Origin of the sequence: Mycoplasmopsis felifaucium ATCC 43428 (genome assembly GCF_000687775.1) — a bacterium.
In the GTDB taxonomy this organism is placed as follows: domain Bacteria; phylum Bacillota_I; class Bacilli_A; order Mycoplasmatales; family Metamycoplasmataceae; genus Mycoplasmopsis; species Mycoplasmopsis felifaucium.
The window spans coordinates 1-43591 of the sequence record NZ_JHXS01000007.1; the positions used below are offsets into that span (position 1 = coordinate 1).

Here is a 43591-nt window from a genome sequence, read left to right on the forward strand (position 1 = left end):
AATCTTTTCTATTGCTTTCTAAACAATAGTCTATTATTAAAATAGATTTTTATTATTTATCGTTTTAGGCGGAACCTCACTTTTGCATTTTATATTAAAGAAAATATGCAAAATTATCAAACTAAGGTAATATCAAGAATGTATAATATAAACAAAGAATTAGGTTATGACATTCATAATCGCTATAACAAATACCCATTTGAAGATTATGAACCTTATGTTGGTTTAAATAATTTCAATATCACAACTAATAATGTTGAAAATGTCCCTAATTTCCATATTAACTCAGGTTTAATGTTTTTTAAAGGATGGGATGATAATAGATTAGAGCCTTGAAGATATGATGGCAAAATGATTAATGTATTAGGTTTAAATTATGATCAAAATGAATGATTTAATGTTTATGATTTTAACACTAATACACCTTATTTAACTGCTTCAAATCTTTGAACTGATACTAAATATTGAATTAAAAATTTAAAAGATGGAAAAATCGTTAAAATCTTTAAAGGTTATATTAATAAAGGAAACTCAGGACAAGGCTTAATGAATACTAAATACGAACTTAATGATCAGATAACAAATACTTTATCTATTAGTAAAGATTTAAACCTTAATAAAGATAATTATGATTTAGCTTCTTTAAGTAAGAAAACAAACACACTTGCTTATGATGAATTAAAATATATTATTACTAGTGGAATAACTGATAACCAAAACTATCAATGCCAAGTAGATCAATACAATATCCCTGTTGGTTTCAATATTGCTGAAAGTATTTCTCCTATTATTATTAGTGATTATATGAAGATTTTAGAACAAAATAAAACATCCTAATTAGGATGTTTTTTCATATTTATTTTGAGCTATTAACTTATTTGCTAAAAGTAAATCTCAATCAAGTTGATTAAATCTCTTGTAATTTAAAGTTATAAATCAACTATGTTTTTTAGAAAGCTTTTCAAAATAACGTTTTGCTTGTAAGTAATCTTTTTGAAATGATAAATAAGTTTGTTTATTTCAATCAGGATAAATATATTTATGATAATTAGCAAAAAGATTTAAGGCATTAAAGCCATTAAAATAGGATAAGTGTTTTTCTATGTAATATTGTTCTTTATCCAAAAGAGTTTTAATTGACATTTTATTAGGAGTAATTGTTTCCAAGATTTCTACTTTCATATTTTCTAAAACTTCTTTTAAATCATAATCTAAAACATAATCAGCATAAAAATAGATTTTAGCATATAAAGAGTGATTAAGTCAATATGGGTTTATATCTAAGAATTCATCATATAATAAGTATTTGCTCGCTTTGCTATTTTGAATATATTAAAATAATTTTAATATTTAGGATTAATGATAATTAAATAATATTTAAAGTAATTTAAAATTTTTACTAAAAGCACAATAAAACAGCCTTTTTAAGGCTGTTAATTAATTATATTATTTTAATGAAAATGTCATTGTGTAAGCATCTTCAGTAACTGTTTTGCCTCTGAAGTTACCTAATCTAAATTTAAGTGTAATTGTATTACCTGGTTTAAATTCTAAAACATCAATATAACCACTAAAGTTTGTTTTACCTGATGATTTTGATGTATATAATGGTGTACCTTCTGTTACTAGTTGTCAATTTTCGTCAGAAAGATTTAAGTCGCCAAAGTGAATGCCTTCTCAAGGTAATTTAGATGATTTACCATATAATTTTTTATCCATTCCTGAGTAGAATAGTTGTTTACCTTGTTTTGTGTTAAAGTCTGCATCTTTAAATGCTTTATTTAATGATGTTAATGATAATTTAAGATTTGATGCATCATATGGACCATAATTGAATCCTGAACCTTGTTTTACTTCACCTTGTTGCTTAGAACCTTCAACAACTGTAATTGAGTATTGTTTCTTAGCTCATGTTTGACCACAACTAACAGCAAGTGCAATAGGTGCTAATGTTAGAGCCCCCCCTACTGAGCCTAAAAATAATTTTTTAAATTTCATGATATCCTTTCAATTTTTGATACGTTTAAATTATATATATTAAATTAACAATAATTAAATATTAATAATATATGTTGTATTTTTCAGTTTTTTCCACATTAAAAGGTTTTAATTAAACATTTTAGTTGTTCACTTACTTCATTTATGATTTCATCTTGTGTTAGTTTACTTCTCGGCTCAACTTTAGTTCCATCTATTAATAAAGTTTCAATTTTTTGAGCTCCTAAAAAGTTAAATGTACCTTTTAATTGTTCGATGTGATTCCCAAAAGGATATCAACCTAATGGAGCGCCTTGTGTTCCAATTATAATTACGTTCAAATTATCTAACAAGCCAACAGAAGCCCCTTTTTTAGAATATTTGTACGAGAAAGTTTTATTAGCTACACAAATTGAATCAATGAAGTTTTTAATTAAAATTGAATAATTAAAATTAATCATTGGACTTGAGATTACTAAAATATCAATTTCTTTAAGCTTATTTATCCATAAATCAGATTCAATTTCATTGAAATAATTTGGCATATTATTCGCATTCATAAGTGTTTTAGTAAAAATTGAATCATTTAAGTCTAATAAAGAAATTTGTGAATTCGGATATTTTTTACTTAATTCATTTACAACAAAAACATTTGCTTTCGTACTTAATGAATCTTTATTTGGTGAGCCAAAAATGGCCATAATTTTTTTACCTGTCATATTCCTCCATATATAAATAATACAAATAAATTAATATTTATCGCTTTATTTTATAATTCTATTACTATGAATAGTAATAAACCTACATATTTCATCGATTTAGATGGAACACTTTTTGACAGACAATATAATTCTAGAATGTCTAAAAGAAATATCAGTGCTATTATGATGCTTAAGAATTTTGCGAATGTAATTTTTTCAACAGGAAGAAGTTATCATGATGCTAGATTGAAAAAAACATTACATATTTTTAACCTTAATGATGTAATTTGTACTTCAGGCGCAGAAATTTATATCAAAAATAAGCTCGCAAATTGTTTTGAAATGAAAGCAGAACTTGTTAAAGAAATTGTATCATACTGTATCACAAATAAAATTAATTTTGTAGTATTTGACCATAAAAGTGAATCGGTATATGTTCAAAGTAGATTCGGGAAATGATTTAATAAATTATTATTTAGAAAAAAATGAAGAATCATTGATTATGCAAAAAATTTTGACATAAATAACCATAAAACAGTCTTAAAAATTGCATTTGTACTTAAAAATAATATGAAATCTTCTAAAGTTTTAAATAAGTTTAAATTACTTTTTGAAAAAAGAGTTAATGCATATTTAGCAAGTAAAAATTACATTATTGAAATTACCGATAAGTCTATAAACAAGGGAATTGCAGAATCTTTATATATGAAAGAGTTAAATTTAGATCCTGGTAATTCTACTCATATTGGTGATTCAGATGCTGATACAGGTGCAAAAGGTTATGTTAATAAATTAGTGGCAATGAAAAATGCTTCAAAGTCATTGAAAAATGTTGCCGATGAAATTGCTCCAAAATGTAGGTCTGCAGGTCTATTCAAATTTTTTACTACTAAAAAGAAGGTTATAAATGATTAAATTAGGTAGCCACGTTCCTTTTAAATCTCCTGATTATTTATACGGTTCAGCTTCTGAATCTTTAAATAATGGTGCTAATTGTATGATGATATATTTAGGTGCTCCTCAAAACGTTAAAAGAGTTGAAACTGATAAATATCAATTAGATAAATATTTAGCTAATTTTAAAGATAAAATAAAACCTGAAGATATTGTAGTTCACGCCCCTTACATTGTTAACCCTACAAGCATTTCAAAAAATAAGTTCTCAATTGATTTTTTAATTCAAGAAATAAATAGAATGAACTATATAGGAGCTAAATTTTTAGTATTACATCCTGGTTCTTATACTACTTTTGATTTACAAGAAAGTTTAGATACGTTTGTTAGCTCAGTTAAAGAAATTTTAAGCAAAACTAAAGATGTAGTAATTTGTGTTGAAACAATGGCAGGAAAGGGTACTGAAGTAGGTGTTAATTTTGACCAAATAAGGTATTTTATAGATAAAATAGACAACGAAAGATTTCAAGTATGTTTAGATACTTGTCATATCTGAGATGCTGGTTATGATATTAAAAATTATGAAGCTTTTAAAAAACAACTAAAAGATTACGACCTTTTAAAACATATTAAAGTTATTCACTTAAATGATTCAAAAAACAATCTTTCAAGCCATAAGGATAGACACGAAAACATTGATATAGGTTTTATCGGTTTAGAATGCTTGCAAAAATTTGTTTTTGATAAAGATTTTGATAATATTCCAATTATTTTAGAAACCCCATATGTTGATGATAAACCTATATATAAAGAAGAAATAGCGATGCTACTCAAAAAATAACTTGAGTGGCATTTTCATTTATATATATTAAATTTAAAATATAATTTTTATATGAAGTTATCCGGCCATAAAATCGATAAAAATCTAAATATTAAAAATGTTGAATTAAAGAAAGATAATGAAGTTGTTGCGGACGTAAAAATGTCTGTGCCAGCTGAAATTATCAAGTTCATTGTTTTAATTTTTACAAGCGTATTTTTTATTATGCTTCAATATGGCAATCTTGCTAAAAGTGATTTATTGAGAGAAATTTATTTATATAGTTTTGGCCTGGTTTTTGGCGACTTAATGATTTTAGTTTTAATTGGTTCTTATTTAACATTGTTTATTAGGTGAGCTAGCCCCTGATTTAAAAAACATTATTTAAAATGATTTTTCACTTATTTAAGAGTTGATTATTGGACCTTTAGAAAAGCTCTAATATCGTTTATATGACTAAACTTATTAGCTATTGCAATTATTTATCATTCTGTTTTGATGTTTATGAGAATTGATATGCATACTACCTTTATAAGTACAAATCAGATTAAATATATTTATGTAGATGGTTGATATAAGTCATTTACTGTTGATGGAAGAATAGCTAACGAAAACATCTTGCCACACGCATATTTAAACGTTGGTATTTATCTTGATTCTATTTTAAATCTTCTTTATGTAATAAGTTTTTCGCCTTATTTAGCTTGAGTGATTTCATTAATGATAATAGCTTTTTCGTGGATGTTTTTGGTAACTTTAAATCCAAAAGAATACTTTAAAAACTTACTGCCTAAAAAATATACTATGGCTCATATTGAAAGATATTTACAAAAAAGAAACTTTATTTTTTACTATACAGAGCAGGTTAAATTACTATTTACTTTTTATAAAAAATGTGCATATATTTTAGATATAGACACTTATAAAGTTAAATTTTCATATTTGCTTAAGCAAATAGATAAAAATGCAGAGTTACTAATTAAAAACGTATCATTAGCTAAATTCTTTAATACAAAAAAATCTCAAAACACCCTTAAAACAGATGAAGACATCAATTTCATACTTGAAAATAACACAATAAAATACGATTCTGATCCAGACTTAATAATTGCGGCTGCAAATCCCGATTCATTATTAACGAAAACAAAAAATTCAAATAAGGAATATATAACTTTTGAACCCTCTAGAGAAATTACGCTCAAAGATTTTGAAACTCAAGAAGTGAAAATGTTTGAAGAAAATAATCAAGAGAACTTTGATATTGTTTTAGCGAGCAAAGCTGTTTTACAGCAAAATAATAAAATTTCTGTTTTAAATTCAGCTCAAGTAATTAAAGATAATTTTCCTATTTCAATAGATGATAATAAATTTGATTTTGATGAGGAAGAAGGCATTAATTCTATCAATACAACTGAAGAATTTGCTTTTTCTATAGATACAAATGAAATTGTTGTGTCAGATGATTCTTCTATTTTATCTGCTCCACAAACCTTAAATACGGGTATCCAAAACGGAATAATTACCAATGAAGTTGCGTTTGATGTGGATACCGTTGATGTTGAACTAAAGGACAATAATAGCAATGAGCCATCTTTTATAGTTGATACAACAGAAATTTCTTTAGATATTGCAGACGACAAAAATAATGATGAACTCATGAGCAATGAGTTATCTACATTAACAACAATCGAAAAATCACAAGAACAAACCAAACCAAAACAACAAAATTTTGATTTTACATTTGATACTAGTACAATAATAATTTCCGAAAATGACGCTAAAACTGATGAATCTGAAAATAACGATTGAATAAGTCCAATTTTGAGCGGCAGAAAGTAAACTATGAAATTACTCCCTTGAAAAGATGTTGAAAGATTTATAAAACATTCTGAAAATAGTAAGGATGTGTTTTTCGTTTTTTTTACTGTTGAGAATAATCAAATATGTAAAATAATGAAAAGAATTATGTATTCTGTAGAAAATAAATACAAAGATAGACAGGATATTCTATTTTATGAAGTTAACGCAATTGAATCAGGTTTATATATGCAGCCAGGAACTGAATACCAACTTTTAGAAGTTCCGACTTTTTGTGTTATCCAAAATAATAAAATTAAGTATTTAGGTCACAATTTTTATCCTGAAGAAATTTTAGTTGATTGAATTGTTGAGGTATGCGAATAAATGGATAGAAATCAACTTATTGAAGCATTAAAAGATATTCCTAAAAACCCAGGTGTGTATCTTTGAAAAGATACTAAAGATACTGTTTTATACGTTGGTAAAGCAAAAAATCTAAGAAATAGAATGAACCAATATTTTGAAGGTTCTATAAATTCATATAAAACTAATAAGCTTGTTAATTTAATTAATGATTTTGAAATATTTCTTACAACTACAGATAAAGAAGCTTTACTTTTAGAACGAAGATTAATTGAAAAATATAATCCTGAGTATAATATTTTGCTTTTAGATGATAGAAGATATCCATATTTAAAAGTACAATTATTAAAAAGCTCTTTAAGTATTACACTAGGTAGAAGAGTTTCAAATAATTCCAATGATAAAACTTATTACTATGGACCATTCCCTTCCGGTTATGGCGGATCAATTTTACTTAAATGATTGCAAAGAGAAGTTTTGTTTGAAAATGGTTTAAAAATAGAAAATAAAGATCCTTTATTTTGAAAAGAACAATTTAATAAAGTTAAGGATTTATTAAGCTTTAAAAATAATAAATATTTAGATAATTTAAAGCATAATATGCTTTCAGCTGCGGAAAATAATCAATTTGAAGTGGCATTAGATTTAAGAGACACTATTCAATATTTAAACAAATTTAAAGAAAGTCAAATTATAGAACTTAAAAACGATGAAAATATTGATGTATTAAGCTATAAAACAGCTGAAGAAGTGATTTTTGTGACTATCTTATTTTATCGTTATGGAATTCTATTGAATAAGGAAAATATAGTTTTTCCAATTAATGTTGATGAAAAAGAAAGTATGAGATATTTTCTTGATCATTACTATGAGAATCATATTATGCCAAGTAGTTTAATTGTTTCTGATGTTGATTGATTTAATTCATTAAATATAGGCAGTCAATTTAATTTTTTAACCCCTAAAATAGGTCCAAACAAAAAAATTCTGGAGTTAGCAGAAATTAACTTAAATGATTTTTACAATCGTGAACACTTGAATCAAAATAATAAGAATATGAAAGCATTAAATATGCTTACTTTATTACAAAAATATATCCCATTAGCGTCATTAAAAAACATTGTGATTTTTGATAATTCAAACTTAAATAATTCTGTTCCTGTTGGTGTTGCTATAACATATACAAACGGTTTAAAAAACAAAAGTAAATATAGAAAATTTAACCTTGATAATTCAACTTCAAGACACACTGATGTTGAATATATGAAACAATCTGTAACAAGATTTTTTGAAAGTGATAAAAATAGCAAAAATTATGACTTAATAATTGTTGACGGAGGCTTGCAACAAGTTAAAGAAGTCAAAAAAACTTTAAACTATTTAGGTTTAAATACACCTGTTGTTGGACTAGTTAAAAATGATTTTCATAAAACAAAAGCTCTCATTGATTTAAATGAAGAAGAAGTTTATTTCGATGAACAAGAATTGCATAATTTTATGGCTGAAATACAAATTGAAGTAGATAGATTTGCAAAGTCACATTTAAGAAATAAACATAAAATTGCTTCTCTAGAAGGAGAACTACTTAAAATTAAAGGCTTAGGCAAAGTAATGGAAAAAAAATTATTAGATCATTTTAAAACATATTCAAATATTTATAATGCTTCACTTAGGGAGTTAGAAAAAGTTGTTCCTAGAAACATTGCTATAAAAATCGTAAATAAAGAATATGACGATTAGTAAGGCAAATTTAAAATGAAGTTCTATTATGAACTTCATTTATTTTATTTGATTAATTGCGGAATATTGTTAATTTTTTAGTGCTTTAATTAGCTTATCTAGGAAGCTAATATGATTAATTTCATCTTCATTTTCGTTTAATAACTTTTGAATAGCTTGATTTGAACTAGAACCTTGAAAGATTATACTATTTGGTTTATTACTATCTACTTTAGCCAAAATTAAAGTTAGATTTTCATTGTTAATATCATTAAACAAGCTATTGCTATAATTTTTAAAGTATTTTTCATATCCTTTTATAATGTCTTTAACTTTAACGCTTTTATCATTAATGTCTTTTATTTCAATATAAAAAATATGTTCGGATTTTAAATTATTATTAAATGATATTTTAATTAGAAAATCTGGGTAGGACTTTGCAATATCATTATCATCATTTATATATTCTAAAAATAAACCGTGAAAAACAGGATTTTTAGACCAAATTTTGATTTTGTAGTCATCATTATTGGTTAATATGTATTCCTTTAAAAGTTCTAAAAATTTTGATTCAGCTTTTGAGTCAAAATAATTAATATTTATTTCATCTTTTTTAGTTTGAATATTCATATAAGCATATTTTTTATTAGAAATATTTATATCTATAGTACTATCTCCAATTAAAAAATCATTATTGATAGGTAAGACTTTTTCAGATATTTTAAAGATTTTGTTTGATGAATTTGTGTCGTTAATAACTTCATAAAATAGGTTTTTTATCTGTTGAATTTTAACTATTGAGATAATAAATCAGAATAAATTTATTGAAAATTTATCATTGAATTCGCCTATTTGTCTATTTTGATAAAATCAATCTTCCATAGTGTTTATGATCTCTTTTGTAAAATACTTTTTATTTTCAATAAAAAACTTTTCTTTATATTTTTCTAAATCTATATTATTAGTAATTTTATTAACAATAAGTTTTTTATCGCCAAATTTTTCTTCTTTGGCTATTATAAACTCAAATTCAGTAAATTGATTATGATATTTTTTGAACTCAGAATTAAATTCATTAACATCTAAAATTGCTAATAAATTATTTAAGTAGTTAGGGCTATTTATTTTCTTTTTAATTTCAAGTTTATCAATTGAACCTACTTTAAATTTTTCGTTTCTAAATTCTTCTTTTAAAACTAATGTTACTCTTTTACGTTTAGATTCTTCTATATTTGAATAGTAATAATAGTTTAATTCAATAGAACTCATTGAATAGTCAGCATCTGGGTTAGGATTTCTTTTAATTCTGCCTAATGTTTGTGTATTTAAACTGTCTGAAGAAACATTTCTAAGTTGAACTAGCATACAGGCTCTAGGAATATTTCAACCAGTAGCAGGACCAATTTTAAAAATAATTACGTCAATATCTGAATTATTGTGAGATATAGCTCTTAATGATTTGTTTTGTAGTCTAACAGACGACTCTACATCATCTGAACCAAAATATTGAACTCAAGTTAAACTGTACTTATCAAGTATTTTTTTAATATTTTCTATTTCTTTTTCAAATTCTTCTTTACTATTCTCGTATTTATCTCTTACTTGAATAAGCATTGCAGGATTGATATTTTGTAAATATGGTTCCTTTTCATAATTAGCATATTTTGCCTTAATTTCTTTGAATTTTTTACATGCCGTTTCTAAAATCATTTCATTAGAAATATCTTCAAATTTAATATCATCAAGATATTCATTATATTTTGAATATTTCTTTAAGAGTTGAATGTTGTCATCTTCAAGATCTTTTTCATCTAATAAAACTAGTTCGTTTTTGCCTTTAGGTGTCGCAGTCATTTTAATAATAAAATGAGCTGCTTCTTGCATTTGTAATTCAAACTTTTGATTTTCTTTTTTTGATACATTTAGTTGTTCATTAATATTTTTATCAGGATCAAAATCAATAAATCCATCATTTTCTTTTTTGGCTTCACCTCCATAGTGTGCTTCATCTCTAATGTAAATTAATTTATAATTTTCTGACTTAATTTGATTAATAAAGGCATTTAAAGTGCCTTCTTCAGTGAATATTCTATCTTTACCAAATGATTGAGTACCTAAAATTAAAATATTATTTTCTTTAGCTAAGATTTGATAATGTGCATCTTTAATTTTAGAACCTTTTGATGATGGAGATTCTTTTCTCTCTATTGTTATAAAACGATTATCTAAATAGTTTTTATATTCGTTTAAGTTATCTACATTTGCTGTGGTAAATTGGCTGATGATAATGTAGCAATAACAAAAGTTAATTTTTCATCAGGATATTTTGATATTAATTTATCAATCACGTTAACGATCATAAAAGTTTTACCAGAACCTGTAGGAGCTTGAAAATCAATAATACTTTTATGTGTTGGATTAAATTTAGATACTAATTCATTAACTGCTTTTGCTTGTGAATTACTTAGTTTCATTAAATTTATCCTCAGTTTTTTCTATAGGTTTTAAGGCGGTTAAATCATTTAAGATATCAATTGTTTTTAGATTAGAAGTATTAATGCCAAAATCGTTTAATTCTTTAATATAGGTGCTTTTGATTTTTTCGATATCAATTTCATTATTAAATAATGCAGTGTTGAAGTATTTTAGTTCAAAAACATTTAGGTTTGCTTCGTAAGGTTCGTTTTTCTTTATTCAATCAAAGTCTTGTTCCTCTTTGGTTCCTTTTCCGTTATTAATTCTATAAAGTCTTTCATAACATACATTAGTACCAATATTATTTTCATTGTTTGTAACTAAGGTAAAAGTTCTACTTCCGCCGTCTTCTTTATTAAGTTCTAAAACAGCATGTCCAGTTGTTCCCGATCCTGCGTAGAAATCAAGAACACGGGCATTAGGGTTAGGGTGAAGGTTGATTAGATGCAAAAGTAAAATTGATGGTTTGGGGTGATCGAATGATTTTCGGTTGAATATATTTCTTATTTCTTTAGTACCTAGTGTATTGTGTATATCTAATATTAAATTTGAAAATTTAGAAGTTCTATCTATTTTATTACCTTCATTGTCTACAAATTGGTATTGTTTAGAATAAACCTTACCATTTTTGAAAACTATATAACCATTATCTAAGCCTCATTTTACCTTCTCAGAACTTCATCTCCAACACCAATCCTTAAATGCGTGTAAACCATTATGACGTTTTACTCATTCATCTTTTGAACCACCCGCAAAATATTGATTACCGTTATGTTCAATAATATAATCCATTCCATGGGACCATGTTATTGATGCTCCATCGAGCTGTTTTAAAAGATATTTTCCTCTTTCGTTTATATATTCATCAGAATACTTATATGTTTCTTTATTAACATTAATAAAATAATGATTTGGCTTGAATTCATCTAAATTTTTAGCATAAACTAAAATATATTCCGTAATATTCTTAATATATGATGAATCACTAGCAGAACCTTCGTTTTTCTTTTGTCACGTTATACAACTTATAAAATTCTCTTCCCCGAAAATTTCGTCCATTAATACTTTTAAATAGGCTTGTTCGTTATCATCAATTGATACGAAAATTACACCATCTTCTTTTAAAAGTTGGCGAGCCATAATTAATCTTTCGTTAAGCATATTCAATCAACCTGTACGGCTGAATTTATCACGGTAGATGAATTTATCGTTAGATACGTCATCTTTTTCGCTTAAGTTGTTACCGTCAGCTCTAGAAGCTTCGGTATTATATGGAGGGTCAATATAAATTATGTCGTAGTTAGATTCTCGATCTTCTCTCTCTCTCTCAATACTAATTAAATTCTTTAAAGCATCGTAATTTTCACCAATAATTAGGTTATTTTGGTTATCGTTAAAATTATTTTTAAACGATAATTGTTCATTTTTTACTAAGAGTGCAACTTGTGATGAATCAACTGAAGGTGCAATATCAAAAGTAAAACCTAATTTAACTCTTTTTATTAAAAATTGGTAAACATTTTGTAAGTTTTTGTCATTATCATCAAATTTATTGATGATAGTTTTAATTAAATCTTTTTGATCTTGATTTATTTCATTTGTTAAGCTAAGACCATCAGCTTTTTTAAGGTATTCTTCTTTTAAAGTAGCCATATTTCCTCCATATTTTTAGACTATATTTATTATACTTTTAAAATTAAGTATGCCATTATATTATTAATAATATTAGCTAAGATTACAAGCTTATTAACATCAATTTAATAACCGAATATTTAATAAATTAAATAGTTTGAAAATAATTATATATTTGTTAAAATATAAAAGCATTTAACAGCAGTTATTCATATATATGAACATAACATTTCAAGTGGATTTGATAGTAGACAAGCTGAATGTTGAAATCATTAAAACGTTATTAAATATATAGAGAATAATCTCTTTATGTTTTATGCAGAAAGAGGAAATTATGAGATACTTAGGTCCTGTTTTCAAAAAATCACGTCGTTATGGAATTTCAATTCTTGAAAACGGCAAAGAATTTGCAAAAGGGAAAAAACGTACTTATGCACCAGGTCAACACGGTAACAAACGTGTTAAATTATCTGACTATGGTCAACACTTATATGAAAAACAAAAAATTAGATACATTTACGGCTTAAACGAAAAACAAATGCACAAGTTCTTCGTTCGTGCTTCAAAAATGAAGGGTGTTGCAGGTACAAACTTACTTCAATTATTAGAAAGTCGTTTAGATAACTTAGTTTACCGTGCTGGTTTTGCTTCAACAAGAAGACAAGCACGTCAATTAGTTAGCCACGGCCACTTTACATTAAATGGTCACAAAGCTAACATTCCATCAATGATTATTTCAGTTGGCGATGTTATTGAATTAAAAGAAAAATCAAGAAACAACGTTCAAATCAAACAATCATTAGAAACAAGAACAGCAGCTGCTTGATTAACAGTTAAAGAATCTAAAGTTACATTTGATAGATTACCAGACAGAAGTGAATTAAACCAAGAAGTGAAAGAAAACTTCGTAATTGAGTTCTACTCAAAATAATCAGGAAAGTAAAGGATAAAATATGAAAAAAGATATTCACCCACAATACTTCCAAATTGAAGCTACATGCTCAACATGTGGAAAACACTTCCAATTCGGTTCTACTAAAAAATCTATTTCTGTTGACGTTTGTTCAGGTTGCCACGTAGTTTATACTGGTGACAAAGCAAAAACAAAAGCTACTGGTATGGTTGATAAATTTAACCAAAGACTTGCAAAAATGAATTCAAACAAAAAATAATAATTGAATTACTAACTCGCTTTAAAAAGCGGGTTTTTTATTTTAGCACTCTAAGATTTAAAATAATATACTATGGTTAATTTATTTTTATAATTAACCTTTAAAACAGTTATTTTAGTAAATTATAAAATTTAGCACTCTAAGCATAAGATTGACAAAATTAGGATATAATTAATATATGGATAATTTAGATTTTAACGAAATTCACGATAGTGATGAAAAACTTATATTAAAGTGTACTGTAGAATCTTATATTGAAACAGGATACCCTGTAAGTTCTCAATTATTAATTGAAAAATATAACATTAAATTTTCAAGTGCAAAAATCAGAAGTTTAATGAATAAACTTGAATTAAAGGGGTTTTTGGAAAAAAGACACACTTCAAGCGGTAGAGTTCCTTCAACAAAAGGATATAACTACTATGCTCACTATTTAACAAAAGATGATATTAGTTCATTGAAAAATAAAATGAAAGATCTTTTTGCAAAAAGAAGAGTTTCAATTGATCAAACTGTTAAAGAAGTTGCAAATTTATTGGCTGAAACTATTGGTGTTACATTAGTAACAACTGAAAGCAATGAAAATGCAACCTTAGTTATGCTTCAACTTGTACCTATTAACGATTATCAAGGTACTGTAGTTATAGTTAACTCGTATGGAGAAGCTATTACTAAATTAATTACAATTGACCCTGATATTGTATCTATGAACGATTTAAGAATTGCAATGAGAATTTTTAAAGAAAGACTTATCAATGTTCCTTTAGTAAAATTATGCGAAGCAGCCCAAGCTTTAAGGCCTATTTTAGCTGAATCTATTAAAAACTATGAATCTGTATTAGAAAATATTGCAAACCAAATTTTTGAATTTCACTTTGAAAATAAAAATAATGTTTACGGTAAAGATAACATTATTTTAGCTGATGAAATAGCTAGAACAGATTTATTAAAAATTCTTGATACCATTGAAAATAAGTCAATTTGGGAATCTATTGAGGCTGATTTAAGTGAAGATGAAAATATTAAAATTGCAATTTGCAATGATCATAGCACTTTTATAACACGTAAAATTGAAAATGCTAAATTTAAAGAAATTTCATTAGTTGGTACTAATAGAATGAATTATGCTAAAGGTATTAGTGCACTTGAATTATTTGAAGAATTAGTTAAAAATGACAAAAATATTAAGGAGTAAGTATGGAATTAATAAAAAATAATATCTTAAATCCTGGTGATCAAATTACTGTAGACATTGAAGTCTATAATACAAAAAATGTAGTTATTAAGAAGTTATCAAAAAATGATATAACTTTAGTAATTGGACAAGACGATTCGTATATGAATGTTGCTCAATTAATGCAAGGTTTAGAAATAAAAGATTTGTATGATTTTAGCATTCAATTACCTAAAGAATTTAAAAAAGCATTTTTAAAACTTAAGAATATTAGCCTTAAAGTTGTGCTTAAAAAATATACTGAGAAAAAAATAGTTGATTTAGAGAATGAGATAAATAGATTACAAAACGAAATTGACTGTTTTAAAGCTAAAGAAGAAAAAAATAAAGCTGATGAAGAAGCTAAAAATAAAATTAGTGAACTGCAACAATTTATATCTGATTTAACATCTAAATTAAGTGATAAAGATTTTATGATTAAAGAGCTTAATGTGATGATAGATAAACTTAAAGAAGAAATTAAATTAAGAGAACAAGCTCCTAAAGCTGTTGTAGTACCTAAAGAAATGAAGCAAGAAATTGAAAAGTTCGCCTTGCAAAAGTTTTTCGAAGACTTTATTTCATATTATAAATTTTTTAAGCTAAGTGCGAATAAAGCTCAAGAAGATGCGGATAATTCAAATGATGATAAACTAAAAGCGTTTGCTAAAGGTAATAAGATGATTGCTTGACAATTCGATGAATTACTTAAAAAGTATGGATTAAATGAAGTTATGCCAGTAGTTGGCGAACAATTTGATCCTTCATATCAAAAGATTAATGAATTAATTGAAGATGATACAAAGCCAAATAACACTATTTTAAAGGTACATTCATCTGCTTATAAATTACACGATAGAGTAATTTCGGTAGCTGTAGTTGATGCATCTAAAAAATAATCTTATAAATGAATACTTGCTTAATTAAGCAAGTTTTTTTATATAAAAAAACACCAGCTTTAACTGGTGTAAAACTTTATAATAAAGTTTTATTAAGCTGTTGCACAAGCAACATCACAGTGTGCTTTTAGTTTTGATTCTACGTATGCTTCATATTTTTCAACTGAACCATATTTTTTAGCATGGTATACGTCTTCAATTGAAGCAGGCAAGAATGATAATAAGATAAATACAACTAATACTACAACAAGCATTGATCTACCAACTACTAAGTCGATAAATTGTGATTGAGCAGCCGCATCTGCTGAAGCTTTAAGTTCAGTAAGTTTAGCTGCTTCTAATGATGTACCAGAAGCTAATTCTTTTGAAGCATCAGCTACTTTTGTGTTGTAAATATTTTGAGCTACAAATTCTTTATCAAAACCAAATACTAAGATTAAGTCAAAGATTGGAAGTATAGCAGTTACGAATAGAGCTGCAAATACAATAATTACAGAAATTCAAGCCATTGGTAAGAAGTATTTCTTCTTGTCAGTTACTAGAACTTTGTTTGTTGTTCTATTCTTAATACCACCATAGATAGCTATAGCAATAAATCCGAATGTGAACAATGCGGTTCAGTTAGCCATTAAGTCTGCAAATGAGTACAATCTTTGCATTGAGTTTTTAACGTCGATCTCTGCATTTACATAGTATGCATAATCTGGGTTGGTTGGTAAGTATGCTAATGCACCAATGATTGTGAATACTACAACTACTGGAATCGTTAATACAAGTGAGTATATAATACCAACTTTAGGTTTGTTAGCATTTAATTTACCTTGGAATTTTTCTCATAATGGTAAGTCACCAGTTGCAAGTAAGTCTTCTACGAAACGAGGAGCTCACATTGAGAAACCGTTAATGATACCAAGAACACCAATAGCAATACAGATGTTAACGATACCAAATAATATTGAAGCAGCTTTTGCTCCCATCATATTAGCCATGTAGTCCTTCATACTGAAGAATGAACCACCGTTAATTGACATTGAGATAGCAATGATTACATAGATTAATGTTGTGATTGCTAATCCTAAGAAAATAGCTGCAGGAGTTTTCTTAGGTTCTTTCATTTCTGATTGGATACCAGCAGCAACATAGAATCCATCGTATGCAAAGAAGATTGCTGATACAGCTAAGAATACACCTAGACCAGCACCAATGCCACCGAATTTTTGCATTCCTTCACCTTGTTTAATCAAGATGTGAGCAGGATCAGTGTTTTGTACTAAGGCGTGTACTTCACTTGTACCACCTTTTCCAGCGATAGCTAGAACAAATCCCATTACAGCAATAAATACTAATGGAATGAATTTAACAGCTAAAACAACAATGTTTTGGATGTCACCCACTTTTGATCAGTAAGCTGGAATTGTTAAGAAGTAAATTGACATAACAAGTGATATAACTAATCAGATTGTTCAGTCAGCTTTTGTGTTAAACACAGCATCTTTGCCTAAAAGTGCTGTAAATCCGTCTTGTAGAGAAAGAATTACATATAAAGGCATAAAGAAGTATGTTAAAGGTAAGTAAATGTATGTCATAAAGTCTTTAGAAGCACGATAAATACGTTTGCTATTAAAGACTTTTGTTCAGCTCATTAATGAAAGGTTGTCATTTTTAACAGATGAAATTTCAACCAATGCAAGAGCCATAGCAATAACTGCACAAGAAGCAATTAATCAACAGAAGATAGCAAGTACTAAACTACTGTGTGAGTTTGATAAAACGCTTCCTGATTTAAAGAAGATACCTGCACCAATAGATCCACCAATAACGATCAACATAGCAGAAATGAAGGAAATCTTCTTTTCTTTTGTTTGAGTTACGTTTTCTCCCATTTTTATAATTTCCTTAAATGATAAATCTTGCGATTTTAAGTGTTATTTATTATCCTAAGATAATTTTTGTTCCGCTTGTTCCTTCAATAGCTTGAGCTACTTTTTCTAAGCTAGCTATAATAGCTACACCTTTAGGGTTTTCTTGTACGAAGCTAATGGCAGCTTTTACTTTAGGAAGCATACTTCCTGGAGCAAATTGTTCTTCGGCGATGTATTGTTCTAATTCTTTAACAGTAACTTCTGTTAATGATTTTTGATTTGGTTTGTTGTAATTTACACAAACATTATCAACTGCTGTAAGAATAATAAACATATCTGCATTAACTTTTGTAGCAAGTTTACTTAGTGCGAAATCTTTGTCGATAACACCGTCGACACCTTGATATTGACCATTTACATCGATAGTAGGTATACCACCACCTCCACCAACGATAACAATATTGTCATTATCAAATGTCTTTTTAATGGTATTCATACCAATAAAGTCTAATGGTAAAGGTGAAGGAACAACTTTTCTATATCCTCTACCTGCATCTTCAACGATTGTTGAGTTTGGATTAGCTTTTTCAGCATCTTCTCTAGTTGAGTAGAATGGACCAACAGGTTTTGTTGGGTTTTTAAAAGCTTTATCGTTTGGATCAACAATTGTTTGGGTTAAGAAGTAAACGGCATCTTTTTCAAGTTGCAAACTTCTTAATTCATTTGTAATCGCAGTTAACATGTGGTATCCAATGTATCCTTGCGACATTCCACCAGCTTCAGCAAATGGAACTAATGGAGTTTTTTCGTTTACTTTTTTAGCATCAGCAAACGCATTAAAGATCATACCAACTTGAGGACCATTTCCGTGCCCTACTAAAACTTGGTGACCTCCTTTAACTAATTCTGCAACTTTAGCTGCAGGTAGTTTTACTAATTGTTTTTGTTCTTCAGGGTTATTTCCTAAAGCGTTTCCGCCTAATGCGATAACAATTTTTGACATTAATTTAACTCCTATCTATTACTAATTTTGCGAAAATAACTGTTTTATAAGCTAATTAGTATCCGATTGTAGCTAAAATAATAGCTTTAATTGTGTGCATACGGTTTCCAGCTTGTTGAATTGATTTGTTGTGTTTTGATTTAAACACTTCGTCGGTAACTTCCATAGCACCTGTTTTAACAACTGGGTATTTGTCACCGAATTTTTCTTTGATTTCAGCTGAGAAGATTGTGTGATCATCGTGGAAGGCTGGTAAACAGTGTAAAAAGATCACATCTTTTTTAGCAGCTTTAATCATATCCATATCAACTTGGAAAGCACCTAATTCTTGAATTCTAGGTTCGAATAATGAGAAGTCTTCACCTAATGATACTCAAACGTCTGTGTAAATTGCATCTGCATCTTTAGCAGCTTCAATTTTGTTGTCTGAGAATGAAACTGATCCACCATTACGTTCAAATAATTCAAGACATTTTTCGTAAACTGGTTTGTGTTCTGGACCATTTTGAACAATATCTCATTGAGCTTTTGGTCCACAAAGAACGATATTTACACCAAAGAAGGCTGCACCAATCATTAATGAACGAGCAACATTGTTTTTAATGTCACCTGCGAATACTAATTTTTTACCTTTTAAGTCTCCACAGAATTCTTTCATTGTTAAGTAGTCAGCAAACATTTGGGTTGGGTGTTCAGCGTCTGTTAAACCATTTCAAACTGGAACACCTGAGTATTTTACTAAGGCATCAACATCTTCTTGTTTAAAACCACGGAATTCAATACCGTCATAAAGTTGACCAAGAACCATAGCTGTATCTTCTACTGATTCTTTTTTACCAAAGTTTGAACCGGTTGGTCCTATGTAGGTACATGAAGCACCTAAATCAGCAGCAGCGATTTCAAACGAACAACGTGTTCTTGTTGAGTCTTTTTGGAACATAATTACAATGTTTTTTCCAACAAGAGGTCTGTTGTTTGTGTGTAATCCTTGAGCTTTTGATCTTTTAAGATCTGCTGAAAGATCTAAAAGATAATTAACTTCGTCTGTGGTGAGGTTTAAAGCTGAGTCTAAACTTCTACCTTTCAAGTTCATTGGCATATTTTCCTTTCCAAAACAATAGTTAAATTGTTTTGCTAATTATTATTTACAAGTAATTGAATATTATTTAAGATTTTCTCTAATTAATGGCATTGACATACATCTTGCAGAACCCATACCTAGTGAAAGTTGGTTTCCTTCAAATGATAATACTTTGATTCCTGCTTTTTTAAGGGCTCTTTCGGTTAAAACGTTTCTGTTGTAACCTACTACAACACCTGGGGCGATTGCTAAGTAGTTAGTACCGTCAAAGTGTGTTTCGATGTCAATATCGATTTGTTGAGCACCGTGTCCAGCGATAGGAATAAGAATTGGTTTTCTACCGATAATCTTGTGTAAGATTTCTTCAAGAGAACCTGATAATTCATGTCATGTTAATTCTGGATCTTTAAGATCAATTTCTCAAACTTGTAATACTGCTAACATGTTAGGTGAGTATAAGAATTTATTCTTATCTAACATTGTTAATCAAGTATCTAAGTGCATCAAGTTTGGCATTGGAGGTACATTGATTGCGTAAATTTTTTCAAATGTAGCTTCTTTGTTTGCTTGAATTTTTTTAGCCATTACTTTAATAGCTTCTTTGTTAGTTCTTTCGCTAACTCCGATTACTAAAGTCTTAGAACCGTAAATGAAAACATCTCCACCTTCGATTCTACCGTCATCTGAACGGTCAAATCAACGAGGTGTATCTATATAATCTGGGTGGTTACCAAAAACAAATTCGGCAAAGATTGTTTCTCTTTGTCTTGTTACATACTTCATGTGGTGCAATGAAATACCATTACCAACTGAAGCAAATGGGTCACGTGTAAAGTATAAGTTAGGCATTGGGTCTACAACCAATTCTCTAGCTACTTCTTTACTTGTAACAGGCAATTCCCTTCGTTCGATACCAGCCATCATGGTTTTAACCATTCTTTTAACTGATCTTTTTTCTATAGCGTAGATGTGTTTTCTTACTATTTCTCTTAAATTACTATCTAATTTTGGTTCACATTCATCCAATCATCTTTCAATGAATTCTGTTTTAGCTTTTTCTGATGCAATTCTTCATGTATCAGAAACTAAGTCTACTAATTGGATGGCTTTAATACCATTTTCTTTAAGTATTTCACAGAATGCAGTGTGTTCTTTTGCTGCAAAATTTGGTTCCAAAAGTGCAGAAAATAACAATTCATCAAGGCGTGATGGTGAGATCCGCCTTATTTCATTTCCTGGAGTGTGAACTAGGACTTCTTTGAGCTTACCTATTTCACTGTAAACATTAATTTTATTCATTTTATTATCTCCTTAAACAACTTAATGAATTTGACACAATTTGAATGTGTCTCTTTAATTATAATTCTTATTTTATTAATATATTTTTATGTCGTTTTTATTGAGAAAAATATGCAAATTTTCACATTTCTAAATTTGTAAAAGAAAAACTGCTTACTAGTTAAAGGTTTAACTATTTAAGCAGTCATTTTTTATTTATTATTTTTTGATAATTGTAAGCCTAATTCTTCAAGTTGTTGATCTGTAACTTCGCTTGGAGCATCCATTAACATATCTTGGTTTTTAGCATTTTTTGGAAAGGCTATAACATCTCTAAGTGATTTTTGATTAGTTAAGATCATAATTAATCTATCAATGCCAAAAGCCATACCACAGTGAGGAGGAACTCCGTAGTCAAATGCTTTTAAGAATCAACCGAATTTTGATTCTTGTTCTTCTTTTGTTAATCCAATAAGATTAAACATTTTTTCTTGCATTTCTTTAGTGTAAATTCTTGCACTACCACCACCAATTTCGAATCCATTTAGAACTAAGTCATAAGCAACTGCACGAATTTCATTCATTGGTAATTTGTCTAATTCTTCTATTGAACAGGCGAATCTGGTAAAAGGGTGGTGTGCAGCATCCCATTTATTTTCTTCTTCATTGTATTCAAACATTGGTCAGTCAACTATTCATGCGAAGTGGAATTTTTCGGTAGCATAATTAAACATATCATTTAATTCCACTCTAATAGCTCCTAATGCTTGAGATGCTTTTTCATATTCATTGGCAACTATAAAATATGTACCATTTTTATTATTGTTTTGAGAAATTAATTCTTTTACTGCATCTGGAACTTTTTTAGCGAAGTTTGTACTTGTAATTTCACCATTGTGATGAACAAAGTAAAATAAAATATTAGCTTTATTTTTTAGGGCAATTTCTTCTAAAGTTTTAAAGTTAGCCTTGCTAATTTCTGTATCTACAAATAACAATCTCTTACTTTTTGCATTTTTAATAATGTCAAAGTCTGTATCATTGCAGAATTCATTGATGTCTTGAATTTTGTAACCGAATCTTAAGTCAGGTTTATCAGAACCATAATCTCTAATTGCATCATCAAATTTAATTCTTTCAAATGGCAACTTAACTTCATAATTAACAAGTTTCATCACTTGTTTTACTAATTGTTCCATTAATGTTTGAAATTCTTCTACATTTAAGAATGATGTTTCAATATCTAATTGAGTAAATTCAGGCATTCTATCTTTTCTGCTGTCTTCATCTCTAAAACATCTTACTATTTGATAATATCTTTCAAATCCTGAAATCATTAATAATTGTTTAAATAATTGAGGGCTTTGCGGTAGGGCTCAAAACATACCTTTATTTCTAGTTGGAACTAAGAAGTCTCTGGCACCTTCAGGAGTGCTTTTTCCCAATAGCGGTGTTTCAATGTCTAAAAAGTCATTTTGGTACATGAATTCTCTAATATTATGAATAATCTCATGTCTCATTTGCAAGTTGTGTTGCATAATTGGTCTTCTTAGATCTAAATAACGGTGTTTAAGTCTTATTTCTTCTTTTGTTTCAATATCATCTCTGATTGCAAATGGAATTTCAACATTTGATTGAGATAAAACAGTATATGTTTTTACTTTTATTTCAATGTCTCCAGTAGGAATATTTTTATTAGGTGTTTGTCTAGCTACTACAGTTCCAGATACTTCAAGAACACTTTCTTTTGGTAAATTGACGTCTTCTTCAAAGACACATTGAGTAATACCATATCTATCTCTTAAATCTATAAAGGTAAAAGGGCCGAATCTACGTTTATTTGCGATTCATCCGTGAATTGTAACTTCTTTATTTAGGTCATTTAGTGATAGTTCATTATTTCTTATATATTTACTGTTCATATTATTCCTTATTATTCTTCATCATCTTCTTCTAGAGATAGATTCACAATTGCTTCTAAATTATTTTGTGCTAAAAATTCTAATAAATTAACAAAGCCGTCTTCTGAAATATTAAAAGTTATTTTGTCATTATTTTTTAGATTTTTGACGATTAAGCTATTTTTACCGCTGAATTCGTCAGTAAAGATTGCAAAACTTGCATTTAATTTTTTTGCTCTGTCAAATAACTTTTTGCTTTTTACTGTGTCAAAAATAAAATCAACTTTTACTCCATAGCTTCTTAATTCGTTACATATATTAAATAGGTCATTTTTATTATATTCTGTAGTGCATCCACATACAATATCAACTGTTTCACAGTCAGTTTCATCATTTTCTTCGCTTAATTCATCATTTATTATTTCAATCAGTCTATCTGCCCCGAGGCCTCAACCAGATGCTTTTAAAGCAGGACCATCTAACTCTTTGATTAAATTTGAATATCTACCACCACCAATAACAGTTGATTGTGAACCAGCGTTTGGGCTTTGTGAAACAAATTCATAAACTACTTCATCGTAGTAATCTAGCCCTCTAACAAGTGAATAGTTAATTTGATATTTAACGCCTGCATCATCTAAAATACTTAATAGTTCTGTGAAATATTTTTGACTTTTGTCTGATAAATATTTGTTAATCTTAGGAGCTTTTTTAACAAAGTCTTTTTGAGATTCTTCTTTATCATCAAGAATTCTTAAAACGTTATTATTTAATCTTTCTTTGCTTATATCATTAAGTTGATCTTTAAAGCCTGTAAAATAGTGTTTTAACACATTTTGGTAGTTTTCTCTGCTTTCTTGATCTCCAATTGAATTAATTAATAATCTTGTTTTGATTCCTAACATTTTAAGTAATGAATCTGCCATAATAATTAATTCAGCATCTTGATATGGATTAGCTTCAGCAGAAATTAATTCTACACCTGCTTGATAAAATTGTCTTTGTCTCCCTTTTTGTGGTTGTTCATATCTAAACATTGGACCAAAATATGCAAATTTAGTTGTCTTAAGGGTTGCATATCATTTATTTTCAATTAACGCTCTTACGAAGCCAGCTGTTCCTTCGGGTCTTAAAGCAATTTCACGTTGCCCTTTATCACTAAATTCGTACATTTCTTTTTTAACAATATCGCTACCAGCTACACTTCTTTTATATAACTGAGCCATTTCAATAATAGGTGTTTCAATTAAGTTGTAATTATAATTTTGCAGTGTATAAATAAATGATTTTCTAATCATTTCTAAGATTGATTTTTCTTTTGGTGAGTAGTCTCTTGTACCTTTGATTTTATTTATCACGTTAGCCTCCTAATTTATTAATATTAATTATACTTTTTAAAATGAATATTTAACATAATAAACTTAAGTAAGTTATAAATTTCTGCAAAAATTTTAAAGTGACCTAATCCGCACGGAAAATATTGGATATTTTCCAGATTTAACCTCAATTTTTTATAAATAACTTTCCATATTAATATTCATATTAAAATTTAATTATGAATATTTGAAAAAAATGAAAAAAATTAGGGATTATTACCTCATCAGTATTATTTTCTTCAGCTTTAGCTTTTTCTTCAGCTAGTTGTGAAAAAACTAAAGAAAATAAAACTAATAATGATGCAAACACAAATAATAATACAAGCGTTGATATAACTATAAACTCCAATCATAATATTAGTGAAAATAATACAGTCAATTCAAGCGAAGGAACCTTAAATGATCAATTAATTGCAAGAGAATCCTTAAAATATAAAGTTCCATTAGCTTATGAATTATCTGAAAAAAATAACTTATTTATAGTGGATTTAAACAAAAAAGAAGAATTATTTTCAAGTTTAGATTATGTTGTGAATAATTCATCAGGAACATTTAGAATTCAAAACAACAAAATTACTTCAAACGGTAAAAATAAGCTAGATATCATTGGTTTATCTATTAATGAAGAAGTTCTACCATTATTAACAACACACGTTACAAAGGGTGAAACCGGAAACATAACAATTCGTTCTGATAGAGCAACAGGAAAATCTAAAGGTATTTTTGTTGAAAAGAATGAAATAGATGGCAAAGTAAGTTATTCAATTTATTGAAGGATAGTTTTAGCAAATAAACAAAAATTAGGCAATAGGGAGTTTATATTAACTATTTCAGAAGATTCAGTTGACTATAAAACTAATGGTCCTAAAATTAAAACTGATACAGAAAACAATTCTGGTGGTAAAACTAATTCAAAACCACAAGAATTAACATCAAATAATTTAATTAGAGTTGGCTTCTGAAATGTTAAAAATTTAGGTGATAATTCTCCAGTCTTAAAATATGAAGCCTTAGCAAGTGTAATTTACAAAAATAACTATAATTTAATTGGTTTAGTGGAAATAGATGGCGAAAATTCTGTTAAAAAAATAGTTGATTTATTAAATAGTTTAACTAATGATAATACTTATAGTTTCATTCAAACTAATGATAAAGTTAAAGCCAAATCAAACAAAGTTGGCAATAATGTAGCTGAATATGCTTCATTTATTTATAATTCAAAATTATTAAAATCGCTTCCTTTTGATTCAGGTGAAAATGTTCTTGTTTATGATAATTCTAATTTTGATGATTATGGTTATGGTAAATTATTAAAATCTAGTGAATATATGAGACCTCCTGTAGGTGCTAAATTTGAAACCGTTGGCCCAATCAAAAATAATTTTACTTATGTAATTAGTCACTTTGATTCTCCGGGAGTCACATCTAATGAAACAAAACACCCTATAACTAAAAAATCACAAGGAGCACAAGAAGTTGTTGAAGGTCTTAATCTTAAAAATGTAATGAATTGATTTGATGATAAAGACGGGAATAATGATGATTTAATTTTTGCGGGCGATACTAATATTAAAAGTGGGAATGCTAATATATCATTTAATCCTGTTTTACAGTCATATACGTCGTTAATTGATGATAACAAAGATAATGCAACAAGTTTATCAAGCACAAAAATGAACTATTCAGAACCGTATGATAAAATGTTTGTTAAGACAGATTTAAAATATTCTCCAGCATCTATTTATGATATGTTTAGCTTTGCAAAAGGTGATTTTGCTTTTGGGCAAATAAATAGCTTTGATGCTTGAAAAAACTTAGTTGAAAATGCAGGAAAAAGTTTTGCTTCGGAAGTTGGATATATTAACTTTATTTCTGATCATACAACTCTTTGATTTGATATTGAATTAAATGAAAATGATAAATTTTAGAGCTCAGGCTCTATTTTTTATTGTTATAAAACAGCATTATTCATCTAAAGTTAAAACTATGACACTTAATAAATTAATATATAATATTAATTATTATTATTTAAGGAGTATATATGGCATCATGAGAAAGAGATCCTGAAGTTTGTGCTGAAAAAATTGCTAAAAGACAGCAATTATTAATCAAGCTTCATGAAGAAAATAAATTTGAACTTGAGCATCCTGCATTAATTAGAGAAGAAGATAAACCTATTGAAGCAGAATGTAAAGATCCAATGTGCGTTATAGCTAAAAAAACTATGACAAAAGAAGAACAAAAGAAGGCTTTAGTAATTAAAATTCTTGGTATCACTATTAGCATTTTAGTTATTATTGCTCTTGTAATTGCTGCGGTTATGATTGGAAAGATGTAACTTATGGATTTCAAAATTTTAATAAGCATTTTGACTATTGTGTCTGTTTCATTGCTTGTTTCGTTAATTCCTTTTTTAATTACTTTGTTCAAATCAAAGATTAAAAAAGGTCGTTACAACAAGTTAGGTAAAAGCAGTCAAATTAGATTAATTAACCAATTACGTGAATCTGTAGAATTTTTATCAAAAAACAAAGTCGGTGCATTAATTACAATTGAAAACAATGATAATATTGACAATTTAAGAACTGATGGTGTTATTTTAAATGCTAATATTTCATCAAGTTTAATTATTTCAATTTTTAATAAATATTCTCCGCTTCACGACGGTGCAGTAGTTATTAGAGATAACAAAATTTATTACGCTTCTACTTTTTATAAAATTACAAAAAAATCAATTGATAACCAATATGGAGCTCGTCATAGAGCTGCTATGGGGATCAGCGAATTGTGTGATGCTACTACTATTGTTGTTTCTGAAGAAACAGGAAACATCAAATTTGTTAAAAATGGTTCATTTTACAATGTAAAAATCGAACAATTTCAGGAACAACTTATTAAATACTTAAAGGACTAAAATGAACGAAGATCAAAATAATATAAATGAATTAAATAATGACTTACCACCCGAAGAAGAACAACAGATAAGAGTTAGAGCTATAAAAGATATTATTGTTTCTTTAAACATTACGAAAGCTCGAGAATTTGTTGATGAAGTTCCTAACGCTGATATAGCAGCATTATTCCCTGAATTAACTCTTGAAGAACAATTAACATTCTTAAGATTAATCAAAACAGATGAGGCTGCTGAAATATTTAGCTATCTTGATGAAGATATTCAAGTGGAGCTTGCTAAAAGTTTTACAGAAGACTGAGGAATGAAATTATTGCAAGAATTGCAAAGCGATGAGCTTGTAGATGTTCTTGATGAATTGCCAGCAAATGTTACAAGTAAAATTTTAGCGTATACATCTAGTTCAAAACGTTCTGCGTTAAATAAACTGCTTAGCTATAATGATGATGAAGTTGGAAGCATAATGAGCATAGATATCTCAAGCATTCCTAACTTTTATACCTGTGAACAAGCTTTAAACAAAATTCGTAGGGATTATGGAAAAAATAAAAAGGAACTAGTTCATTATTACTATGTAATTGATAACAGAAATAAATTACTTGGAGCTTTAACTCTAGAAGAAATTATTTTTGCTAAACCAAGTGAAAAAATTGACAATCTTTATTCTCCGGTTGCTTATATTGAAACAAGTGAAAAGAAAGAAGAAGCTGCAAAAGTTTTTAGTGAACATGATATGTCAGTCCTTCCGGTTGTCAACCACGAAAAAAGATTGATTGGTATGATAACTAGTGATGATGTAATTGATGTTATTCAAGAAGAAGCTACTGAAGATATCTATAAAATGGCCGGAATCGACAAAAAAGCGGCTGATATTGAATATTCAAAAACACCTTGATATAGATTATTTAGATCTAGAATTTTATGAGTATCATTATTATTATTACTTGCTACAATTACACAAATTATTATTAACTACACGTTATATAAAACCACTAAATTATTTGAACAAGCTAATACTGCAAATATTTTAATTACAATATCATTTGCAGCAATTATACCAGTTGTAATAGGTGCTTCTAATAATGCCTCTATTCAGGCGAATGTTAGTGTTTCAAGAGCTTTAGCTTTGGATGAAATTGACAGAAAAGACTATAAAACAGTAGTTTGAAAAGAATTATTAGTTGGCTTCTTTATTGGTTTAGTATTAATGATACTTAACACTGGGAGACTTGGTATTTACTTTTCAGCCACAAAAGATTTATTTGGCACAGATAAATATAAATATTTAGCCTTAATTTTAGGAACTTCTATCGCTTTGTTCTTATCAGTAATTTTATCTTCTTTATTTGGTGCTTTAATTCCTATTGCATTTGCAAGAGCTAAAAAAGATCCTTCATCTATGTCATCAATTTTACTTAACACATTGCTCGATTTTATTACAACCTTAATTATGTTTGGTATTGTGTTTGGAATAATGTATGGATTTATTGGTTTTGACAAATTATCTGTTTAATTAATAAAAAATAACATCACTACGATGTTATTTTTGTTTCTAATAATTACCAACAAAGCATATTTTAAGGTTTTTTGGTTCAAAACCCACAAGATTTTCATATTTGCTTATAATATCACTTCTTAGGTTATCAAGTGTTTCTTTTAATGAAGCATTTCTTTTGACTTTTACGTCTATAATAATTGAAACATTTGATCTATCTTCTAAAAAAATAATTCTAGGCTCATTAATAATCTTAATATTTTTATTTTCAGCAATTGCTATATTTAATAATTCTTGAATAGCATTTTCTGTCACTGAAAAAGATTCACTAATTCCACAATAAACAGTTAGTAAATTCATTATTTACTTGCTCTTCCAACGTATTTACCAGATTCAGTTGATACGATAATTTGATCGCCTTCGTTGATAAACATTGGAGTTTCTAATTCAAAACCAGTTTCAAGTTTAACCTTCTTTTGAGGGTTATTTGCTGTATTTCCTTTAACAGCGTCGGGGGCTTCTGTAACTTGAAGTGTTACATTGTCATCTAATTCAATATCAAGAATTTCTTCTTTATATTTTCTAATTTTAACGATCATACCTTCTTTTAAAAAGTTCATTTCTCATTCAACATGTGAAAGAGGAATTTCAACTTGTTCATAAGTTTCATTGTCCATTAAAACAATGTTTTCACCATCTGAATATAAGAAAGCCATAGGTCTTTTATCAATATGTGCTTTATTAACCATTACACCACCAGTGTATGATTTGATCGTTGTACTACCTGTTCTTAGGTTTTTTACTTTAGCTTTAACGTTTGCTTGTCCTCTACCTTGTTTTGAATGTTGAGCTTCAATAACTACGTAGATTTCTCCTTCATCTTCAAAGGTAATACCAGGTTTAAATGTGTTTACATTAATCATTCTATTACTCCTATATTAATGTTTAAAATATATAAATATATTTTTTATTATACCAAAAAACGTTATTTGATGCAGTATAAACAAATTAAAAGAGTAGCTTTTGCTACTCGTATACATTCATTATGTTGTTAATTGGTTGCTTTTTCTTTATTAAAACTAATTTTGCATTTGTTGTTTTACCATTTATGATTTCTGAAATTTTTTCTACTAAAATAAATTGATCTTGCATAGATATATAAGGCAGGTGTTGTATTTCATCTAAATTTAGTTCAAAATTATGAACTAATTCATCTTTATTCATTTTATATATGACATCTAAAATAATTGACCTGCATAAATTTATCTCGCACAATTCATTTTTATCATTATGCCCGTTAACGATTGATAATTCTAGTTTATTTGCCTTATCTACTTCGTGATTACTTAAACAGTTTACAAAAAATACATAATTATCTTCCTGTGCAATTAACATAACAATATTAGTGCTTAATTTATTATCACCATTTATTTTGCTTATAAAACTCATTTTAAGAGGTAATGGTTTTAATAATGGTAATTCATTTTCAAATTCTTTATTATTTAATTTTGTTTCTTCCATAACTTTATTTTAAAATTTGTAAAAGTCAATAAATAACAATAATTTACCCGTTATGATTTTGTTAATAATTATTAAAAACTTTATATTAAGCTATAAAAACACTTAAAATTTTGCTTTTTAACAGCTTTATTGTGTTTATTAATATGCAAATAAAAAATGCTTAGTTTTTTTAACTAAGCGAAATTTTAATTTTTTATGATTTTTTACTCTTTAATTTCGATTCTTGGTGATTAATTAATCTTTTAATATTTGAATGATGACACACAACAACTAAAGTTGCAATTATTGTGTATATAATAGGGGAAACAAATCAGTAATTTGACATTTTAATAAATGAATATTGTAAAGTAACATTATTTATTCAAAAACCTAATGGACCATCAATTAATCAAGGAATTCAAACAAATAAAACGAGTATACTTGCTGTTAATATTGAAGCTAGTGAGACATATTTAGATAAAAGAGCAATAGTCATAAAGAGAATAAAAGCTAATAAGAATAAAATAATGTTTATGCTTATAATCACTCCTATAGAGCAAGCCACACCTTTTCCACCTTTAAAACGATAATATATTGGAAAAACATGGCCAAAAACAACACCTAAACCGATTGATTGAAAACTAATGTAGTATGTTCTGCTGAATGTATGTCAAGATGGTATTAAATTAAATAATAAAGCAAGAATTAAAATAGGTATTAACGCTTTCAAAACATCTATAAAAAAGACGATTAAGGCAAATTTTTTGCCGTATGTTCTTAAACTATTTGTAGCCCCAGCATTCTTACTGTTATGTTGCCTGATATCATCTTTTTTAAGTTTTTTGCTTAATATAATTGAGGTATTAAATGAACCAATGCAGAAGTAGCCTATTAAGACCAATAATAAATTTAATAATATACTATAAAAGATAGTCATAGTTATTTAATTTTATCAATTATACTTTAAATATCAAATAAATAAATTTTGCCTAAAATTACTATAAAAAAGCGTTAAAAAAGAACTTAGCATCGCTAAGTCCATATTTTTATATTATTGTGCAGCTTTCATTTGTTCAGCCACTTCAGCAGCAAAGTCTGATTCTTTCTTTTCAACACCTTCACCAACACCATAACGAATTGCTTTAACTAATTTGTTTTTGTGTTCTGAAAGATATTGATTAATAGTTTTTGAATCATCCATCATAAATGGTTGAACTTCTAATGTAACTTCTGAAATCTTTTTGTCTAATGAACCTTTTTTAATCATATTTTGGATGTTTTCAGGTTTCTTTTCAAAGTTTGCAGGAACTACAAATTCAGCTTCAAATTGAGCGATTTTTTCAGCTGGAACATCGCTAATAAAGATGAATTCTGGTTTCATAGCACTTGCGTGCATAGCTACATTACGAGCACTTTCGGCGTCTGGTCCTTGAACCTTAACAACTGCTGCAATTTGTCCATTTACGTGAACGAATGATGCAACTGTTTCACCTTCATTTGCTTTGATGATTTCAAATCTTCTAAGTTCAATTTTTTCACCACTTTTTGCACTGAATTCTTCAATTAAATCTTTAACTGATTCATTTGAATTAACTACAGTTAAGTTTAAAGCTTCTTCAACTGTTGAAACACTTGAGTGGTTCAAAATTGTTTGAGCAATTAAATTAATTACTTTAGAGAATTCTTCATTTTTTGCCACAAAGTCTGTTTCACAGTTCAATTCAACCATAACAGCTGTATTTTCGTTTGAAGCTACTGTAATCATTCCTTCAGCTGAAACTCTACCTGCTTTTTTAGCGGCTTTAATTTTTCCACTGCTTTTTAATCATGTGATAGCTTTTTCAATATCTCAATCTGATTCTTCAAGAGCTTTTTTACAATCCACCATACCGGCGTTTGTTCTTTCACGTAATTCTTTAATTAAAGACATTTTGTCCATTTTAACTACCGCCTTATATTAATTATTTGATTCATTAGCTTCGTTTGATTCTGAAACTTCTGAATTTCTTCTTTGGAATGGTTTAAATGTTCTTTGGAATGCTGGTTTTTCAGATTTGAATTCTGGTAAAACAACATTTTCATCAGGTTGGTAAGCGAATTTAGCTTTTCCACCACGAGCAACAGCAATAGCGTCAGCTAAGATTGTAATAATTAATGCAATACTTTTAGCTGAATCGTCATTTGCTGGAATACCAAAGTCAACTTTATCAGGATCTGTATTTGAGTCTAAGATACCAATAACCTTAACACCTTTGCTTCTCGCTTCTTTTATAGCAATAGCATCTTCATTAGGGTCTGCAACAATCATGAATTGAGGAACACTTCTCATTCTTCTAATACCTTCAAGGTTTCTGTGAAGTTTATCAAGTTCTTTTTGTTTTAATAAACCTTCTTTTTTAGTGTATCCTTGGAAACCTTCAGCAGCTTGTTGTTCTAATTCTTCCATAGCACCAACTCTTTTAAAAATTGTTGATGCGTTTGTTAATGTACCACCAAGTCATCTTTCAGAAACATAGAAACTTCCTGTTCTGATAGCATTTTCTTTGATTGTATCTTTAGCTTGTTTCTTTGTACCAACAAAGATAAATGAAGCTTTAGGGTTTTTAGAAACAAATTTTAATAATAAGTTGTAAATGAATTCTAAACGTTGTAATGTAATGTTTGTATTAATCATATGCATACCACGTTTTGTTTGAGGGTATAAGTATTCTCTCATTTTTGGATTTCATAAACTTTTTTTATGACCAAAATATGTTCCAGCTTCTAATAATTTTTCTTTAGAAACTATTAATGATTTAGCTTCTTTTTTAATTTCAGATTTTTCGGTTGTTTTAGCAACCAAATCTTTTTCTTTATTTTCCATTTTATATCCTTTAGTTTGTTAATTCTTCCTATTACTTCCAACACCTAGCACTTTTTCTCAAAGCACACCCAAGTGAATCCATAATAGTGATTTAATGTATACATTGAATGAATAAAACGTAGTGTTTTATAAATTCTTTTTAATTTTATCACAAAGTGAAAAATCTATAAAAAATATACCCAGTAATTGGATATATAATTTGCAATTATTTGTTTATTTCAAATGTATAAATTTTATCGTCAAAAGTGCCATCTTCTTTAACTAATTTTCATTTAAGTGCAAATCCTCTAGCTGTTTTTTCTGCTCAAATTCCTTTGGTGTTTTTGTTTTTAAATTTATCTCACCCAATGTTATTACCATCTCTTGAATGTGTTTTTAATGTTTGTAATACTTCTGAACTTATATTTATGCCGTTAATTGTGATTGTGTCTTTCTTCTTTGGATTATTTGCATTAGGAACTTGATAACTTAATTTACCTTTTTCAATTTTGATAGCGTTAGCTGGTTTTGCGTTTTTAACAAGTTTTTCTAATTCAGCTATTAAACTGATCTTTTGGTTTTCGTTAATTGAAAATAAAGTGTTATTTTCAGATAGTGTATGAGCCTGTGGTAATCTATATGAAATTGTAGTAGGTGTTTTAGCTTCATTTGATTCTTCCTTTTCTTCTGTTTCTTCAGGAGCTTCATCTTCTACTTTAAGATTTTTATCGTTTTCAGCTTCTTCAGTATCTATTGCTTCAGTTGATGGTTTAATTTTATCTTTAGATTCTGAGGTTGGTTTATTTTCAGTTTCTGTAGAACTTGAAGTACTTGATTCAGAAGTTGGTTTGGTTTCTGAAGCGGCTGTGCTTGGACTATTTTTGTTTGAGTCTTCAGCGGTAGTGTTTGTTTTTGCATCGTTGTTTGTAGTTGTTGATGGTGTCACTGGTGCTTGTGTAGTAGATTCAGTTGTTTTTTCTACTTCTTTTGATTTTTCGGATGTTTTTTCACAACTAGCCGCAATAGTCGGAATAGCAATCAATGAGACACTTCCTAATAATGGTAGAGCTAACTTTTTAAAATATTTTTTCATATAACCTCGTTATTTTATTATTTACATCTAAATTATAAACTTTACTTGGCAACTTAATCCTTATTATTGCGAAGAATGGTCTTATTTCCATTAATAAGACAAAAAATATCCATAATCGTATATAAAAGAATAAATTTTGATTTTTATAGTAACAATTATTAGGTTGAAATATTATTTTCACAATTTGGAATATTTTTCGTTATATTCACTTAAATTTAAAAATTTTGAATCTGGTATATTGAAAAAATGTTTTGATTTTAATTGTAGAATTGATTTAACTTCTTCTTTGGACTTATTTATATAGATAATATCAAAATCATATTCAAATATTAGCTGACTTAAGCTAATTGTTTGAGTAGAACGAACACCGACTTCACCCTTTAAGAATTTTTCAACTTTTTCTTGTAAATATTGACCTATTTTTGGATTTTTGCCATAAACTACAAAAAGTAAATTACTAGCATTTTTTCATATTGCTAAACATAAATATACTTTATCATTTTGAAAACACTGTGCTTTTTCTATAGTTTTATCATTAAAAGTTGCACTTCAAGTTGAGGCTGAAAAGCTTGCAGATTTAACTTCTAAAAATATATCTTGATTAACGCTTAATTTACAATCAAAACCGTGTTTATTGGTGTTTACAAGATCATAACCTAGATAATGGCCAGCCATTGAATCTCTTAATTCATTGATGAATGTGTCTGTATCACTTTTATTATATTTTTCTTGTACTTTTGCCACTTCTTCTAAAACTTCATGACCTTCAACTAGAAAGTTTTTATTTATTGGCTTATAATTACCTTTTGTTAGTAAACTATTCATATTTATGAATCTCCAAGTCATATGAATCATTAATATTATTTAATTTTAAAAATGTATTTATGCGATGAAGCATTGTATCGCTAACCTTCGGATTTTTAATGCCTAATTTAGCCATAAATTTATATGCATCACTCTTAACATTGATTGATTCATCAAGTTGAATCAAAATATATTTATGATACCTATTATCTTCTTTATTTATTTTATATACAGCTTGTGCTGCGGTTCCGATTCCCACTGATGTAAGTCTGTGACACTACTTTTAGAATACTTCGGTTGAATGATTTATTATCAATGTATATATCTTATAAAACTATTGTTATGTGCATTCAATCTAAGATATCACAATGCTTAAATCTTAAAGAAGAATATTCATTATAAAAGTCAATGTGCTGGTCCATTAAATACTCACTGACCTGCTTGCATAAATCTATCTTTTTTCTTTTGAATTGGCTTTGTTTGTTTTCTAATCATTTATATCTTATCTCATCTTGATCTATAATGTCACCTAGTTTAGTAACTAAAAAACAGTAGACTAAATATAATCTACTGCAATAAATGATTCATATCAGGATATTAATTATTCATTCCATACTTAACTGTTTGGAATACTTTTTTCCAGAACTCTTCACGGTGAATTATTTCTTCACTCGTAGTTTTTACATCAAAAATCTCTAAAATTGAATAAGAAAAATTATCTACTATATAACCTTCGTCAGAACTCTTAATCTCTTCAAATGACTTATTCCCACCAGTTAAATTATCAACATTTGCATAAGATCTTCATCTTTGCCAAATACCTTCAGTTCCAGATGCAGAACCAACATATAATTTACCAGTTGATTTATCTGTGATACAATATACACCTTTAACATTTGATAATGCATTTTTCCATTCTGGTGCATCCATTTTCACGATAGATTGTAAATCTTTATGAGATAATAGAACATTATTATATCCCGGAAATGAACCTAATTTTGTAGAAGGAGCTAACTCATATACTTCTGGATTAAAATCACGTTGAACATTTTCAAATGGCTTATTGTATATATCTCTACCAATTGGACGTTCTAATTTGATAATAAGTCTTTTTCTATAATCTTCAAAATCTGGCATCAATTCCAATTTATAACCTACTTTATTAAATACTTCTGGTTCAATTTTTTCTACTTTATACATGCCTCCGAATATATAAAAATCTGGTCCATATGGATAATATTGTGCAAATGCTAATAGATATTTTGCTTTATTTAAGTTGTTATTAGCTTGTTTTTTCTTCCAAGAATTCATCTCTATCCAATCTGGATCATTTTCTCCATTCATCAAATAATCCCAAGCACGTAAATTTGAATCACCTGCATTCATATTAAACTTTACCTTTGTTTTTGTAGGTTCTAACACATTAAAAAAATCTTCAAATTTAATCAATTTTAACCTCCTACTATTTTATTTCTATAATATAAATATTATAACTTTATAAAGTAAGTAGAACCAGACACAAAAAATTAACACCTTGCGATGTTAATTTTTTTATCCTTATTTAATAAGGCTGTTAATATTTTTAAATTATTTTACGTTGTAAAATGCTTGAACTCCTGGAAATTCGCTTTCGAAGTCAAGTTCTTCTTCAATTTGTAATAATCTGTTGTATTTAGCAATTCTATCTGTTCTAGACATTGAACCTGTTTTTATTTGACCAGCATTTAAAGCAACTGATAAATCAGCCAATGTTGTATCTTCTGTTTCACCTGAACGGTGTGAAACAACACAAGCCATATTTGCCTTTTGAGCCATATTCATAGTGTCTAATGTTTCTGTTAATGTACCTATTTGGTTTAATTTAATTAAAATAGCATTCATTGATTTTTGTTCAATAGCTTTTTCTAATAATTTAGGATTTGTAACAGTTAAGTCATCACCAACAATTTGGATTTTGTGACCAAATTTAGCTGTCATTTTTGCAAAACCTTCTCAGTCGCTTTCAGCAAGACCATCTTCAATAGAAATAATTGGATATTTGTCAATTAATTTTCCAAAGTATTCAATTAATTCATCTGTTGTGTATTCAAGTTTAACATTGTCTAAATGTTCAAAACCAGCACGTTTTTCTTCAATAGCTGCTTTAAGTTTTTTGAATACATATTTTTTGGTATCTTCGACATAAATTTCACTACATGCTGAGTCCATAGCGATAGCAATAGCACCTTCACCTTTTGTAGCTGGTGTATAACCTGAAACTTTAATAGCTTCAACTAAGTAGTCAAGTACTTCTTCATGACTCTTACAGTTAGGAGCAAATCCACCTTCGTCACCAACTTGAGTACCGTGACCATCTCTTTTTAGTAATTTAGCTAAGTTGTGGAATACTTTGTTAGCCATTTGTAAAGCTTCTCTTAATGATTTTGCACCTACAGGCATAATCATAAATTCTTGGAAGTCTACCGTATTTGATGCGTGAGCTCCACCGTTCATAACATTTAACATAGGTAATGGTAACATGTGAGCATTAACGCCACCAATGTATTTGTATAAAGGAATTTCTAATTCTAATGCAGCTGCTCTAGCACAAGCTAATGAAACACCTAATAATGCGTTAGCACCTAATTTTGATTTTGTTGGTGTACCGTCTAATTTAATCATTAATAAGTCAATAGCTCTTTGGTCAAATACACTTAAACCTTCAATTTCTGGAGCAATAATGTTATTAACATTATCAACCGCTGTCATAACACCTTTACCACCAAATCAGTTGTTTTCGTATTTTGTGCCTTTATCTCTAAGTTCTAAAGCTTCTCTACTACCTGTTGAAGCACCCGAAGGAACATTAGCTACTCCACAAACTCCATAGTCTGTTCAAACTTCTACTTGGATTGTAGGATTACCACGTGAATCTAGAATTTCACGTGCGTGAATTTTTTCAATAATTGGTATTCTGCCTCCTTATTATTTATATTATTTTATTCAAATTATAACATATCAAAAATGGCACTTTTTTACATTAAAGCAATTTAATTTTTCAATTTATGGAAACGAAACCATATTAATATTTAGAACTAATTATGCTAACTATTTATTTTAAATAAATAATAAAAATGCTATTATATTGCTTATAAATAAATTGTTATTAATTGTCTTATTTGCTAAAATATTAATGCTATTTAGATTATTATAAATAGTAGTATGGATAGGACACGGATGAAAGGCCGTGCTTAGGTTGGTTTTAGCGCTAAAATACAATTTAATAATCGAAAGGATATTTTATATGGCAAAATTAGATTTTGATCGTAGTAAAGAACACGTTAATATTGGTACAATCGGTCACGTTGACCACGGTAAAACAACATTAACAGCTGCTATTGCTACAACATTAGCTAAAAAAGGTTTATCAGAAGCTAAATCATACGATGCTATTGATAATGCACCAGAAGAAAAAGCTCGTGGTATAACAATTAACACATCACACATTGAATATAATACAGAAAAACGTCACTATGCACACGTTGACTGTCCAGGTCACGCTGACTACATTAAAAACATGATTACAGGTGCTGCTCAAATGGACGGTGCTATCTTAGTAGTTGCTGCAACAGATGGTGCAATGCCTCAAACAAAAGAACACATTCTTCTTTCAAAACAAGTTGGTGTTCCAAAAATGGTTGTTTTCTTAAACAAATGTGACATGATCAAACCAGAAGACGAAGAAATGTTAGACTTAGTTGAAATGGAAGTTCGTGAATTATTATCTAAATATGGTTTCGACGGTGACAACACACCAGTTATCCGTGGTTCAGCTTTACAAGCATTACAAGGTAAACCAGAATACGAAGCTAAAATTATGGAATTAATGGATGCTGTTGACTCATGAATCGAAAACCCAGTTAAAGAATACGACAAACCATTCTTAATGGCTATCGAAGACGTATTTACAATATCAGGTCGTGGTACAGTTGCTACAGGTCGTGTTGAACGTGGTAGATTAAACTTAAACGATGAAGTTGAAATCGTTGGTCTTAAACCTACAAAGAAAACAGTTGTTACAGGTATGGAAATGTTCAGAAAGAACTTAAAAGAAGTTCAAGCTGGTGACAACGCAGGTTTATTACTTCGTGGTGTTGAAAGATCAGCAATTGAACGTGGTCAAGTTCTTGCTAAACCGGGTTCAATTATTCCTCACACAGAATTTGAAGCTGCTATTTATGTACTTACAAAAGAAGAAGGTGGACGTCACACACCATTCTTCAAAAACTATAAACCTCAATTCTACTTCCGTACAACAGACGTTACAGGTGGTTTAGAATTTGAAGCTGGTCGTGAAATGGTTACACCAGGTGAAAACGTTAACCTTAAAGTTAAATTAATCGCTCCTATCGCTGTAGAAGAAGGAACAAAATTCTCTATTCGTGAAGGCGGTAGAACAGTTGGTTATGGTAACGTTACAAAAATTATTAAATAATTTAAACTTACCAATTTTATAAACAAGGCTTAGCCTTGTTTTTCTTTATTAATCTATAAAACAGTTTTTTTAAGTAAATCTTAAACTTTAAACCGCCAAAATTTAATTACTATAAAAAGAACATAAATTATTTATAATTAAATAATTATGAGTATTTACTTAAATTTAAACGATAAATATAAAAACTGTACTGTTATTTATTTTGATTCTACAATTGAAGCAAAATTTGAAGATTATTATGACAATTTTGTAGTATTTAGAGACGAAAATTACAATGTTAAAAGCGTTAACTGCTTAAATTATGAAGACGCAAATGAATTAAATAATTTTGGTATCTTAATCAATAAATGCAATGAAGAATTAAAGAAAAATCTTCTTTCGCTTAATGAAAAATATTTGCTTAAAGAGCCTATTTACTTTGCTTTAGGAAAAATTATTAAAAGAAATATTCACCCTAAAAGTGATAAATTATTTGTGCTTGATGTAGATTTTAAGGATAAACAATTGCAAATAATTACTAACACTACATACACATTAGAAGGTAAATACTTTATCTGATGCTTGCCGGGTTCTATTACTTCAAAAGGTACTGAAATCAAATTAGGCGAATTAATGGGTGCAAAAAGCAACGGAATGTTATGCACTGCAGAAAGTTTAGATTTATGTGAAAAAAGAACACTAGAATTAAATAATTTCTTAGATTCTTGTGATGATACTTATTTAGGCGAATCTATCTATAAAATAATGAATTGAGACTAGAAAGGAAGTTATGAATATAATTGATGAGTTAAAAAATCGTGGTATTTTGAATAATGTAAGCAATGTTGAAAAAATGCTTAAATTAACTTCTGCGAATGTTGGTGTTTATGCAGGTTTTGACCCTAGTGCAGATAGTTTACACTTAGGTAACTATATTCTTATTTCTATCCTTAAGCGTTTCGCCCAATTTGGTTATAAAGTTTATGCTTTAATTGGTGGAGCTACTGGTATGATTGGTGACCCTTCTTTTAGAGATACCGAAAGAGTTCTATTAGACAAAAAACAAGTAATTGATAACAAAAATAAAATTAAGGTGCAACTAGAATCATTTGGACTTAAGGTTATTGATAATTTAGATTTTTACCAAAATGTCTCTATATTAGACTTTTTAAAAGACACAGGAAAGCTAGTTAATGTTAATTATATGCTCGCAAAAGATTCTGTAAAAAATAGACTTGAACGTGGTTTATCATTTACGGAATTCACATATCAATTACTTCAAGGCAATGACTTTTTAAAACTTTATCAAAATGAAGGTGTATTTATCCAAGTTGGCGGAAGCGATCAATGAGGTAACATTACTACCGGTTTAGATATGATTTCTAAAGTTGTCGGTGATAATCATAAAGGAGTGGCTGTTACAGTGAACTTGTTAACTGATGAAAACGGCAAAAAAATTGGCAAATCATATGGTGGTGGTGCATTATGAATTGACAAATTTAAAACTTCGCCATATAATATGTACCAATATTTAGTAAATCAATCCGATCTTAAAGTTGGTGAATTATTGAACTGATTAACTTTTATTCCCGTTGATGAAATTAAAACAATAATTGAAAAGCATAATCAAAATCCTGCTGAGCATTATGCTCAAAAAATTCTAGCTGATTCCGTTGTTGCTGATTTATACGGTAATAAGGAATTACAACAAGCTCAAAACATTACAAAAATTTTATTTGATAAAAATTTTGACACTTCGGTTCTAACTGTAGAAGATTTAGAAATTATTGAAAATTATTTACCTACAGTTAAAATTACTAAAGGCGAAAAAATAGTTGAAACACTTATTAAAAATAATTTAATTCAATCAAACAGAGAAGCTAGAGAAATGATCCAAACTGGAGCTTTAAAAATAGATAACCATTCAATTGATTTAGATTCGATTTATGAACCAAATAATTTTAGTGGTAAATATGCTTTCTTCAAAAAAGGTAAGAAGCAAACTATTTTGCTAAAAACTGTATAAAATAAACCTTTTCGTTTATTATGCCGGATTCGCTTAGTGGTAAAGCAACTGACTCGTAACCAGTAGCCACGAGTTCGATTCTCGTATCCGGCACCATATAATGACATAATATGTCATTTTTTATTTCTGCAAATATTTCCATAAAAATGATTTTATTGTGTTGTTTTTCTACATAAAAAATCGTTTTTTTATATTATTTAGGAAACTTATAAATAAATGAAAGGATTAATATGAAAAAAATCAAAAAATTATTATTAAGTTTTATTTCTGTATCATCAATTTCAGCAGTTGCCTTAGCAAGCTCAAATTGTGATAACAAAGTTTCAAAAACAAATGAATCAAATCCTGCTTCAGCAGAAAAAATTAATTCATTTAAACAATCAGTAGAAGTCGCTAAAACCACTACACTGCCAGCATTAGAGCTTCTTGGAGATTCAATTTTTATAGAAAGAACAAAAGCAGCGATTAAAGCAGCTGAAAATGCATTAAATACAAAAAATATTTCTGATGAATCTTTAGATAAAGCCGTTAATACATTCAATTTAGAAATGGGAAAAATCGGCTTAGAAAATACAATTAAAACTTCTGAATTTTTGATGCCGTTATTAAACAATGAAAAATACACATCAATAAGATTGGAATTCGAAGATGTAATTAACAAAGGTAAAGCTCTAATCGCTAATAAAAATAGTTCGGTAGATGATATTCAAGATGCTCTTTTAGAATTGTCAAAAATGATTACTAAAGTAGGCTTCGAAATAACAAATATTAATAATAATCAAAGTGATAATAATTCATCAAGTCAAGTTGAAAGTTTAAAAGCTGAAGCTAATAAACTAATAACTGATTACGAAGAATATATTAATCCTTCAACATTATTATTTAAAAACTCTAACTTTGCAAGAAGTAATACTTCAATGCAGGAATTTATAGATACAACTAAAGATCAATTAAATTCATTAACAACCGAAGAAGAAATAACTGGATATATAAGCAATTTCAAGGCTAAGGTCGCTGAATTATATACAAAACCTATTAATGACTATATTGCTTTATTTGAAAGACAATTCGCATACGGCGATGGAATTACTCCAGGATCAAAAGTTAGATTTAGCAAATTGTTAGATGATTCTTTCAGTTCAAATGAACAATATACATCGTTGAAAAATGAATATACAACTCAATATAACCAAGCTATTAGCGAAATTAAAGAATCTGTAACTGCAATACCTACAACATATAAGGCTATTGTTAAATATACAGAATTACTAGATGAATTTCTTAAAAAACCAGAATTATTAGAATTCACAACTGCTTTAGCATCTAAAACAGCATTAACATCACTTATCGAAGAATATGAAGCACAATATAACTTTTTAACAAGTGCAGAAAATACATTCTATAAAGATTCTAACCTTACAACACAAGCATTCATGACTACTTATAAGTCAAAATTAGATAGTGCAAGAAACTCACTTAGTTCATTAAGTACAACTTCAACTTATAAAGCTGAAACTCAAACATTAAATGAAGCATATAAAGTAATGGTTGATGAATTAAGTAAATTCAGCAAACCATTATATGAAACAGCATATAAAAAATTAATTGAGACTATAAAACCAGAAGTTGAATTTGAAAACTTTGATGAAATTGTTCAAACAATTAAAAGTAATTTATCAAAAAACAAATGAGTTGCTTTTAAAAAGAAATTTGAAGAACTACAAAAAACAACACCAACAGATTATGAAGCAGCTTACGGTAATTTAGTTGAAGAATGACAAACAATTTCATCAGCTTTTAACTTGGATAAATTAAAATACGCACAAATAACTTGATTTGAAACAAAAATTAAAGAATTAGCAACATCTCAAACTTCAAAAACCGAAGAAATTAATAGAGAATTAGAAGAATTTAAAACAACATATAAACAAGCTAATTCATTCTCTAAAACTCTTACTTGGTACAACGAACAAGTAGCTAAAATTAAAACAATTTACGATAAGTACAACAACTCTTCTACATCATCAAGTGCATCTACAACTGATACATCTGCAAGCATAAATTCAAGCAATACATCAGAAACAACTACAGAAACAAGTTCAACAAGTGAATCAACATCACAACCTGATCCAGCTTCAGCTTCTGCTACAACAAGTACAAGATAAAACTTAATAATTTAAAAATACACAGACTTTTAAGGTCTGTGTGCTACATTGTAATTTCAAACGCAACACTTTTAAGAGTATAAAATCTTAAATGTGGGGCGTTTTTTATATTAAAAAAACACCCCAAGGCAAGAAG

At 28.2% G+C, this 43591-nt stretch carries 41 protein-coding genes and 1 tRNA gene; 19 read left to right on the forward strand and 23 right to left on the reverse strand.

Annotation, left to right across the window (positions count from 1 at the left end; genetic code table 4):
* Window positions 1-105 precede the first annotated feature (105 nt).
* The gene (locus T390_RS0101620) at window positions 106-837 is read left to right on the forward strand and encodes a hypothetical protein (RefSeq protein WP_027334780.1); all 732 of its coding nucleotides are present in this window, start codon (window positions 106-108) and stop codon (window positions 835-837) included.
* Here T390_RS0101620 and T390_RS0101625 read toward each other — a convergent pair whose 3' ends face one another.
* From T390_RS0101625 to T390_RS0101635, 3 genes are all read right to left on the reverse strand, one after another.
* A complete protein-coding gene (locus T390_RS0101625) occupies window positions 838-1182 on the reverse strand; it encodes a hypothetical protein (RefSeq protein ID WP_027334781.1) in 345 nt (114 codons plus the stop codon).
* 264 nt (window positions 1183-1446) lie between these two features.
* Complete coding sequence (locus T390_RS0101630; RefSeq protein ID WP_027334782.1) at window positions 1447-1998, reverse strand: variable surface lipoprotein; 552 nt, start codon at window positions 1996-1998, stop codon at window positions 1447-1449.
* A gap of 98 nt (window positions 1999-2096) precedes the next feature.
* The gene (locus T390_RS0101635) at window positions 2097-2696 is read right to left on the reverse strand and encodes an FMN-dependent NADH-azoreductase (protein ID WP_027334783.1); all 600 of its coding nucleotides are present in this window, start codon (window positions 2694-2696) and stop codon (window positions 2097-2099) included.
* Between the two features lie 66 nt (window positions 2697-2762).
* Here T390_RS0101635 and T390_RS0101640 point away from each other — a divergent pair, with 66 nt between their 5' ends.
* From T390_RS0101640 to T390_RS0101660, 5 genes are read left to right on the forward strand one after another with little or no spacing between them, the layout of a single operon-like run.
* The gene (locus tag T390_RS0101640; protein ID WP_027334784.1) at window positions 2763-3593 is read left to right on the forward strand and encodes an HAD hydrolase family protein; all 831 of its coding nucleotides are present in this window, start codon (window positions 2763-2765) and stop codon (window positions 3591-3593) included.
* The gene (locus T390_RS0101645) at window positions 3586-4413 is read left to right on the forward strand and encodes a deoxyribonuclease IV (protein ID WP_027334785.1); all 828 of its coding nucleotides are present in this window, start codon (window positions 3586-3588) and stop codon (window positions 4411-4413) included. The genes T390_RS0101640 and T390_RS0101645 overlap by 8 nt, the downstream gene beginning before the upstream one ends.
* 51 nt (window positions 4414-4464) lie before the next feature.
* Window positions 4465-6231 carry a hypothetical protein gene (locus T390_RS0101650; protein WP_027334786.1) on the forward strand — a complete coding sequence of 589 codons (1767 nt, stop codon included), beginning with the start codon at window positions 4465-4467 and terminating at the stop codon, window positions 6229-6231.
* Between the two features lie 3 nt (window positions 6232-6234).
* Complete coding sequence (locus tag T390_RS0101655; RefSeq protein WP_027334787.1) at window positions 6235-6576, forward strand: YbbN family protein; 342 nt, start codon at window positions 6235-6237, stop codon at window positions 6574-6576.
* On the forward strand, window positions 6577-8295 hold the full coding sequence (locus T390_RS0101660) for a GIY-YIG nuclease family protein (protein WP_027334788.1): 1719 nt from the start codon (window positions 6577-6579) through the stop codon (window positions 8293-8295).
* Between the two features lie 69 nt (window positions 8296-8364).
* Here T390_RS0101660 and T390_RS03760 read toward each other — a convergent pair whose 3' ends face one another.
* The 3 genes from T390_RS03760 to T390_RS0101670 all read right to left on the reverse strand — a co-directional run bounded on the left by T390_RS03760 (window position 8365) and on the right by T390_RS0101670 (window position 12402).
* The gene (locus T390_RS03760) at window positions 8365-10158 is read right to left on the reverse strand and encodes a DEAD/DEAH box helicase (protein ID WP_235732219.1); all 1794 of its coding nucleotides are present in this window, start codon (window positions 10156-10158) and stop codon (window positions 8365-8367) included.
* A 371-nt stretch (window positions 10159-10529) separates the two neighbouring features.
* A complete protein-coding gene (locus T390_RS04220; protein ID WP_235732220.1) occupies window positions 10530-10748 on the reverse strand; it encodes a DEAD/DEAH box helicase family protein in 219 nt (72 codons plus the stop codon).
* Entirely contained in the window at window positions 10735-12402 is a 1668-nt protein-coding gene (locus T390_RS0101670; RefSeq protein ID WP_027334789.1) for a site-specific DNA-methyltransferase, read from the reverse strand. The genes T390_RS04220 and T390_RS0101670 overlap by 14 nt, the downstream gene beginning before the upstream one ends.
* A 313-nt stretch (window positions 12403-12715) precedes the next feature.
* Here T390_RS0101670 and rpsD point away from each other — a divergent pair, with 313 nt between their 5' ends.
* The 4 genes from rpsD (at window position 12716) to grpE (ending at window position 15665) form a co-directional block, all read left to right on the forward strand.
* Window positions 12716-13312 (forward strand): 30S ribosomal protein S4, encoded by a 597-nt coding sequence (gene rpsD / locus T390_RS0101675; protein WP_084260948.1) that lies wholly within the window; start codon window positions 12716-12718, stop codon window positions 13310-13312.
* A gap of 22 nt (window positions 13313-13334) precedes the next feature.
* Window positions 13335-13553, forward strand: coding sequence for a 50S ribosomal protein L31 (gene rpmE, locus T390_RS0101680; RefSeq protein ID WP_027334791.1), 219 nt, complete (start codon window positions 13335-13337; stop codon window positions 13551-13553).
* Between the two features lie 178 nt (window positions 13554-13731).
* Entirely contained in the window at window positions 13732-14748 is a 1017-nt protein-coding gene (gene hrcA / locus T390_RS0101685; RefSeq protein WP_036436045.1) for a heat-inducible transcriptional repressor HrcA, read from the forward strand.
* 2 nt (window positions 14749-14750) lie between these two features.
* Entirely contained in the window at window positions 14751-15665 is a 915-nt protein-coding gene (gene grpE, locus T390_RS03995; RefSeq protein ID WP_051590849.1) for a nucleotide exchange factor GrpE, read from the forward strand.
* Window positions 15666-15757: 92 nt separating this feature from the next.
* Here grpE and T390_RS0101695 read toward each other — a convergent pair whose 3' ends face one another.
* From T390_RS0101695 to hisS, 6 genes are all read right to left on the reverse strand, one after another.
* Complete coding sequence (locus T390_RS0101695; protein ID WP_027334793.1) at window positions 15758-17548, reverse strand: APC family permease; 1791 nt, start codon at window positions 17546-17548, stop codon at window positions 15758-15760.
* A gap of 49 nt (window positions 17549-17597) precedes the next feature.
* Window positions 17598-18530, reverse strand: a complete 933-nt coding sequence (gene arcC, locus T390_RS0101700; protein ID WP_027334794.1) for a carbamate kinase — start codon at window positions 18528-18530, stop codon at window positions 17598-17600.
* A 55-nt stretch (window positions 18531-18585) separates the two neighbouring features.
* Window positions 18586-19629: an ornithine carbamoyltransferase gene (argF, locus tag T390_RS0101705; RefSeq protein WP_027334795.1), complete on the reverse strand. Its 1044-nt coding sequence runs from the start codon at window positions 19627-19629 to the stop codon at window positions 18586-18588.
* Window positions 19630-19692: 63 nt separating this feature from the next.
* Window positions 19693-20910: an arginine deiminase family protein gene (locus T390_RS0101710; RefSeq protein WP_027334796.1), complete on the reverse strand. Its 1218-nt coding sequence runs from the start codon at window positions 20908-20910 to the stop codon at window positions 19693-19695.
* A 191-nt stretch (window positions 20911-21101) separates the two neighbouring features.
* On the reverse strand, window positions 21102-22811 hold the full coding sequence (aspS, locus tag T390_RS0101715; RefSeq protein WP_027334797.1) for an aspartate--tRNA ligase: 1710 nt from the start codon (window positions 22809-22811) through the stop codon (window positions 21102-21104).
* Between the two features lie 11 nt (window positions 22812-22822).
* Window positions 22823-24148: a histidine--tRNA ligase gene (gene hisS, locus T390_RS0101720; protein WP_027334798.1), complete on the reverse strand. Its 1326-nt coding sequence runs from the start codon at window positions 24146-24148 to the stop codon at window positions 22823-22825.
* Between the two features lie 197 nt (window positions 24149-24345).
* On the opposite strand from hisS, the gene T390_RS0101725 reads away from it, so the two are divergent.
* From T390_RS0101725 to mgtE, 4 genes are all read left to right on the forward strand, one after another.
* Complete coding sequence (locus tag T390_RS0101725; RefSeq protein ID WP_027334799.1) at window positions 24346-26094, forward strand: MnuA family membrane nuclease; 1749 nt, start codon at window positions 24346-24348, stop codon at window positions 26092-26094.
* A gap of 113 nt (window positions 26095-26207) precedes the next feature.
* Window positions 26208-26504, forward strand: a complete 297-nt coding sequence (locus T390_RS0101730) for a hypothetical protein (protein ID WP_027334800.1) — start codon at window positions 26208-26210, stop codon at window positions 26502-26504.
* A 3-nt stretch (window positions 26505-26507) separates the two neighbouring features.
* On the forward strand, window positions 26508-27080 hold the full coding sequence (locus T390_RS0101735) for a diadenylate cyclase (RefSeq protein WP_027334801.1): 573 nt from the start codon (window positions 26508-26510) through the stop codon (window positions 27078-27080).
* Between the two features lies 1 nt (window position 27081).
* On the forward strand, window positions 27082-28590 hold the full coding sequence (mgtE, locus tag T390_RS03770; protein ID WP_051590850.1) for a magnesium transporter: 1509 nt from the start codon (window positions 27082-27084) through the stop codon (window positions 28588-28590).
* Window positions 28591-28629: 39 nt separating this feature from the next.
* Here mgtE and T390_RS0101745 read toward each other — a convergent pair whose 3' ends face one another.
* From T390_RS0101745 to eno, 11 genes are all read right to left on the reverse strand, one after another.
* The gene (locus tag T390_RS0101745) at window positions 28630-28932 is read right to left on the reverse strand and encodes an MMB_0454 family protein (protein ID WP_027334802.1); all 303 of its coding nucleotides are present in this window, start codon (window positions 28930-28932) and stop codon (window positions 28630-28632) included.
* Window positions 28932-29495, reverse strand: coding sequence for an elongation factor P (efp, locus tag T390_RS0101750; protein WP_027334803.1), 564 nt, complete (start codon window positions 29493-29495; stop codon window positions 28932-28934). The genes T390_RS0101745 and efp overlap by 1 nt, the downstream gene beginning before the upstream one ends.
* 103 nt (window positions 29496-29598) lie before the next feature.
* Entirely contained in the window at window positions 29599-30093 is a 495-nt protein-coding gene (locus T390_RS0101755) for a hypothetical protein (protein WP_027334804.1), read from the reverse strand.
* Between the two features lie 193 nt (window positions 30094-30286).
* Entirely contained in the window at window positions 30287-31009 is a 723-nt protein-coding gene (gene plsY / locus T390_RS0101760; protein ID WP_027334805.1) for a glycerol-3-phosphate 1-O-acyltransferase PlsY, read from the reverse strand.
* 114 nt (window positions 31010-31123) lie between these two features.
* Window positions 31124-32011: a translation elongation factor Ts gene (gene tsf / locus T390_RS0101765; RefSeq protein ID WP_027334806.1), complete on the reverse strand. Its 888-nt coding sequence runs from the start codon at window positions 32009-32011 to the stop codon at window positions 31124-31126.
* Window positions 32012-32029: 18 nt separating this feature from the next.
* Window positions 32030-32935: a 30S ribosomal protein S2 gene (gene rpsB, locus T390_RS03775; RefSeq protein ID WP_036436048.1), complete on the reverse strand. Its 906-nt coding sequence runs from the start codon at window positions 32933-32935 to the stop codon at window positions 32030-32032.
* A gap of 205 nt (window positions 32936-33140) precedes the next feature.
* The gene (locus tag T390_RS0101775) at window positions 33141-34007 is read right to left on the reverse strand and encodes a variable surface lipoprotein (protein WP_027334807.1); all 867 of its coding nucleotides are present in this window, start codon (window positions 34005-34007) and stop codon (window positions 33141-33143) included.
* A gap of 171 nt (window positions 34008-34178) precedes the next feature.
* Window positions 34179-34832 carry a hypothetical protein gene (locus tag T390_RS03780; protein ID WP_051590851.1) on the reverse strand — a complete coding sequence of 218 codons (654 nt, stop codon included), beginning with the start codon at window positions 34830-34832 and terminating at the stop codon, window positions 34179-34181.
* Window positions 34825-35070 (reverse strand): hypothetical protein, encoded by a 246-nt coding sequence (locus T390_RS03785; RefSeq protein ID WP_036436050.1) that lies wholly within the window; start codon window positions 35068-35070, stop codon window positions 34825-34827. The genes T390_RS03780 and T390_RS03785 overlap by 8 nt, the downstream gene beginning before the upstream one ends.
* Window positions 35071-35408: 338 nt before the next feature.
* Complete coding sequence (locus tag T390_RS0101795) at window positions 35409-36260, reverse strand: GIY-YIG nuclease family protein (protein ID WP_027334808.1); 852 nt, start codon at window positions 36258-36260, stop codon at window positions 35409-35411.
* 138 nt (window positions 36261-36398) lie between these two features.
* Window positions 36399-37763, reverse strand: a complete 1365-nt coding sequence (gene eno, locus T390_RS0101800; protein ID WP_027334809.1) for a phosphopyruvate hydratase — start codon at window positions 37761-37763, stop codon at window positions 36399-36401.
* A 331-nt stretch (window positions 37764-38094) separates the two neighbouring features.
* On the opposite strand from eno, the gene tuf reads away from it, so the two are divergent.
* The 5 genes from tuf to T390_RS0101825 all read left to right on the forward strand — a co-directional run bounded on the left by tuf (window position 38095) and on the right by T390_RS0101825 (window position 43455).
* Window positions 38095-39285, forward strand: a complete 1191-nt coding sequence (gene tuf / locus T390_RS0101805; RefSeq protein ID WP_027334810.1) for an elongation factor Tu — start codon at window positions 38095-38097, stop codon at window positions 39283-39285.
* Between the two features lie 147 nt (window positions 39286-39432).
* Entirely contained in the window at window positions 39433-40044 is a 612-nt protein-coding gene (gene tapR / locus T390_RS0101810; RefSeq protein WP_027334811.1) for a TyrS-associated PheT N-terminal domain-related protein TapR, read from the forward strand.
* 10 nt (window positions 40045-40054) lie between these two features.
* On the forward strand, window positions 40055-41290 hold the full coding sequence (tyrS, locus tag T390_RS0101815) for a tyrosine--tRNA ligase (protein WP_027334812.1): 1236 nt from the start codon (window positions 40055-40057) through the stop codon (window positions 41288-41290).
* 22 nt (window positions 41291-41312) lie between these two features.
* Window positions 41313-41386 (forward strand) — tRNA-Thr (locus T390_RS0101820).
* 134 nt (window positions 41387-41520) lie between these two features.
* Window positions 41521-43455 (forward strand): hypothetical protein, encoded by a 1935-nt coding sequence (locus T390_RS0101825; RefSeq protein ID WP_027334813.1) that lies wholly within the window; start codon window positions 41521-41523, stop codon window positions 43453-43455.
* Window positions 43456-43591 lie beyond the last annotated feature (136 nt).